Raw genomic sequence first — 52233 nt, 5'->3', positions numbered from 1 at the left:
TTCCGGTACGGCGTCACCATTATCCGTCTGAAGGGACAGTTTACGGCACAGTTCCTCGCGCTCCACCAGGGCATTGAGCATGGCATCACTTGTCACGTTCTGTGCGGTGGCCAGTGACGCGACACGTTCACGCAGGTTGTCAGAGAGAAAGACGCCAGCCCCGGCTGCAACCGCCGGGGGTATCCTGACGCGGCGTGATACGGGCTTGTAGATTTCGCCGGTCTCTGGCCTGATTTTCAGGCCAGCCTTAAGCCAGCGGCTCAGCTCCTGGGGAAGGATATCCGGGTTGTCCTCCAGAAAGCGGGCACGGTTTCCGCGCGCCGTTCCGTATACACTGTCAATGTAGTCGGTGAGCAGCATAACGATATCCACATAAGTGTTTATAAACATAATCGTTTATATCACATGCATACAGGACTGGCGAGCAGTGCGCAGCCGGTCCAATGAATGCCGCTTCAGCGGCATGGAGGCGCCAGCCAGTGCTGAATACAGCTTTACTGGTGAGTGGCGCCGTAGCCCGGCGCAGCCGGTTACGTTGTTGACAGGTTCCATCAATCAATACCTTCCGCCCTGCCAGACCAAACCCGCTGTAAGCGAGACAAAAGCTTCTGTGCGCCGTCGGAGTGATTCCGGCATAGCCGGAATGTATCTCCGCGTTAGCGGGCCTTCAGGGCCGCTTACGGGCGTGTCACTCAGTACCTCCAGCGACACTACTTACAGCGGCTCAGGTTTTTAGTTACATCATCCATCATTAAAAGCGACGTTGTTCCGGCCCTCAGGGCCGGGGCAGGGCCGCTTTTCAGGGGTGGGGCGGCCTGTGAAGTTACAGATACGCACTTAACGGGTGAGAAGAGTAAATTACAGGATGTTGTAATTAAAGCAGCTGTAGTTGTAATGCCCCGGGCTTGCCCGGGGAGCTACCTTTTGAAGGTGTTGAGTGTCTGCACAATGCGTGGGGGATTGTTTGCCCCGAAGGGGTGCTACTCCTGATGCCATGCCGAAGGCTGGCTCATGAGAACTCCCTTTTTGAAGGGCATGTTTTGTTCAGGATTAACGTTCGGAATTAGCACTTTTACGGGCTGCCTGTTCGGAATTAATGCCATATCATATGCAGCGATGAAAGCATGTCCGAAATTAAGCGTTTTATTTTTGCACAGTCCGGCTTGCCGGCGTCATAACGTCATCTCCGTCGTGGCCGGCACGAACGCTGATGGCGGTTTCAGTGCGCAGAAATACCTGCCGGCAGCGCAGTTCTCAACGCCGCGCCAGCACAAAAACCGCGAAGGACGCGGTGGGTTAAAAGATGGGGTATCAGAGGGTGATGCCGGCGCTTTCCAGCAACAGCCGGTAATACTGTTCGGGGTCCGTGCTGTGCAGAAGCGGGTGCTCAGCCTTCACAACGTTTTCCATCCGCAGCTGCGCGGCGTAAGTGCATCCGCCGCCGCTGACCCAGCGCCGCCAGGCGCTTTCATAGCGGTTGTCGCTTTTGCCTGCGCGCAGCTGACGCAGCTTGCGCGCCTGCTCGTCCAGTACCGCGCCCAGGTCTTCCTGCACGCGCTCTTTCTCGGCCCGCAGTTCCGGACTGACCACCCAGCGCTTTATTTTTTTAAGGCGGTTTTTGAGGGCGTGGTGGCTGTCGATACTGATACCCAGACGCGCCATTTTCAACTGATGCCGCTCGTATTTCTGGCGCATGGATTCTGCCACGCCGCTGGCCACCGCCCACTGGCGGTATTTGTGCAGCCAGGCTCTCACGTTTTCCACCGTCATACCGCGCGAGGTGAAACAGGTTTCGGTCAGAAAAATGCGCATTGGTTTGTTCTGGCCGGTGTCTGAGTCTTTGTCGCGGTGAACCACAACGTAGTCCAGCTGCTCCAGCACGCGCAGGGCATTCAGCAGGATGTCGTAGGCTTTGCGACCGCTTTCATAGACGTGCAGCACGCCCATCCGGCGCGCAAGCTCCTCGACGGGCATCATCACTTCAAACATATATTCGCTGTCGGGGCTGTAGTCACAGTTCGCGGCAAGCACCAGCGACAGCGCGGTCAGCGCTTCACGGCTCTCCGAACGCGGGGTGATGCGCATCGGCTTCGGCCGGAATGACGGATCGAACATGCGGGTGTAAGGGGTGTACCCCTGCCGCCGCAGGGCAATCAGGTCCGTGTTACGGCGCCAGTCGTGGCCACGAAAACACGCCACGACTTTTGCGGCCATGCCACGGGGAATTTTGCCATTGAAAACGGGCTGATGATTACGGTGCGTTTTTGGCAGTCCTTTCCGGAGGCGATTGGACTCGCCGCGCCGGGAGGGACGGTACACACTTGGTGTGTCAGACTGTTGAAGAGGGATTACCGCGTCAGCCACTCCTGCCTGCGCTTATGTTGCGCTTAAGGAGTGAGCACAGAAAGTATTGTTTTTTTCTGAGCATGAATCTATACTCCCCGCATAGAGCAACAGCTTCTATGCAGATTATGTGATGCCCCGTTAATCTTTCCAGCCCGCCAAAGCGAAGAGATTATCGGGGTTTTCTTTTTTCTGAAACCGGTTGTTTGTTCCGCTTCAGTTCCCTGCCACCTTATGGCGTGGCCCGCCAGAATGTCTTAACGATCCGTAATCTATCACTAGTCCTTCAAAGGTTCAAGAAAGTAAGCCCTTTAATGTTTTCCCCTGCATCTCGCTTCTTTCTCAATGAGTTGCTTCAGAATATCGGCTTGATTTAAACCATCCTGTTTACACATATCCATTAAGAGAGCTTTTATCTCAGGTTCAACAAAGACTTTTATCTCTTTCCTTGATTCCTTTTTTCGAGCAATTGAAAGACGCTGTTTGTCTGCATCACTCAAGGGGTTACCTTTCCTGTAAGTGCGCTTCTGTTTCGGCTGCGCAGCAGTTGACTGTTGCTGTGGCATGGGGCCTCCTCAGAAAAAATTAAAACTTTTCGACAGAATAGCATAGTGATACAGGTAATAGATTCACTTTTTTGCAGGACGGTCAGCAGGCGAACTGACCGGCCGGGCGATTACGGGGACGTCTCTGAGCCTCAGCGGGTCAATATGACCGCAGCCAGAAGCACACCGGGCCGTCGCCCGGATCGTGTATCGATCCTATAAACCAGGCATCCTCGTCCGGCGCAACAGGCTGCCAGTGACGCACATTTCCCCGGCCTCCCGCGTCCCACGCGAGCCAGGCGGCCGGGTCGTCATACTGCATCACACTCACTTCGCACTGCAGCCGGTGCTGATGCAGGAATGCGGCGAATTCTCCGGGCGTCAGCCCCTGTAGCGCCGGGTGTGTTCCGAAGCCCCGGCGGTCGCGGATGACCGGCTCCGGGTCAAATGTCGCTGTCTTCATGATGACCTCCGTTTTTTTCTGAAAGGGCGTGCGAACATCAGCACGGTGGAGGTACCGGCATCATCTGCCAGCTCCGGCGTCAGGCCGTAGTGTCTGGCCAGTACCGTGGTCAGGATGAGGATATCCACCACGTCAGGCAGCGAAATTTCCAGGGCCGACAGCCGGATATGCTCCGGTAAAAGCCGGGTGAGGCTGATTTTCCCCTCCCGGATGGTCAGGTACAGCTTCACGTTCCCCCCGCTGCTGAAAACAAGCTCCGTCACCGCCTGCCCCGCCCGGTAGCAGGTCAGCATGATGTTGTCGATGCCGGGCAGGTTATCGCTGAAGCCCTTCAGGAAGGCGTCAAAGGACCCCGAGCGCCATATCCGGTCTCCGGTCATCACCTCAGCAAGAAAGCGTTCTTTTGTCATTGCGGTTCCTCACTTATGCACCGGCGGGCGGCGGGTGAATACGAGGTCAGGCACCCGGGCGGCCAGTTCCGGCATGTCGCGTATAACCAGCGCGTTCTCGCTGTTGCGCTTTTCCGCTGACCGCGTGTAGTTGAAGCTGCCGGTTTCCACCGTGCGGCCGTCGGTGATAATTATTTTGTCGTGCAGGATGGCGTACTGCCCGCTGGTGCGCACCGGGATACCGTGGCTCACCAGCAGGTTCATGGCGGCCCGGACAAGCGCCTGCACGATATCCGGCGCGGTGAAGCTGTAGCCCGCCAGGCGTATTTCCCGCGTGGCAGCGTCAAGGGTGTTCAGAACCAGCGTCTGCGCCGTGCCTTCCGGCGAGAAGCCCACGCTGACGCCAGGCGCGGACAGGCCGGCCAGCGGGCACAGGAGTATCAGGCCGCTGACCAGCAGCGGCAGGCATCGTTTCTGCATTGCGTTTCCTTTAAGGGGGTCGTGAGCAGACGGCGGTTTTTAACCGCGTCTGTGAGGGACCGGCCAACCGCAGGGCGGCAGGCCGTCAGTGTTTTCCGGTCAGCTCCGGGTTAATCAGGCTGATATCGGACAGTGCGTTTTTCAGCAGGCGCCAGCCCGTCGCGAAGCTGACGATATCCGCGAGCGGAAACACCCACAGGGCCACGTCACTCCAGGGTTTTCTGTCGGTTGAGAGAGACATCCGGTTCCGGCTCAGGGCGGGCGTGACGCAGGATGTTCACTTCATCGCTCTGTAGTCCGGTCATCCGTTGCTCCTCCTGTTTCTGTTCATGTTCAGGGTCATAGTCATTCGCCTGCGCGAGTCCGGCTTCCTGCTCCAGCTCCTGCGCGGCCTCTTCAAGCTGCGCCTCTTCCGCCACCCGTTCAGCTTCAGGCTCGTCCACCGATTCAGGCTGCAGTTCCGGCTCATGCTCTTTCAGCGCGTCCTCTGCCGCCTTCTGCAGCGCTGCCTCACCCCTGACGACCATCTCCTCACCGGTCGGCACAGCATCATCGGGGATGTCGTGGTGCTCCGGGCGCATCACCACGGGGTTATGGGGGTTCTCCTCCATCAGCCGCAGCGCCTCTTCCGGCGTGGTCGCCTCCAGTATGCCGGCGCGGCCTTCGCCCTTCTGCAGCACGATACGGCTGCCATCAGCGGCACCTTCATAGCGCGCATTATCCATATCCATTTTTCCGGTCGCAGGAGATACCGGCACGTGCCAGTTTCCCCGCTGATGGCCGTGCTCATTGATAACCGGCCACATCACCGCCGGTGACTTTCCGGACAAAAAGCGGGCACCGGCGGTCAGGGTGCTGTCAGTGCGCGGCGCGAGCCGGGTCTCTGCCACCGGAAGACTGCTGTCCCACAACCGTACTTGCCTTTCAGCACGAACGTCTTCCGCCCGCATCACCACGTCATGCACGGTCTGACGTTTACCGCTGTTGCGCTCCACCGCCGCTATCCAGCCGTCCATATCATCGGCATAAACCTGTACGTGTTCTTTTGCCCGCGACAGGGCCACATAGGTGCTGTCCATTGCCGCCATCTTTTTGCGACCGCCATCCGTTCCGGTCAGGGCAATCAGGTAAGGTACTGAGGCCCCCTGTGCGCTGTACGTGGTGACGGCATAGCCGTAATCCAGGTGACGATCGGCATTTTCCGCTGACGGGTCGAGGGTCAGCGTCCTGCCACCGGTATCCAGCGTGATGAGGCCTTCCGGCGTGACGCCGGTGACGGTGGCCATATCGCTGGCGCGCACGTTGCGCTCCCTGTCGGTAGCCGTCAGGCGGACTTTTTCCCCGACGCTGAGTTCGACGGACTTCGGCTCAAAAACCGCCACCATTTCCTTGCGCAGTTCTGACGGGCTGAACCAGCGATCGTCCGCGCCGTCCAGCCCCTGCAGGCGGATAACACCACTTTCCGTATCGGTCTTCCCGATCCGGAAATACCGTTCTCCCATCCGCACGGTATTGCCGTCGTTTTTCTCCCAGAAGCTCACCCGCCCCAGATCGGCGTTGCTGTTGCCCACCCTGACCAGGTGCGGCACAGTGACACTGTCACCCAGCGCCCCCTGTGCTTTCAGCCGCTCATGAACCGCTGCGTTAACCGCCATCCGGTCGGCATTCAGCTCTGCCACGATCAGCGTACTGTCGCGTGCCTCTGCCGTTCTGCCGGTAAAATCGGCGGCAATGAGGTCGGTGATTTCTGTCGCAGGAAGGGCAGTCAGCGGCAGCTGACCTGCACCGGCCTCTTTCTTCGCCTCAGCGGTCGCCGCCCGCACGTCCATCGTGCTGCTCTCCGGCACATATGCACCTTCAAGCCTTGGCACCGTCTCTGGGGAGACCTGGCTGGCCACGGAGACCGCCTCACGCACGTTACCGGCGATGATGGCCTCAACGGCCGGCTTCAGCGCCGGGGTCTGGCGGACAATTTCCTTCATGACCGCCACGTCTGCGGCACTTCGTTCCAGCGCCAGTGCAAAGGGCGCCCCGGACTCGAGGGATTTCAGCTGGTCCCGGTCACCGCTCAGTACGGCGCGACCGCCCCCGTCAGATATGGCCGTCAGCAGCGAGGCCAGCTGGGCATTGCCGTTCATTGAAGACTCATCGATGACAAACAGGGTGTTGCTGAAGTCCCGGACCTCTCCGGATGACTGCCACTGGCTGTGTTCGCTGAGAAAGCTGGAGATGGTCTGCGCCGGAATGCCGGCCGCCGTCAGTTCGCTGACCGCGCGGTGGGTGGGCGCCAGCCCGGCTGTCACCGGCGGGTTATCCAGCCCGTTCAGCGCGGTGGACACCGTTCTGAACTGCGTGGTTTTGCCCACCCCGGCGTAGCCCTGTATCGCGGTGATACGGTCCGCCGAGGTCAGGATGAGGTTTGCTGCCTGACGCTGGCCATCCGTCAGCGGCCCGGCCTGTTCAGCCGTAAGACCGGCTGCTGCAAGCGGAGGAACGGCATTCTTTCCTTCCGCCACGTGACGCAGGATGGTCAGTTCATTGCTGAAGTTATCCCGTGAAATAAAGAGGCCGGCCGCGCCCTGCTCCGGGCTGAGCGGAATAATGTCACCTTTATCCTGCAGGCGCTGCAGCTCAAGCCCGACCCGTTCAGGAGAAAGCTGACGGTCAGTTTCCATCACCTCAGCCAGCACCTTCATACTGCTGAAGGTCACGCCGGTACCGGTAGACTTTTCAATGGCAATCCTGACCGACCGCTCCGGGTGCGTCATCTTCCGCGCCTCCAGCGCCCGCAGGGCATCTGCCATATCATCCTCCCCGACAAGCGACTTCACGCCCTGGGTGACGGTGACCGACGGCCTGTTTTCGTCCAGACGCTTCGCGATGGTCTTCTCATCAAGCGGGGTGAAGGCAATGACGCTGTCACCGCTGCGCTTCAGCATGTTCAGGGTGGTGTCGCTGACGTCCTTTCCGGACAGCATCGCAATCACGCTGCCGCTGCTGCTGCGCGTGGCCCCGAAGGCCTCCGTATAGCCATATCCGGCGTACAGCGGCTCACTCATATTCACCTGCAGGCGCTCCCCGTCAGCGTTCTCCATCACCAGCCGGTCCTTAAACAGCCAGCGGCCCGCCTTTATGCCGGTGACCGTCAGGGTTTCTCCGGCGCCGGCTTTTGGGTGAACATCAGCCGTAGTGCGCAGGCGTTCTCCCTCACGCAGCTCCAGCTTCTTCTCACGGTAGAGACGGTAATGGCTGTCGATATCGCTGATTTTCAGGCCCTGCGTGTGGCCTTTTGCGTCGGACAGCGTCAGCAGGTTGTGCTTTTCGCTGACGCCTGTGATGGTGAAATCTTCCATCAGGCCCCGGCCCGTATGATGTTCCAGCACCATCCCTTCACGGTATTTACTGCGATCGTTGCGGGTGGCGGCATCGATCCAGACGGGTTCGCGCACGGTCACCTCGCCCAGCACGCGGCCAAGCTGGCCGTCCTCCGTCATGGCCTCCCGGATGCTACCGGTCAGCTGCGACCGTACCTTTGCATTCCCGGCCTGCACGGTGACCCGTTTGCCCGCCGAGGTTTCCTGAGCGTAATAGCGTGCTGCCACCGTCAGGCGGTCAGCCACCGTGTCCTTCTGCACCAGGGTGACGGACACGGCGTCGCCGGTGGCGGTCGCCGTGAGGCTTTTCACCCCGGCCGCCTTCAGCACCTGGGTGGCAAAACCGGTGGTGCGACGCGCATGCGTGTCGACAACGATTGTGGTCGCCCCCTGCATACCTGCGGCCTTCAGCACGTCATGCATCGCGGTGGTGCTGAAGCGCTCGGCCTCACTCACCATCACCAGCGCGTTTTCCGGCAGCGGGTTATCCGCCAGCTGCCCGGGCGTGGTCAGCATCACCCTGGCGTTATCGCCAGACAGGGCAGACTGTCGTTTCAGGCTGCCGCCGTCTGCAGCCACCACAACCAGCGGCCGATCATTTTTCTCCGCGAGCTGCAGCACTGAGGTACTGAACTGCTGCAGGTACGCCTGGCCGCCACGCACGTCCACCAGGGTAACAGCCCGGTTGGCATCAGCCAGCTGCGCCATCACGCCGCGTTCCCCGGAAGGGGCCTGCAGGGAGCCTTCCCGCCCCGCCAGTCCTGCCGCCACCTGAGCCAGGCGCTGCTCGTCCCGCAGATGTTCAGCGGAAGTGAACAGGGTCTGATGCCTGTCAACGGCCATGATGGCGCCCCGTGAGATGGCATGGTCAATGGCCTCCCGCGCACTGGCATACACGCCCTTCTCCACCGGAATATGCGTCAGTACGCCGGTCAGCACGCTGTCGTAGGTGAAGCGAACGCTTTTCGACGAGAGCCGGTTGATGGCACTGGCCACCGCGGCCTCCAGTTCAGGCCGGGCTGCTGCGCTGACGGCACCGTCCGCGTTTTTTCCGTGCAGACGCGGCTGGCCATATACCTGAGACTGCTGCTCTTTATCTGCCTGCAGGCGGCTGCCATTTCCGTTGACGGTATACCTGAAATCCACGAGTTTAAAGCCAGTATCGTGCAGCTTTTCCTGCCAGTGTTCCCGGACAGACTCCATTTCGCTGAATTCTTTTTTCTTCCGGGAATCAAGCGCCGCCATACTTTTGGCTCTGGCACTGGCGTCCTCGCCGACTGCGTCCAGTATTTCCTGACGGCGGGAGGAAAACTCTTTAACCGGGACACCGGCAATATCCCACTCGCCACGCTCTCCGGTCTCAATTATTGGATAACCGGCCTGTTCAAGATCCTGACGAAGAAACCCCCGGTATAACCCTCCTATGCTGACCTGCTGTGCCCAGACCTGATCCGTAAACCCCTGTTTGTTCATGGTATCCGAAGAAAGCGTTTTCCAGCCTCCCTGTGCGAGCGTCGTATTTACCACCACCGCATGCGTGTGAAGCTGGGGATCGAGATTCCGGCTGGTGTCATGCATAAAACAGGCTATCAGCAGGTTACCCGTGGCCTCCATCGCAGAAACACCGTTCTGCATGGTGCGGGTGGTGGCCAGCTTTTCCACTTCATCCAGCGTTTTCTTCACTGCCCGGTTATGCGCTTCAACAAGAAACTCATCCCCACAAACCAGTGCGAGCACCGACACGCTTTTGGGAGCTGAGAAAGTCAGGTCATAGCCGGGACGATGCTTGTTTACACCGTTTTCCATGCGCGACAGGTCAGTACCATCCGGCAGTTTTCCTTCAAGGACGCTGGTGAACATCGCTTTGTCGACGGGACCCTCCAGCCCCAGCGACTCTGCGCCGGTACCGTACCATTCCGTCGACTGCTCCCCCAGGAAATAGTAGTTATCCTCGGCCGTGTAGTAATTACCCGCGCCGCTGGCACTTTTTACCGTTGAAACTGACAGCATCCATTCCTCCTTAAAGCTTCACGCCAAAGTCTTCATCGCTGCTCCGGTGCCGGACATCCTGCACGCTCTCCATCTGCCCCACCGGCACGGCCTGCGCGACGGGTGACGGGCCATCCTGTCGGCATTCGCCGTTCTCCGGCCCGCTGACCGGCGGCGGGCTGGTTTCCCTGCCCTCCGGCTCGTGGTTACCGGCCGGAGGCTCTCCGTTTGCGCTGTCCTTATCACCGGACGTAGCTGCAGGAATAACGGGCACAGTACTGCCCTCAGCTGCAGCATCAGCAAAAAGCCGCTCAACGATTTGTCCGGTCATTCCGGCCGCATCTCCTTCAGCCATCTGCTCTTCCAGCTCGGGGTCAAATAAATCCTCCACGTTGCGATCAATTCGGCCCTCCGCAATCTGCCGGAACGGCTCACGCTTCAGCTTCATGCGAACCACGGGCCATTCACCCGGCAGGGTGATGTAGCACTCCAGATCATTAAGGGACTGGATATCGGAATAGCTGACGAGGTACTCATTCACCTCGTCTTTGGAGAACTGGACGCCGTCGCGAATGATGTCGACGCCGTAGCTGTACTGATCGCGGAACTTTTTATGGCGGCGCTCACCAATTTCCCGCTGCACCCACTCCGCCACAGGACCGCTCGGGGCACGGTAGAAGATGCGGGTATTGAGCAGGTCCCAGATGGCCTCGGCGAAGTTGGGGCCAAACTGTTCTTTAAGCTGCGGAAAGTTCTGCAGCCCCAGCAGGGCACATCCACCAAACTTGCGCCCTTCGGCGCAGTATTCGGGCAGAATGGGCAACTTGTGCAGTGACGGGACTTCGTCAAGAAACAGCCAGATACGCCGTTCACGGCTGGCCGTCAGGCCAAGAATTCCGGTCATGGTCATATAGAGCCATGCGGAGAGTAACGGCTTGATGGCGTTGTGGCTGCGACCGTCACTGGCCACAAAGATCCACGGGTTATCACCGTCCGCATCTTCCGTTGCCAGCCAGTCACGAATGTTGAAAGGCTGACGTCCCTGCTGATCCAGCCCCTGCAGATAGCGCAGTGAACGTGCGTAGGTGGTGAGGATGGTCCGGATGGTCATCGCCGTTTTCTCAATGCTGCCATCCACCAGGTTGGCCGCATCAGTCCCCTGCAGATAGTCGCGCAGGTCTGCCAGGCTGATGGACATCAGTTTTTTCAGCAGGCCGGCGATGTTACGGTCCTTTTCTTTCGCCATACGCCTGGCGGTGGCGACAAACAGTGCTCTGGCTGACAACACCCAGAACGGGTCACCGCCGCCGTTGCTGTCAGGCAGCAGGGTGGTGGCAAAGTTTTCGAAGTCGGTAACGGTCTGGCACTCGGCCCACAGATCCCAGGGGGCACAGCGGGCATCGAAAGGGTTGAGGATTTTGTCTTTGTCCTGCCTGAAAAACAGCGGGATGAAGTTGTTGCCCTTGTCGTAGATGATGACGCGATCGCCTCTGGCGCGGAGCTGCCTGAGCAGGTTATTCAGGGCGGTGCTTTTGCCGCTTCCGACCGTACCGTGAAGGCCAAAATTTTGCGGTTCAGAATCTTTCACGATATGCAGACCGCAGATATTCAGGGGCGACTGCATGCCGGCCTTTTTCAGCAGCCGGTTTAATTCTTCCGGCCCTTCGACCAGATCGCGTCCACCGACCTGCTCATTGTCACGCTGCTTTTTACCCTTACTGCCCAGATACCAGGTAATGGCAAAAATGGAACCAACAAAGGTGAACGCAGCAAGGCCCCAGCCGTAAAAAGCCGCGTTTTTAACGGCCTGTCCCATCTGAATAAAATAAGGATCGGTCATCACCTGCTGGGCGGTGTGTTTGAAAGTCACCACGTCGCCATCGGGGCGCTCAAAATGGAATGTCCAGCTGCCACCGGAATCCTTACCGCTGATATTTTTAAACGGCATGATGAGCCACTTAATCAGCCAGTAAGCCCCCCCGTGACAGAAGGTCTGCAGCGAAAGGGTCAGAAACATCCAGAGAAAAAAGACGGCAACGGAAAACATCAGCATCCAGTACGAAGCGATATTCATGATTTGCATGAACATGCCAATCATGTACTTCATCACCTGGCCGCCCTGGGTGAAGTCGCGGGCATTGAGGCTCATCAGAATGCCTCCGCGAGACGAAAGTAAACTCCACGGGAAACGTTGACGTATTGCAAAAGAAATAACGGGATCAGATGAAGTTGCATGTTCACCTCGGTTGTTGAATTGTGGAAAAGGTTTTTCCGGCCAGAGACCTTTGGGCAAAGGGCAACCGGACACACTTCAAAGTGCTTTTAAAAGCCTTTTAATGGTGCTTATGTATGTTAGAATTCACAGGAATGCTTAACTAAGGGGTAAACAAAATGGCTTATCAGATACTCACGACAACTGCTGCAAGCATTACCGACCTCAAACGTAACCCTATGGGTACGGTGGCTGAAGGGGATGGCCATGCTGTGGCTATTCTTAATCGCAACGAACCGGCGTTTTACTGCGTTCCTCCTGACCTCTATGCCCGGTATCTTGAACTGGCAGAAGATGCTCAGCTGAACCGTATTGCCGATGAGCGTCTTAAAGACGCAGAATTTGTGAGCGTCTCGCTCAATGACCTTTAAACTCGAATTCGAAAAACGGGCGCTCAGGGAATGGCGTAAGCTGGGGCATTCTGTTCGCGAGCAATTTAAAAAGAAGCTGGCTGAGCGTCTGAAAAACCCTCATGTTCCGGCTTCAGCATTGAGCGGCAGACGTAACCGTTACAAAATTAAGCTGAGATCGTCAGGCTACCGGCTGGTATACGAGGTTTGCGACAACAGGATTGTTCTGCTGGTAATTGCTGTCGGTAAACGGGAAGGTGACGACGTTTATAATCTTGCAGATCAGCGCTAATCAGATGCTTTGATGTTTCAGGTATATTATCCTTATGTTGACATTAATTAGTCGTTTGTCTGGGTTGCAAATATCGTTCTCACAGGCTTTATTAAAGGCTGGGGGTGGTAACCCCCAACCTTAATTACGTTTCCACCACTATCAGTCGATAAACTGGCGGATCAACTCCAGGACAGCAATCAGCGCGTTTACCAGCGCGACCATAGCCCGCAGAGCGATGATTATCAGATTAATCATCCGTTTACTCCGGTTAAGGAGTGGGAAAACCGCTGATTGCCCTTACATTGCCTGTCACAGCGGATATCCTCCAATGTCAACTGAATGATCATCCCCTCTCCGGCCTGAGCACCGGATCAGCACCATCTGTTACCCGGCCAGGACTTTAATCCGTCAAGCCGCCTGGGAGGCAAGCCTGAGAGGTGATAACCCACAAAATTGACCGACGCAGTATACAATGCCCCACTGAAATTTGCATTTATGGCTCACTGGACGTATGATTTTCACGTCAACTGAATGATTGTTCCCTGGCCTGAGTGCCGGAAAACGAAGAAGCCCGATCTCACCAGTCGGGCTTTTTTTCCCCTACCTTTTTACTTCAGCTACCGTTTTCATAGCTTCATTAGCATCAATATCTTGATTTAAAATAATTTCAATTAGCCATCTTTTCTTTCGCGGCAGACACTGCGCCAAACAAACCTGCGATCTGATAGCGGGAAATATCCACATTAAATACGAATAAGGAAATTAAAGTCGTTATAAAATTACCAATCACCAATGGTATCAGACTCCACTCACTCACCAAACTAACAACACCTGATACCAAAATCAGAAAAAACCATACCATACCATACACTTTCACTTTCTTACCTATAACTCGGCTTAACTCAAAACGGCTAAGTATATCCTTATCAAGCATGGCAAAAATTCCCGCATATGATGCTACGAACGCAAAAATTACAAGCCAATGAAACAGTCCAAAAAACAAAAAAAACAACCAAAGTAAGAAGCCATCTTGAGTCGGAAGTGAAAAATAGCTGAGCAACGCAAAAGTACAGTAAGCAATAAAATGTATTTTTACTTTGCCAAACATTGAAAAAAAACCAGGAACTTCCCTTTTAGACTCAGACATTAAGGAAGCAATCGCTTTTGAATCTTTTTCAATCTGTTCATATGTCATCATTTTTATCACCTGTCACTCAATCATTCCTTTCCTTTCGTATAATCCTTATAGGAATGATTTACTAAAGGATTAACAATTGTTTTTTCTTGTTGTTTATCAGCTGCATTTTTATTTATGGAGTACTCCCTATCTATGTTTTCCATATCCTGCCTACGATTGGCCCTCCCCTGCTCTGTGACGGAACGGCCCTCTTCCAGTTTATGTTGAGCAACAGCTGATTTATTTTTAATCACACGCTGCACATCATCAACATCTTTTTTCACATCAGTGCGGATATTATTATCAGCCACATGGCCATCAATCTGGTTATTGGCGCTGTTGTATGCTCCACCGAACTGCGCACCAGCAGTGTTGGCCGGAGACGTCATGCCCTGCCCCGTCTGACCGGCATTACTTTCATAATTGCCATCTATGCGACCGCGCAGCTTCTCATCCACAAATTGCTGCACCAGCCCTTCGCGACGCTGTGAAACATCCGTATCGGATGCATTGGTGAGGATTTCCTGAGCCTGCTCCGGCGTCCGCTCTTTAACCCATTTCGCAAACTGCTGGTTGTAGTTCTCCTTCGCGCCGGCGCTGAGCGTTTCCGTTTCGGAAGCCATCCGCTGCAGTTCGTGGGTATGCGACTGACTGGTGGTGTACTGCTGATACGCGCTGTCAGAGGTGGTGATACCGGCAGATATCTGGTTCATCAGACCGGAAGCATTCGTATCCACATGCTGACCATTGTGGGTCATATTGTAATTACGCAATACGTCCAGCCCTTCACTGAAGTCCTTCGCCTCACGCGCCGACAGCGTGTGGCCATAATCCTGTCCTTTCCGGCCATCTTCCGTTGTCTGAGAGGTGGAACCCGTACGGGCAGTCCCTTCCAGTCCCGCATGGATATCACCTTTGGCAGAAGCGCCAGTCACCCACTGCCCGGCTTTACCCCACAGGGATTTACTGGAGTCAAATCCTGCCTGCCCCCTCATACCCGCATTCACCGCCAGATCACGTGATTTATTCTGCAGTTCTGAGTACCCCTCATTTGTGCCCAAATGATTACGGTTATTGTAATCACTGGCCACGTTCATCATTTTGTGCACTTTTTCCGCTTCATTGACACTCATGCCGGTCTGCGCAGACAGTGAGGATGAATCGCTGTTACCAAACTGATCATGAAACTGCTTAAGCTGCGAGGCCGTTTGCTGAACAGAGTGGTTGTAACCACTGAGCGCCGTTTCGGTCTGGCTCATGCTGTCGCGGGTCATCTTCTGCGCCGCACTGGACAGGTGACGGTCCCAGTTCAGGTCAACCGGTAGCCGGCTGATGCCCGGCGAGGCATCCCAGACGGTCTGGCCCGCTGCAGTATGGGTCTCCATTGCCCCGTTCCCCAGCTGCATCGACGTGTTTCCTTCACGATACTCCCGGTTCAGGTTGGTCTTGAAGCCGTTGATGTTCTCCATCTGCATGTTGGCCATGCTGTAGTTGCCGGAGGCCACCGCAGAGGCGTCTGCCGTGGATGCCCCACCGAGGGCACTGCCGAGGCTGGAGCTGAGGCTCGCAAAGTTCTGTCCGAGCTGGGTGAACAATTTGAACGCAAGGAACGGTATCGACAGCATCAGCCACCCGGCTATTCCCGCCGTGGTGCTGCTGGTTTCCATCAGGCGGTTCATGTTGGAGAGCGTCGGCCCGCTGGCGTTAAAGCTGCCCTGCGTGCCAAAGTTAACCGCAAAGTTGAAGATGGCAAACATCACCGGCCAGAGCATCAGGCTGCCCATGAAGTTCAGGTAGTTTTTACATACGGTCATTGATATCTCCCGCACGAACAGCGCCAGCACCATCACCGGGAAGATACACACGCAGAACAGCAGCAATACCGTGTGCAGCTGCGGCAGCACCTCGGTGGCGATGGCATAGCTGACCGCATGGGACAGTCGCAGCTTCATCAGCGACTGCTCTGAGGCAATATCCACCATTGAGGCGGTGTCGTTCATGCCCTTCACGTAGCTGTTCAGGCCCCGGCGAAGACCGGCGACCGCCACGTTCTGCAGTATGATGTTTTTGGCTGACTGGCTGCTGCTGAAGAAGTAGTTATAGCTTCCCTCCAGCTGGCTGGCATAAGCCGTTGCCGGCGAGGTCGTCCCCGGCAGCATGCGCGCCGCATGGTACATAAAGGTGCTGCTCTCCGGCGTGCCCTGAATGGCCAGCAGGTTCTTCAGGCGTGGAGCAGCATCGCGGCAGTACATAAAGGCGCTGCCGGCGGCGTCCCGCCAGTAGATGCCGCGCAGCGGACTGGGCTTGCTGAAAATAACCGACTGCACCTCTGCCGACGCCATCACGTCCTGCATGCTGTACTTATGGTTGAGCATGATATCCGGCACCACGCAGTTTTTGGTGAACGATACCATGTTGATGGCCAGCACCGGATCCCGTCCGGCAATGGTGAACGAGTCCTGCATCAGCTTTGAGGCAAACATCATCCCGGTTTTGGTGTATGTCCGTTCATCCGGAAAGTGAAAGAAGTTTTCATAGGTGGTGGCGATGGTATACCCCGTGCCGGTAACGATCCACAACGGGGCGGCAAGCCCCAGAGGAACGTTATCCACGCGCCCGACAGTATCCGGGGCGGTCAGGTCGTTAACCACCACCGTCACCTTTGGCGTCAGCAGCAGCGCGGTGACGATGACGAAGGTGAACGCCCAGTAGAACATCACGCGCAGATCGTGACTTTTTAAGTAGGTATAAATACACGTCAGAATGCCCAGCACCTCGGCAATCCACATCACGCTCTTCCAGCCGGTATCCCTCATCATCGCGGCTACGGCGTTCAGCCCCATCGTGATCATGCCGCCGCTGCTGGTTACCCAGATATCAATGGCCATCCTCAGCCTCCGAAGTCATAGTTAGACATCATGGTGTCAGACACGTCCGTGGACAGCTGCTGGCGCAGCTGAGACAGGTTACGCTCAAACTCACCCAGCCCGTTCTGCTGCACCTGAATACGCCCCACGCGCTGGCTCAGTTCGTTACGTACCTGACGCAGGTTTTCGCGAAAGTGTTTATTCTCTTCTTCCGTATCGAGCGCCCCGGCCGCGCCGCTCTGCGCCACGTCAATCAGGCCGTTGATGTAGGACATGACCATGTCGGCCGCGATGTATTCCGCCAGGCTGCTGACCACGGACTGGTCCAGCCCGACCGATGCGGAATCGATGGTGTAGCGCAGCAGCTGCACGCGGGTACTGGATATCAGCGCTTTTTCATCGCCGGTCAGTGCCGCATCGGTGGTGCTTTTCTGGAAGATATCGTTCAGCATGTCGCGCACTTTCGCCGTCATGCCCTCATTTTCAGTGAGCGTCAGCTCAGCAACGACCGGCTGCAGGCAGGTATTATTATCATTACAGCGGTAAATTTTCTCGGTACCGCCGTTCAGCAGCGTGTTGAACATCGCTTCGCTGCCCCCGCGCGGCGCCAGGAATGACGGGTTGCCCTGCGCGTCGTAAATGACGGTGCCGACCATCGACATGATGAACTCCTTCAGTTCACGATCGTTACTAAAAAACTGGTTCAGCTTGCTGAACGTGTCCCATGTCAGGTTGCGGTTACGCGGAATACGCTTTTTCTCCTCGTCAGACGCCTTGCTGTAGACGCTGTCGGTCTCACCGCCCACGCCGCAGCCCTGCCGGGAAGCGGCCCAGTCTGAGAACCCGTTATGCGATGTGCCCAGGTCCTGACATATCTGGGCGCTGGCCGCCTGAGTTTTCGGCCACAGGCCCCCCACAATCGACTGGGCCGCCTGGCAGGTGGAGATATTCATGTTGTTGGTGTCACTGGCCAGCTTCTGCAGATAGTCCTTCACCGCCTTGCACTGCGGACAGATGGTCTCCAGCCCGAGGTCAAAGGCGTAGCCGGCCGCGTTGCTCAGGATCTGCTTGCCCATGATTTTAATCTGGTCACTGTTGATGAAGCTGAACGACCCCAGATACGCGTCGATGCCGCCGCAGCCGGACTTGATGTCGGGCAGGGTGACGGAAATCAGCTGTATGTTGCGCACCGGCATGCGGACAAAGAGATTACCGCCGGTCAGATAGCCGGCTGACTGGCCCTGCCAGGCGGCAGCGCTGGTGTAGTTGCCTCCGCCGCCCATCTCATCGAAAAATTTGTTGATATCAGACTGCACGCCCGCAACCGAGACGGCAGAAACCAGCAGCAGGCTGACGCCTGCCGTGGCGTTCAGAACGGTGTTATTCATCAGAGCACTCCCAGACGGTCAGCCAGCAAAAACGATTCTTCCAGCCGCTGCTTCAGCGCATCCCCGCTCATCTCTCCCTGTGACAGCGGGATGGTGACCAGCGTCTGCGTGTTCACAATAAAATCGGTTGGCGTGGCCCGGGGCAGCTCGGCGAAAAAGTCTTTCAGCACGCGGTCATTTACCGGCGCCACTTTCGGGAACGCCGCATCGCCCGCACCGTCGAAGCTGTAAACAAAGATATTCAGCCCGATCTCTGCGGCCACCGCCTTGAGTACCGGATTAAAGCGGTGACAGTAAGGACAGTCTGAACGCACGAAGTGAACTATCTGCCAGTGGCGGATATCGAGGCGGCGTCCGTCCGGCAGGTGAAGCCATACCGGCCCGCCGGCAGGCTCTGACCGTACAGAAGTCGCCGAAGGCGTGCTGACCTGAGTGGGTTCCGTACCCTTGCCCTGCTCCAGCCGGGCGATTTCATCAATCGTACCGGCGGTCGCAAGCGCCGGAACCAGTAACAGCAGTATGGCGAGTATTTTCCTTAACATGATTCAGTCCCCCGGTTTGAAATCGGTCACAACGTTGAGCATTCTGCGGGCCAGGTCGTCCTGGGAGATAAAGCCGTAGGCCAGCGGCTTGTATTTTTTCTTCAGCGGCTCGACGAGGAAAATGGCCGGGAAGTGGTCAACCTTCATTCTGGCGGCCTGCCCGGCGTCCCGGCGGCTGTCGGGCAGGTCCGGGTTGAGGCGGCCATCAACCGCGATAGCCACTACCGGCAGGTCATACTGCTGGCTGAACTCCTTCACGATACTACCGAGGCGATTATCCAGTGGCTCATTACCCCGGTAGAAAAAGAACACGCCGTAGTGCTGATTGACGTAGCGGATGGCCGCCTGCTGTTTCTGCCGCTGCTGCGCATACTGAATGTTGGCGGTGCCGTTGTAGAAAGAGTGCTGCAGGTTGTAGTCCAGTTCGGGATTCTCCAGCAGCACCCGCTCCCAGTTTGCGGCGAACCGGCTGGCCTGATTCACCATCCAGTCCTGAACAATTTTGTAGCGCCGGATGTTGTCAGGCGTCGGGCTGAGCATCGCCTCATTCATCACGTTGTCGCGAAACGCCTGCAGGCGCTTCATTCGCGAGGTCGGGCTTTCCGGCTCCGCTGACACGTAAGGCATCGCTGCCGGGTCCTCTTTTGTTACCGGCTGGTTATACCAGTACCAGCCCACCGCCGGATCGTAATGGTAGCCATCCGGATTTTTCTCCTCTGCATGGAGGGGAAGTACTGACAGCACCAGCACCAGATACAAAGACTTATTCATCACCGTCAGCCTCCTCCGTTCGACTTCAGATTACTGTTAATGCTCTCTTTAATGCGTTTTGTCAGCGCATCCTGGTCCGGCAGCGCCACCTGGCTGTTCAGGTCGTCAAAAAAATCGGCAAAATCGATAGCATCGAACTTAATGCCCTGCAGCTCTGCGATTTTTATCCCCCGGCAGTCCGGATTTTTACCCGATCCAAAACTGACCCCCAGCTGGTCATGCCGGCCCTGCTCCTGAACAATACGGGCCAGCTTACTGTTAAACACGCAGTAGCTTTCTTTCTTCTGCAGGCAGACGCTCAGCACCTTCTTCGAACAGTACGATCCGACCTTGACGACCAGCTTTTTCTCCTTCGCGGTGCCTATTTCCTTTTCCTCCGTGTTGCACTTTGCAAGCCCGATATCCTGCCCCCAGCCGCTGCTTTTGCAGCAGTTGCTGAATCCGGCAGCACTCTGACGACAGGACATTGCTTTTCCGGTAAACGCGGTGACGTTGTCCGGATCCATGCCGGCAAACTCTTTTCCGGCAGCGGCCAGCGCCGCCAGCTGAGATACCACTTCCCCAAAGTTCTGATTCTTTCCCGCCTTCATCGACGCGCAGCTGCCATCTGAACAGTAAAACTCTGAGCCACACAGCCAGCCGGTGCTGCTTACGGTATGCGCACACTGATACGTCAGCTTCTGAAAAACGCAGTACTCGCCGATTTTTTGCGTGCAGCTGCGGGTACCTTCGCTGCAGTTCGGATCGTCGATATACGCCTGACAGGTATTGGTGTCATCTTCATTGACTATCCAGTTCTGCGTGTATTCCCAGCAATCGCTGTATAACGTGAAGTCTTTTCCGTTGACTGTTACCGTACGGTTGCCCCCGGGATCGGTACAGGAATCGCTTACCTTCACCGCATCGCCCATGTCAGCCGGGCAGCTGTCTGTCCAGACAATCTGCGCTTTCAGGGTATCCCGTTCAGCTTCCATCGGAAGGGTAATCCGAACAATATCCACACCGGACGCAATCTGTTTCATCAGACCGTCAGCGCCTTCATTTTCATGACCGTCGGTGTTGTAACGAATAAGCAGACTGATAACCTGGCCCCGGTTCACGCGTTGTGAGGCAATACTCAGGGTGCCGGAATTATTGATTTTCGTTCGGATGGACTGACCCAGCACGCTTATCGAGTAGTCCAGCCGGTCGCCGTGATAATCAGGAGATTTAGGATAAAGAAATTCCCAGGAGCCGCTGCTGATGGTGCCATCTTCAGGAACAGTGAAATCATACTGTATCCAGTAGCCGGCAATGCGTTTGCCCGTGACGCTTCCTGCATTCAGCACCAGCTGTGTGCTGTACGTTTCACGCGAACCGGTAGTCTCAATGGTTGCCTTGCGTGAACAGGTCTGCGTCAGGTTACTGGCCATTTCGCAGTTATGGGCGGTGTAGGTTGTTTTATTCACCTTCTGCTCCACGCACTGCCCGTGAGTGCCGCCCGCGATGGCCTCCGCGTTAACACGTACGTCATCACTGTGCTTCATCATGTCGGAGTCATAGCTGATGCTGTCGGCAGGGTTATTGACATATGACTGATGCACGGTCTGGCCAAGATCGGAGGTACTGAGTTCCTTCTGCCCGGCCACGCCGATGGACGTGTCTGTCTGGGTGCCGCCCTTGTAATACTCCGTCTGCGGCGCATCTGCGCTGTAGTTGTCAAAATAGCCATTGGGATCGGCACTGGTTGTACCGGACGCCGCCTTGCCGGCATCAATGCCTTCTTTATTGGTATCATCCAGTGATCCGGCCTGCGCCGGAATAACGGCACAGGCAAACAGGGCCGTCAGCAGGACGGCACAGGGGGAAACTTTCATCGGTGGTGCTCCGGTCAGGAAAAATGGCTATTCAGCGCAGTCGCCCTGCGTATCCATCAGTTTCATGGCGTCATTAAAGGAAAGGTTGCCGTAAAGAATGTCGAACTTATCTCCGCACTTTTTCACCAGCGCCGGAACCTGCTTCACGCCGTATTTTTCAAAGCGCACCGGGTCAATCGCGATGCCCTGAATGTGATACGTGGTGACCATATGCATGATGTACTGCGCTGTCTGCTCCATGCTGTCGTTCACCAGCCCCCGGAAGTACACCGGGATATGGCGGCTTTCGGCAGCGCTGATCATAGTGGCCAGCTCTTTTTCAGGAAGGGAGGAAGACAGGAAGTACGCCCACTCGTTTTGCGTACTGTTTATCTGCCCGGGGCCGGGGGCCTCTTCTGCCTTAGCCGGGGGTAAAGCGGTCAGAGCCGCCAGGATCACAGCACCACACAGTTTCGTTTTTTCCATATCAGGTACCCGTAGTTTTTTCTGGAAACCGGCATCTCCTTACCGGTCTGCCACAGCATGACGTTACGACCAAAGGGATGGCAGGACGCCACATCCGGAATGGGGTTCACCAGCTGATAGCGGTAGCGGCTTTTCGGCATGATGGCGGTCGGATATTCGTAGCAGACGGCGGTATTGACGCCGACCGAGTCCAGAATGAGTCCCTCCCGGTGCAGCTTGAAGTCCATTCGCTCGGAAAGCAGCGCCGCGCTGTTCAGCCCGCTTGACTCATTGACGATGTTGCCCGTAAAGGGATACATCGAACCGTGCGACCCGGCACACCAGAACAGCGCATCAAGGGGCTTACCGGCCGCTGACGCCACCGCATCCGCCGCACAGGCCATCTGGGCGACGGGGTTGGCAAACAGCATCACCTCCGGGTTAATGAACAGCGACAGGTTGTCATCCTTCCACATCGGGTCCAGCTCGGAGAGATAGCCGATGTCGTACTCCCCGCCCTGCATGCACATCGTCGAGCTGATAATGTTCAGCCAGCTAATCAACGGATATTTGTACCAGTGCACGTGATAGAACGTCCCGGGGTGCTCGTTGGCTGTTTTGGTCCCCGTACCGGTCCCCGTGTGCGGGATACTGATGGAAAAGCCCCCCATGTTCACCATGCAGCCCGGCGCGCGGGTGACATCAGTCATCGCAAACGGCTCCCAGAAGCCGATGGCAATGCCCGTCCGTTCAAATATTGGCGGCGGCACGGGACAGAACTGGATGGGTGATGACGGGTTTTCGGTGTCCGGCAGACTGCTCTGAGACACTTTGACGCTGCCGATGCTCATCGGAAAAAGGCAGTCCCAGCACACATCGGTGATGGGATTTACCCAGCGCCCGTCACAGGTCGGATCGGCAGCATGAGCGGGCAGGCTCAGACAGCACGCCGCCAGTAAAATGATAAGCGGCTTCATGTCAGCCGCCTTTTTTTACGGCTGCCCGGACTTTATTCACAGCCGCCTGCAGGGCTGCCTGACTGACCGCGCCGGGAATAACCGATACATTCCCCGCATTCGCCCCCTTCACCGGCATCACCACAAACGCCGGCGTACCCTGAATGCCCAGCGATTTCGCCAGTGCGTTGGTGCGATCGAGCACCGGCATAACAGTAGCGGGATCCGGCAGGGCCGTGGTGCCGGATTGCTTTACGGCGGCGTCAATATCGGCTGCCGTCAGGTCACCCTCAATATGCCCGGAAGCGAATAACGCGGCATGATAGCGCTGATACGCCTCTGCCCCGCCCTGCTTCCATACTGCCAGTCCGGTCTGCGCCGCCGTCGCGGACAGCGGCCATTTGCCCCCAAAGATGGGCCACTCTTTCCAGATAAAGCGGACATCGGGGTTATCCCGTATCACCGCCTCAACGGCGGGTGCGGTACGCGAGCAGTAAACGCACTGGTAATCAAAGAACTGCACCACCGCCACGTCTCCGGCCGGATGCAGCACCGGCGTGTCCGGATCGTTCAGCAGGTCATCCTGCCGTATCAGCGCCGCCTGCACGGCCTGTGTTGCCTGTTTTTCCTGTGCCTGCTGCCGCAGCTTCTGGCTCATTTCGACCAGCAGCTCCGGATGCGCCCTGAGGTAATCTGCCGCGATGCTGCCGATGGCATCCTGCTGGGCCGGGGTGAAACTGCCTTCAGCGGCACAGGACTGTCCGGTGACAAAGACGCTGACAGACAGGGCCAGCAGGGTGGTAAATAACATTTTTTGCATGGTGTCTCCGCTTAACGGTCTGGCAGACCGTATTCAGTGATGCTGAAAAGTTTCTTCCCGGGTGCCTGGGTTACCCGCGCCGGGACCTGTTTAATGCCGAACTTGCGGACCAGTGTGCCGGTCTGGTCAAAGAACATCTGCTCACCCAGTGCAACGGCGCTGTCACGCACGTTGCCGTTAAACAGGATGATTTTGTGCATCGCTGTGGTGGTCTGCTGCGCCTTCATCCAGGTAATCTGCCGCTCATCGTCACCATCAATGAAATACAGCGTTTCGTTAAACACCGGGATGATGTCGAACGGGTTCACCTGCTGGCCCTTACGGGCAAACACCGTGCCGTTCTGATCGGCCAGGTCTTTTGTCACCGTAAAGGTCGGGTCGAACAGCCGGGTGTGCGTCTCTTTACTGGTCACCAGCCCTTCCACCGGCGGTGGCCGCAGCGCCGCCTCCTCTGCCTTCTTCTGCATCTCCTGCTGCACCGCTTCGGGGGACTGCCCGGTAAAGTGCTGCTGCAGGTTGTTTTTCATCACGCCAATCAGGTCGTGCTCGGCAATTCCCCAGGTGTCACCGTATGTCCCGAGGTTCGCGGCCGTCGCCGGTAACGTGGCGGCAAACAGCAGCGCGGTGAGCATCTTCTTCATGCTGTATCCTTATTTACCGCCGGGCACTTCAGCCGCTGACACGCTGATTTCGCCTGCTCAGTGGCGGTCATGCAGGCAACGATGGTGGTTACCGGCACATCCGGGCGGCGACACAGACGACGGTATTTCACCATCAGCGCCCGCCAGCGGATGTGGGCTTCCCGCCACGCCAGAAATTCCGGATTAAGTGAATTATTCATACCGGTTCCTCCTGTTGATTCCGGTGATCGGACAGATTTACTGTGCGTCCGCTGCAGGTAAGTCCTGCCCCTGCATGGCTGTGGCCAGACGCGCCCGGATATCCGGCGTCACGTCCGGTACGCCGCTGACGGCGGCCGCGCTGACCAGGATACTGACGTGATGCTGTTGCGCGTACTCGCGGGTGACTGCCGTCATGTTGTGGTCAAAACGCCGGAGCAGCTGGCGCCGCCGCGTATCGTTCAGCTCCAGTTTTGCACTCTGGCGGATAAAGGCGTTCACCGTTCCCTTCATGTCGAAGGTCACCAGTACCGGCGGGCGCAGCAGCCAGAACCATGCGGTCCAGGCGCAGGCCAGAGACAGGAGAACGGAGATAAGCACAATGACTATCGGGTTTGACGTTTTCACAGAGGCATTCTCCGCAGCGTGTTGAGGATCTCCCGCTTGTGCGGATCGTGTTCAGCCATTTCGAAGATGATATCTTTGATATCGGCTCCCTCCTTCAGACGGCGCTCGCGGTAGGTAAAGTCTTCGCCTTTGGAGGAAAAAAGTCCGTCACTGAGCGGGTCAAGCAGCAGTCGGTGGAAGCTGGAGTATTGCCCCACGCTGACCAGAAAAGCGCTGTAGAGCGCTTTCTTCGCCTCCGGAAACTTACGGATCATGGCCCACTCCAGCTCGCTGAATGCCTGGGGTTCTTCCCTCTCGAAGTCGTTAAAACTCTTCGCATCCTGCATACAGGTAAACTTGAAGGAGGAGTTGGAATAGGCGGCCAGAGACGCAGTGGAGAGACGTTTGTCGTAGATCCCCTGCGTCACCGTGCCATATGAGCCGTTGTGGCGGCGGACAGTACGGTAGCCCTCCTCAATAAAGTCCTTTATTTTTTCGCTTGAACCACCGAGCAGCTTCCAGCCCTCATCAATGATGTTCAGCTTCTGCTGGTCACGGGAGGTGCCGTACATCATGTTCTCGTTCCAGATCATGATGGTGAACAGGATGGCGGCCAGCAGGTCACGCTGTTTACGCATCGCGCCAAGTTCAGTCACCACAAACTGCAGGTCTGACCGTAACGTGGGTTCTGATGAGTTGAAAAACTCACCGTAGATCCCTTTCGTTGAGAACTTGGCCAGCAGCGTGGTGATTTCCTCAATACGGCCACCAATCTGCGCAGAGTGCTGGCGCGTGACGTCAGACTGGCGTTTTTTCAGGTAATCAATGACGTGGTCAATGCGCATGTCCTGCTGATACTGTGGCCAGGACTCGGTGATGGACTCCAGGATCAGCGACTCGTGCACCTCATCCAGCAGGCCGTTCGGGCTGGCGAGAATACACAACTGATCGCGGATGCGCTCGGCCGCCAGAGTGATTTCGGTGACGTTAGCAAACGGATTGAAACGCAGCGTTTCACCGTTGATGTAGGTACCGTTCATGCTGGAGCAGAACGCCTTGTAGCTGTCACCGATGTCCTGTATGGAAACCAGCCCTCCCCGGTCAAGCACAGACCGGGCAATGGATTGTGACAGCACCGACTTACCAGCCCCGGAGGTGCCGGACATAAACCAGTTAAAATTGGTGTTCGGCAGCGTCGGGTCAAAAACATCGATGAAGGCTATCTGGTTGCGGAAACTCGGAATAAGAATGCCGGAGGTACACAGCTTGTTATCACCGATAACCGGCAGCAGGTTGGCCGCCTGAAACGTCTCTGCCCGCTGAATGGCGCCGGTTTTTTTGCAGTCTCCCCACAGCTTCCTGTTCGCCAGTGAAAACGGCAGCGTGGCCAGCAGGTTACGCATCTGCATAAAGTCGGCGCGAACGAAACGCACCCCCTGTCCGGCAAAGCTGTTACGGGTGGCTTCCGTGTAGCGCGAGGTGAGATCGTCATCATCCGGGCAGAACAGGGTGATGCCGCAGAAATAGCTGGTGATCGACGTCTGATTGGCCAGCAGACGGGTTCGTGCGTCTTTCCACTCCGCGTGCTGACGAACGGTGGAGGGAATAAACTTGGCATAGCTGGTGTTGACGCGGGAATCGAGCGCGATAAAACGGCTGTTCGCCTCCCCCTGGCTTTTCATCTGATCTTCCGTATTGAGGATCATGGTGAAGATAAACGGACAGGGTATACCTTTGGTCGGGGACATCAGGTCAGCGATAAGGTTGCCGTTCTGCCAGAGATAGTGCTCCTCGGGATTACGATCGAGGTTAAGGTTCACCATGCGGGTGCTGAACGGTTTTTCCTGCCGGTCCGTACCTTCGATGCGGATGTGTGACGGTTTGACCCGCCATGAGGTGGAGCGGTCAACGATCTGCGTGTTAAGGTCGGCCCCGGGATCGTAGTCAACGCCATACCCCGCAAGACGTTCAGTATCGTGATTAATGAACTCCCGCAGAACGCCGTTGAACTCGTTTACCCCAATGGTGCGGGTCCAGATATCGGCAGAAACCAACGCGTTCAGCAGATTGCGGCGAATATCGCGAACGCGAATAAGGGCCGCTTCGTTCACATTCTTTACCGGCTGGGACCAGATAAAGAACAGGCGATAGTCGCGCAGCGTCAGCGGGTGTCCCATGCCGTTGCTGAAAGTATGTCGCGCCCCGTTGAGATAAAAACGGGTGGTCAGATCGTTACACTCCTCAGCGCGATGTCCTTTCCAGGCAAAATCCTTCAGGCCGTACTCCACTTGATCCTTCACCGCCCTGCTGGATACCAGCATGACCTGCAGAGGCGTGCCGCGCGGAACGGTGTCCCTGAGCAGCGTCTCCAGGCTCTCAGTCAGCTGTTCGTTAGCACCGATAAGGGGCTGAGATTCAAGCACAAAGCCCAGCGAGTCACGGTTTATCCAGATCTGGCTGTCGCTGTCATAGTCTGCAAACGGCAGCAGGTCACGAATATGGGGATAATCCATCTGCTGCAGCTTCTCCCGCGTTTCTGCGGTGGTGTCACGCTCGCCCAGGATATCCGTGACGGTATCCACCACGCTGAGCGGGTCAAACCGGAAGCCTTTAAGAAACTTCATTCGTACCTCACATCACGATACCGCTCCAGTCCGCCGGACCGGAAACGGTGTAAATAACCTCGCCCATGTGGGCGTTATTATCAGGAGAAACGTAGGGGGCTATCCAGATTCGCTCCACGCCGTCAGGCTTACGAAACGCCGATGCGGGTTCCGGCCAGCAGTGCAGGGCATTACAGGTTGCCGGCCTGTCATTGCTGACATAGCGACGATCGTTCACCTGTGTGAAGGGGCGCACGCCTGAAGGTGCGTTACCGGGCACGATACGGCTGTCTGCCGCGATGCCGGACAACATTTCCACATCGCGCTGAACGTCTAGGCGGATATCGCCGGTATCCATCAGCCGGTACTGGTCCAGGCTAATCCCCCCGCTGGCAGGGGCGTTACGGCTTGCCGTGGCGGACATGTCATCCGCCTGTGACATCCAGATACCGGAGTCTTTTGCCGGCTTATCAAATTCAAACTCGCTGTTAACGCCTGTACATCCGGTCAGCAGACCGGCCATCGAGCAGAGGATAAGAATTTTTTTCATTGTGTACTCCGGATTCAGAGAGAGGGAGCTATGAAGTTGGTAATATCAGTTATATCGATATCAGGCGGTTCAGGAGCCGGCTGAGCAAAACCTGGTCGGGTATATGTCCCGGACTGCACCCTGTTTTTTGATGCCGTAGCCCTGCGTTCGCCAGCGGACGATGTCGCGATCTGCTTCGCGTGAAAATGAACGGCAGCCGAAGGCGGAATCACACTGTCCTGTACCCCGGTTTCAGTCATTGCGCCCCCTGTTGCGGCACCGGACGTCCCGGCGTGACAAAGTCATCCAGGCGCAGGCTTTGTGCGTCACCGAGCTTACCAACCAGTTCGGGGGGAAGACCGCTGTTAGCCCGTGCCTGCGTGGTGGTGTCTGCCAACTGCGCCGGGGCTTTCTTTGCAGCCTCAGCGGCCGCCTTGTCCTCAATGAACTCGGCCTTAAAGCCTTCAATAAAAACCACTTCCACACGGTTCGCCGCCCCGATGGGGATGATGGGGTGATACTGCTCGGCGCGTTCGATGTAGTAATCAGCCAGCTTGTCGGCCGCCTTACTCACGCCACCACCGATGGCACCGCGGGCCACTTCACCACCGCTGATATTTGCCGTTGCGCCGATGCCGACGGCAGTCTGGCCGACCTGAGAAACCGAGTTACCCAGACCACCCAATGCGCCGGCAGTAAAGGCGAGACCGAGGATTTTTCCGTTACGCATCACCGGCACGCCCTTAATGCCGTTTTTGCCGTAGAAAGCCACGTGTCCCTTCACGGTCTGGTCAATATGTTTCCCGTCGATAATGCAGGAGAGGCGCTGCAGCTGGACAACGGCGTGTTCGCTGGAAATATCACCCCAGGCAGCGGCGGTGACAAAGCAGTTATTCAGACGCCCGAGACGCTGGTTACCGGGCAGATGAGCCTCACCTTTCAGCTTGAACTGCATCGGCACCAGATTATTCTCGCCCCGCACGGAGGCATTGGCATCGGCGCCTTCAATAACGATGGCATCCGAGAACGCGCCGGTCGGGACCCAGAAAGATGTGTCTGCGGGCGGCTTTTTCCACCGGTCAGTGTCAAGCAGCGCATTGTCTATCTTCCCCCGGACAACGGGAGGAGGCCCCACGCGGTATTCTGTACGCATCCCGGGGACCCCAGTGCTCTGTGGGGTGGCCTGTCCCGCTGCCGGGGTGGGTTGTCTGTCCAGCTTCTCCTGCAGGGAGGTCACCAGCTTTGTGAGCGCCTCGTTGCTGCTGGCCATCTGCTTCATCTGCGCCTCCAGGCCGGAGAACTGCTTCTTCACGTCCGCCAGTCCTTCCTTTGCCTGCTTCTCACGCATCTGCGCGTCCAGCAACACCGAATTCTGCCCGGCACCGTCGAAGGTGTTAACTACCAGTCCACCGGTAAGATCCGGTTCAGGCGGCGTTCCCTTCCCGGCAGCGTGATCTTTCGGCGCACCGGCACGGTGGTTAAGCAGATAAAGCGAACCCACAACAAGGGCGAGAATACCGGCAATAACTGCCAGCAGGCGACGCTGTTTGCCCTGTATCAGGCGGTTAATGTTCATCGCGCCCCCCTTTCGTGCGGTACAGCACGATGACGGAGACGCTGCGGCCCGGCTCCAGCACGTCCAGCCGGGGATGAAAAGACACCGCCATCACGCCGGGACTCCAGAAATAACGCTCACTGAGTTTCAGCCGCTGTCTGCTGATGCTGGTGACGTCTGTCCGAACGATGCGAAGACGATCGCCCTGCCAGGCCGTTACCGGCCGTAGCGAAAAGGCGCGCATCACGCTGTCACTGACCGGCATGGATATGTTCTTCGTGTACACATAACCGACAGGCATGCGGTTGGTGACAAAGCGGTTCACCAGACCACTGATCAGCCCGCTGTAGCCGGACTGTGACTGTTCCCACTTCCCGGCCTCCGCCGCCCCCCTGATCGACGGGTTATCGACGGTCAGCGTCAGGCCCGGGCGCTTACCTGGTGTAGCCTGAGCGGAGAAGCTGTAGCCGGAGGCAGTCTGTACAAACAGGGTGAAGGGTTTTTCGGTAACAGTGGAGAACAGGACGCCGCCATCAGGCGTCGGAGATTTAGCCGTCAGCACGCCCTGCGTTGCCTGTACGGCGACGATACGATCGTCACTGACGCGTATGGCGTTCGGATCGGTATTACTGACCGCCAGCGCCACGCGCGCACCGGGGTTCAGCGTCATCTGCTGTGCAGAAACGGACGCTGCGGATAAAATCAGCAAAAAGCAGGCTGGCAGGTATTTACTGCTGTGCATCAGGAACCTCCAGAAAGGCACTCCAGCAAAGCCGGTCATTGCGGGTATCTGTGCGGATGCGGTAGTGCTTGTTCACCGGACTGGCGGTGTGCATGCCGTAGTTCAGTGACAGCTGGCCGGTAATATCGACCACACCGGTATCCGTCCTTACCCGAAAATCTTTCGGGTAAAACACCGAACCGCCGTCGTTGGTGGACACACGGACGTTTTCTTCTGCCAGCACCGGCTTCATGGTTTTCTCAACGCCGTCACAGGCGTCAGCCAGTAACGCTTTATGGCTGTCCAGTGCATTGTCGCTGTTGATGTTGAGACGCAGGGCAAGCCAGCTCAGCGCCATCAGGCGCAGGTAGCGGGCATCACCCCGTTTTCCGGTAAAGCTGAATGGAGAGTCAGCGCCAAATGGCATCACGATGGTGAGCCGGTTATCCAGGAGTTGTGCCGTCAGCGCCCGGTTATCGCTGTACATGCGCCAGCACAGACCAAGAGAAAGAATGATCATGACCAGCAGCACCAGAATGGTGATGGCCAGATTGCGGTTGCCCGCACTGCGGAGTTTGTATTCCATAAGATCTCGGGGTCAGGAAACCCAGTGCCGCTTGAAACTCTCAGGCAGAACGTTAATAAAAAAACGCATGACAGAAGTAGGCAGGCACCAGTAGGCCAGATTGAGAAGGTACTGAGAACCGCGGCCTTTTTTGAGATGACGAATTCCGACAACGGCAACAAGAAGCGTGGGACCGAATATCCACATGTTCACAAATATCGCCAGCAGACTGAGGGGTACGTAAATACAGAACTCGTCCGGAGGCAGTCCCACGAAGCGCCTTTGTTCGGAAAACGTAGCCGGGTACTGATAGCGGTTACGCTTTTCCATCAGGCGCCTTACTTAAGATGGTATAATGCTGAAGGCGATGTTGATGAACACCATTACCGCTGCAACGCCGCCAAACATAATCAGGTTTTTAGTCTTGATATAGGTGAACACCGCCATCAGAATTTCCAGCAAATAAAGTATCCAGACTATCGTACTCCCACTCCCGAACGTATCGTTGATCGTAGTTTTGCCGCCCTTGAAAAGGTCTTCGGCCTGCGCATGCAGCACAGGAACGCTCATCAGAGTGACAGAGGCAACCAGCGCACCTCCTTTCGCTTTCTCCCACGCTACCGCCCCTGCCCTGCGACAGTTTTGGAGAGACAACAGAGTCTTACCTTTCATATTCGTTTTCCTCAGAAAGGGTTATAGTTAACATCATGTCATTTTTTACATCCGGTTCACTCTCTAGCGCATTATGAAGAACTCGCCTTAGTCACCTCCCTTTCGTTATCCAATAATCAGAGAATGCCTTATCTGTTTCTTTACGAAACTGAATGAAAATTACGCCCGATAATTACGCGATTCAATTTGATTAATTGATCTTATAGATCGATAATTTTGCTCCTTGAGCATCACCAACAATGAAGAAAATTTAATATATTGATTAATAAGGTTTATTAATGTTAGAGCAGGCTGATTTATTTGTGCATACGGCAGGAAAGGTACGAATAACAGCACCTTTTTTTCGGGAAAAACATGAGGAATGTTTATATGCCATCCTCACGTATGTTCTTTATCATTACAGGCGCATGCCAGGATGGTTCGACATTGAAACGGATGTCGGGGCCTGGTATGTCTGTAAGGTGGTTACGCTGCCCTTTCTGTACTTCATGGGGGGCAGAACGGGTGACGTGACGGCTGAAGAATACTTCCTCCGTTCGATGAAACACATCGACCTGTCGTCCGGCGCTGTCGATCCCGATGTGTATATCGGCGTCAGAAAGAATTTCTTCACGCCACTGATGCCGATCGCCCACGATGAATCTGAATCTGCCGGGCTGGCATTCTCGCTTAAAAATGGAGAAATCATCCCGCCTTTTGGCGAAAAAAACGTTCAGGCCAGGGGTACTACCTCCCGCTCGACATCCGCCAGTGGCCGTAAAAAGAAAGTCGATGATTACGCGCTGATGCAGAAATTCCACGAAGGAAAAAGCGTACGGGAAATAATGCAGGAACTGCGTTGCTCGGAGTCATATGTTTATCAAACCATTAAGCGTATTAAAGGCATTTCGGCTATGGAGTTGCGGTATCAGCGCTGGAAGATGATTTCAGATCTCTATTTTGCAAAGCCAAGGAAAACGCTTAATGAAATAGAGGAAATCTGTCAGGCAAGCCGCTGGCAGATTTATAATGCCGTCAGAAACATGGCAAAAAAAGACGACGTCGTACTGGATAAAAAGCGACGCGACCTCAGACTCAGCGACAAAGACATTCAGTCCATACGCCAAAGCCTGGAAAAGGGCGTTACCAGGAAAAGCATCTGCCGGGAATATAACATCACGCCCAAAACGCTGGTTAAGTATATTGGCCCGAATGAAAACTACAGGCTTATATCCGAAGATAATAAAGAAAAAGTCGTTCGTCTCAGGGTTCAGGGAAAAACGCTGGCGGAGACAGCCAGCATGCTTGGCGTCAATCTGCAATACGTTAAACAAGTCTGGAAGGAACATCGCGACAGCCATGACGTTATTGCCAAAAGAGTAAAATATGATAACCGCAACCCTCTTACAAAACGTGACCGCGACCAGGCTGTAAATGCCGTTCTTAAGGACGGCATTACCCGAAAAAAAGTTTGTGAACAGTACGGCATTAATGCCCTGACGCTGAGGCGCTATATCCGGGCAGAAAAACAGCGTCAGCTACAGGAACTGAGGGATAAGGATGAAGACAATGATAAGCGATAAACGTCATCACACCTTCCGGCAAATGTATCCATAAATATAAGAACAGTCTCGCGGGGAGAACAGTAAAAAACTTTTTCTCCCCTGATCAAAATAAATGGTCTATTTGAAATAATTTTTAAGTTTTCCGGCGACCCGCTCCTGTACTGCCTTCGGCCACTCCGTATCAAGAAATTGTGCATTTTTTATTATTTTTGACGGATCGGCGGTTTCTTTAAGGATACCAAAAATACCCTCCGTAATAAATGCACTGGTAATGACGTTATGGGCAATAAGTTCCAGTTTCTGATCCAGCGTCATCTGATCGGCATCCTTGTTAATTTTGTTTTCATAAACGCGAAGGCCCAGCTTGAACATTTCCAGAACAAATGCAGACCGGTTTGCTGTTTCACGTGACTCACCGTCTTCGAGTTTTTTTTCTAAATGAAAATCAACCTTCTCAAGCAGTGAAAACGGGACGGTAAGATTTACTCTGTTTCTGCGTTGCGTGTCGTCAATTTTCATATTAACCTCATTTTTAGCTGTTACCGCCGCTGATACAGTAGGGCAGAAATATCCGGTTCAGAGAGCAGAAAATATAGCATGGCGTTACCACAGTAAAGCCAATAAGACACCATGCGGCGTCTTTAAGGTAACAATGAAGTAACCACACAGAAACCACAATGACGCCATACAACGTCCACGTGGTTCTTTATAACAGTAACTTATTGTTTTTATTGAATGCACCACAATATCACTTTATGGTTACCATGCGGTAACCGTGAAAGCACCAAACGGTAACTTAATTAATGGCTAAATTTTCAACGAAATATAATCATCTTTCTGAATTTACAGGCAAAATTCGCAAAATTAATTTTGCGAGTGGTGTGCTGTTATTTGGTCTTAAGGTTATTTAAATGATATAATCCCCGCATCGTCATTTAAATTCTGAGGCCGCTATGCGGATATTTTTCTGTGCCGTTGCCCTGCTGGCTTCAGGCATGTTTTCGGTAACTTCCCGTGCAGACTGTTTTGACAGAGCAGGAGAGTGGTATCAAATCGATCCGGATTATCTTCGCGCCATCGCCTGGCAGGAATCCCGCTACAATCCAGTTGCAAAAAACAGTAATCGTGACCGGAACGGTAAAATCACCAGCACCGACTATGGCATCATGCAGATAAACAGCACGACCATAAATGGATTCCGGCGTGAATATCCCGGACTTACCGCACAAAAACTGCTTGACGATCCGTGCCTGAATATTTTTGTGGGTGCAATGGTGCTTCGCCGAAATATGAATCAGTACGGAATCTCATGGCTGGCGGTCGGAATGTACAATGCGGGGGTAAAAAACAGAATGGAAACCATCCAGAACCGGTACAGGTATGCCATGCTGATAGACGGTCATTATAAAAACATTAAAAACGGGAAAATAATAAGGCCAAATATTGACGATTGAAAAAGCAATTCCATCCTGTATTTAATTTATGAAAAATACAATACAACAACATAAAACTTCATTAGAACGCGCATCCAGCCTCTGATTAAAGACGCACTTAGACCTCATTGACTTGTTAAATGAAATTTGATTATTGATTCATACAACCATGATGAATCACTCTCAGATTTAAAGTAAAAGATCACCTACCACATCACAGAATGAATAAATTTAAAACACCGGCACAGCCTGAGCCAGCTTGAAAGCACAGTAATAATTTTAAGCGCCCCATCAAAATACAGGTAATACAACAGCACTAAAAGTATGGGGTGAGTTGATGCGTGAGTTCATACCATAAATCAACAAAATTGAGGAAAATATCATTACTGGAGTTTTTCGAGCATACTGGTTAATTAATCCTTGCGCATGATGTTATCGCTTAGTGAAAAAACAACTTTACGGGCAACAATATTTTATTATTAAACACAATCGTGAAGCTGTTAATGAATTTCATCAAACATGATAGTTACGATCTGGCAGCATTTACTTAGAAAAATGGGAGATCTTGATTAACAATTCTATTCCAGCAGAAAGGAATTACTGAGTTTAATAGCTGCCGCCGTTCCCCCGGCGGCTTACGGTAATAATAGAGATTATGCTCTTCAGACTTTAATTTTTACCAGCTGAAAACCGGGAACTCCGGCAGGACATCGCCATCCATATCAAACTGGATGAGCGAGACATTGTATTCACGCACGATGACTTCCAGCAGCTGACACAGGTCATCAGAAATACCCCGCCCACGCAAAAAAAATCCTGTATCCGTACGGGCATTCATACGGATCAGAAAGCCCCCGGAGGTTTCATGGATCCAGCGCCAGGCGTTTTCCTCATCTCCACCATCCTGATCGCTGAGCAGCGTGAGGATCACATCATCTTCAAATGCCATATGTGACGTACTGAGTACCAGACAACGCAGGACTTCCGGTTCTTTTCCCTCCGGGTTCGTCATGTTACGGCTCCTCATACGTATTCTCCCTTATTAAGGGCATTTACAAAATTTTTCGCCTGTGCCACGATTTTTGGGTCGTTCATATCCTTTCTCCGGACAGTGATGTGAATACGGTCAGCCCTTTACTGACCGGTGAAGAAGCAGGGATCACACCCTGCTTTTACGCCTGCGGTTTGCCCCCTGCCATCTGTGAAAAAACCGCTACACAGCTTCCGGGATTCCCCGGATAAACCCGAACATGGCCTTAATACGGCGCTGGCTTTGCAGCTTCTCCTCAAAATCGTTGAGGTAATACACGGGCGTGTAGCGCACCTGGCTGAACTGCATCGACAGCGTGTTGCCCGTGACCACTTCGGCGGCGATACCCAGGAGGGAAAGCTGAATAAACGCCATATCCGCCGCCGCCGGATCGATATCAATGCAGCTGCCGAACATGTGCGCGGACGGGTTAATATCCGCCTCCAGCAGGCACTCCGCGTACGCAATCAGCATCCCCGCCGCCCCGCTGGCCGGGTCGCTGATCGTCACTATTCCCTCCCTTGCTATCGTCTCTCTGATACCCGGCATCAGCATCCGCGCCATCAGGCTTTGCACGGTATACGGCGTAAAATACTGGCCGCGCCCGCCGTCACCCAGCTCAAGCTCCATAAAGATGGCGCCGAGAAAGTCGTGAAATTTCGCCTCCAGCGCACACACCATCAGCCGGAAAAGCTCATGCATGTTCGCAATATCAGCAGCGTCGTAGCGGTCGCAGATTTTGCGACAACGCTCCGCGATTTCCGGCGTTCTGACCCTGGCTAAATCCAGTTCGCTGGCCGCCAGCGATAAAAAGTCGGTGAACACCTCCCAGCGCCTAAGGTGTCGTCCCGTCCCGCTGAACACGCTGATAAACTGCCTGCGCGCCACGTCAATGCTCATCATCCGGTGCGTGACCGTCGGCTCTTTTACTACCGGCGCGGCCGGACGTGCGCTGCCCTGTTTTTTCACCTGGTCAAAGAACCCGGCAAAGCTCAGCTGTGACATGAAAATATCTCCTTATCAGTGCCGCCCCCTCCTTCCGGGGCGGCGGGTTTCACATCACGCCAGACCGAGGCCCGCGTAAACCAGGGTCATAAACTGCTGCCAGTACGCCAGCTTTAAGGCCGGAACGTGCGCACGATGGCCGCTGCGCAGGGCATTTACAAAAGCATTCGCCTGTGCGACGATTTGCGGATCGAATTGCATGGTTTAATCTCCATGTTGATTTAGTGATGCCGGATACAACTTTTGCGGGTGTGTCATCCGGCGTGGAATGAGCAGGCGTATGCCTGCTTTTTTCATTTCTGGCTCTGTATTCCCTCCTTAACGCGCGCCAGAATTTCCGCGTGGTCAAGGTTGCTGTAGTCACGCAGCCGGTAATAACGGATGCCGATCCGCGCGTAGATTTCGGTCACGTTGCCGCAGTACATCTCCGCGAGCATGAAGGTTTCACACTCGCCATTTTCACTGCTGCGCCAGTTCATCGGGTACATCAGCCCCAGCGCGTCATGAAAGGCGTGAACGTCCGTTTCAGCGGGCGCTTTCACCGCCGCTTTTTCACGGCTCAGCCAGTACTCACGCTCGGCTTCGGCGGTGGCCTGCATCCCCGGTGCGGCGGAAGATTCGGTCAGGTGTAAATGCATGTGTTTCTCCTTGTGGTTAAGCGGTGACGGCCCCACGCCGCCACCCGGATAAATAAACGGCCTCTTTGTTTAACCGTGATATGGACAGGGTTCGCCCCTGTCGTTATGGCATCCCGTACAGCCTTCCATCTCGTCACTGACGGCGGCAAAACTCCGGCCCAGTTCCCAGGCGGCGGCCAGTTCAGGAACATCCGCAAACATGTGAGGCAGGGGCTGACCGGACCTGTAGTCGTTATACCCCCCGGCCTGCGCCTCAAAGACCGCGTCAGACATTTCCTCCGCTGCCCTTTCCGCGTCAATGACGACCATCACGCGGGCTTTCCCCCACGCAATACGGACAGCCAGACCGCGCACAGGGCCGCAGAACGCAGGTGTTTTAACCCATCTTTCGGAAGATTCTTTGGTGGCGGTTTTGACGTTGACGTTTTGTGTGTTCATCCTGCTTTTCCTCCTGTCTGGTGGTTAATCCATCTCTCGGTGAGTTCCCTGGCGGCAAAGGGCAAAGGAGCAACGACGTACGGAGGAAGGAAAGGGGCGGAGACAAAAGTTTTTGCCGCTCTTCGCAAAAAGTTTTGGCGGAGTTCATTACACCCCTTGGATGACGACACGGCGGTGCTACGACCAGCCCTCCGCCCGGGGACTTAGCGGGAGATGGCTCACCAGAGGTATGAAGAGAGGATGAACACACCCGACGCGACGGAACGGCGTGGCGACATCAGCGCCGGTGGCCTTATCACCGGCAGTGAACGCGACAGCCGTCAGGCTGGCAGCAGGGTTTGCGTCAGGATGGACGCCCGTCAGGGCGGAGACAGCTTGCTGGCTCCGTTCACGACAGCCGTGTCCCGTCAAGGGACGACGCCCGGCCATAAGTCATACCCGCCCGCACCCCGGTCAGCCACAGGCAACGGACGGCAGTAAAAACGCGCTGTCACAGAAGGAAAATCCCGGACCGGCACATCACAACCGGCCGTCAGCAGTCTGAAGAGTAAAAATGAAAGGGAAAGTAAGGAGAAAAACAGGGCAGCGCGTCAGCGCTGCCCTGTCCTTTCCCTTTCGAAGTTGCCGCCCGTGGATGCACCGGTCAGTTCAGCCGCCAGGGACTTACCAGGCGTTCTCCCGGTCTCCGGTACCTTCAGACCAGTCACGGATTTGCATATCCGGCACGTCCGGCTGAGGCAGCAGTGATTCAGCCAGCAGGTTGAAGTCACACTCCAGGCGCCTGCGCTGACGGCGGGCAATTTTCAGCTCAGCCCCGTAAGGATTCACCTTCCTGCTCATACCGCAGCCTCCTTATGCGTCAGCTTGTTCGGCACCATCCATCGCTCCAGCGCCCGGACGTGCCCCGCAGCGGACTTTCCCGCCAGCGTCAGCTCATACCCCACCCGCCAGAGCGGCTCCCCCGGCCATAAATCCACCTCAGACACGGACGGAAACCGCCTGCGCCAGCGCATCAGCATGCTCTCCAGCTCGTACTCCGGCACGCTGCCACCGGACCACCGCGACAGCCAGCTGCCCACCGTCTCCGGGGTGTGAAATGCCAGGTCAATTTCGGCCTGCCCCGCGCAGGCCTGATACGCACGCTGTCGCAGGGCCTCTTCACGGCAGCGCTGGCGGGTGTATTTCTGCTCAGACAGCGACAGTTTCTGCCTGCGGCGCTCACCGGCACGAAAGCCCACTGCCGGGAACAGCCATTCAGCTGCGTCAGACGGCAGCGGCAGGCAGCAGACGTCACCCTGACTTTCAATCAGCAGGTCAACGGCCCTGAGCCACCGCTCCCGCCTGCCATGCAGCGCGTCCGCCGTCAGCGCCGGAGAAAACGCGCGTAAATCAGCAAGAGTTATGCGACGGCTGCCGTTCAGGTGGCGAAAGAAGGCGGCGGCATAAGGATACGCGCACACCCTGGCACCGCGACGCAGGCGTCTTTCCGTCTCTGCGATGGCCCGCAGCGCGGCCTGTCGTTCAGCATTCAGCGGAACGGGGAAGTTTACCTGGCACATACGTTCCCCTCCTGCTGCAGAATGCTGATGATGCTGGCGGCGGAATACCCGTCAGTATGGAAAAGCGCCGTCAGGCTCAGTACGTGGTTGATGTTTTCCGGGCTGAACGCTAACAGCGACCGCAACACCGCAAACGGGCGGCCGCTGGCAGAGATGAACATCACCAGCCACTCAGGGCTGACGTAACCGGGACTGCACAGCGCGAGCTGAAAGTTGCCATGAGAAGGTGTAAACCGCACCTGCACCGGGAACATCCCGCCAAACTCGCAGCGGTACTCGCCGTTCATGTCCCAGCCTGCCGGGGCATCGAGGTCACGCATCACCGCATGGGTCAGCTCGCGGCGAAAATCCTCACCGCTGTCGCGCCAGTCTTCCAGTTCGGCGGGGATCATGGTTTTCAGTACGTCGGTGGTAATAATGTTGCGCATGATGACTGTCTCCTTACCGCCGCCCCTTTTGCGGAGCGGCGCTCCGTTGTCAGGCGGCATCTGCCGCGTGGTCATCAGTACCGCAGTGCTGTGCGGCGTCGGTTTTTTCCGCAGCGTCAGGCGCTTTCATCCAGCCAGGCACCCAGCGGGTTGTGCTCAGCATGGTTTCAGCCAGATCTGCGGCATCGCCTTTTTTCATCTTCGCCGCATCGCTGGCGGCCCCGGTCAGCCCGGCATCTGTCAGCGCCGCCACAATCTGCGCCTTACTGAGCAGCCCGAGGAAGTTTTCAGCCTCCGGCTGCCACCAGTCGCGCAGGTGGAAACTAATCGCGTTCTCCACGCCGTCCAGGTCGCTCCGGGTGGTATGGCCGCATACGCGGTCCTGCACACCGTCCACCGAGCAGACGGTGCAGAACGTCATCAGGGCCATCAGCACCTCACCGTCCAGGGAAAAAAAGGTGGTGAAGTCCTTCTCCCAGCCCTCCGGCAGCAGCGCTTCCAGACGGGATCTTTCCTCCATCAGGCACCGCCATGCCTGCCCCTCCTTCCCGGTCGGGGCTTCGCTGGTCAGTCCGTTGTGGTGAACCTCCAGCCGCAGGACAAACGGATGGCGGGTAGTGGTGCAGTAGCTGAACACGCAGGTACACAGCCGCCAGACCATCAGCGCCACCGCCTTCTGCGGCTGCTGCATCAGCGCGGCCTGAACCGCGAGGGTGCGCTCGGACGACATTTTTTTGAGCAGCGGAACGCTTACCCCCTCTGCCACGTCCGGCTCACGCAGGATGGTCACCTGACGGCGTTCACCGTTACTGCCCTCAGCAAAGCCGCTTTCCGTCTCCGCTTTTTGCTGCACCCCGCGCTGGACGCAGAGTTCCCCGCCATCCAGGCTGACCACCACGCCGCCGGCCGCTTTCTGCTCCGGCGTCCATTCGCGGGCAACGGCGGCATGTTCGATATCGTCAATCAGTGCCTGAATCCCGGCTTCATCCTCATACGTTTCGGTGGCTTCCTGCGTGGCGTACAGTTCGTCGAGACGCTGCTGCTCGTCAGGGGTGTACTGCGCTTCAGGCTCCGGCAACAGCAGGTACCGTTCTCGGTCGTCACCGTAGTTTCTGACGGGCGTTTCCCTCGTCATCGACCAGGCCCAGCCCTCAGACGTCTGCAGCCTCTGCGCTTCCTCCGCAAGTCTGGCCTGCACCAGACGGTCAACCAGTACGCTGTCTGCCGTACCGTCACCGTCCTCTGCGCTGAACAGGTCTTCGCGCACCACCCCGCCAGCGGCCTCATAGGCTTCGCGCCCGATAAAGACAAAGCGGGCATGGCGCACGGAAATTTCGGTGTCGGTAACGGCGCGTTTCAGCAGGTGTGCCGGGGCATGACTGTACTCAGCCTGCACGCGCCCCAGGATTTCCACCTGACGCGCCGGATCGCTCTCCAGGCTCAGCGCCTGGCACTGCTCAACGTCGAGCCTGTCCTCTGCCAGCAGGGCAATAAGCTCAGGGGCCAGGTTCGCCAGCTTCAGCATCCGCTGAACGTGGCGTGAGCCGTAGCCGAGCATATCGCCAATCTGCGCGGCGGTTTTGCCCTGCTCAGACAGGGCGCGGAACCCGCTGATTTGCTCGGCCGGGTGCATGGCCTTCTGCTGGTCGTTTTCGATCATCGATGCGATGACCGCCAGTTCCCCGGAAACCCGCTTCACGGCCACCGGGTACCCGGCGTCAATGTGAAGTTCATCGCGCAGCAGTTGCAGCGCGGTCAGACGGCGACCACCTGCGGCCACGCCGGAAAGGCCATCGGGCAGCGTGTGGACCACCAGGTTCTGCAGCAGCCCGACCGACCTGATGGTGTCAGCCAGGCTGCGCACGCTTTCAGCGGAATACGGTACGGTGCGGACGTTAAGCGGAGATTTGACCAGCGCCGACAGCGGCACCATTTCAATCTGCGCGGCATCGAGCGCCGCCTTCAGCGCCGCAGCGGCGGCAGGCTTCACGGCTTTTTTGCTGGTTTTCGCGGGTGCTTTTGCTTTAGACTCGGTTACTGACATAGTTAATACCTCGATTGTTATTGATGACTGTCTGCCGGACGCCCTACGTCCGGCACCTCTTACTGCCTTTTCAGCCCGTAACGGGCGATATAACGGTTCAGAACGGTATGCTGTCCATATCCCCGACGGGTGGCCATTCGCCCTGTGGTGGCTCCGGCTGCACGGCGGCTTTTTTGCCCTTCCCGCGCCCTTTTTTCACGCCGGACGTGCCGTCAGTGGAGTGTGGCGCTGCCTGAGCAGGCTGAGGCTGACCGCTGTACTGCGGACTTTCCTGCGGCTGGCCCCCGTCACGGCGACCGCCCAGCATCTGCATGGTGCCGTTCTGGCCGACAACGATTTCGGTGACGTAGCGTGTGTTTCCGGCATCGTCCTGCCAGCTGCGGGTGCGCAGCTGGCCTTCGACGTAAATCTGTGCGCCCCTGCGCAGGTATTCCCCGGCCACTTCGGCCAGCTTCCCGAACAGCACCACGCGGTGCCACTCGGTTTTTTCGCGCTGCTCTCCGGTCTGCTTATCGCGCCACGTTTCGGAGGTTGCCAGAGAAATATTCGCCACCGCGCCACCGTTAGGCATGTAATGCACTTCGGGGTCCTGCCCCAGAAAACCAATCAGGGTTACTTTGTTCACGCCACGTACTGTCATGATAAATCTCCTTTTTCCGTTATTTTTTCAGCCCATATCTTCTGTAAGATTCGTGAGCCGCGGTGTTGACCTTGTTGTGGTGACCGGCTCTGTTAACCCGCTGGTATCACATCTCCCGTTGAGTTCCTTCGCCGCAAGGGGCGTAAACCAGCGCGGGCGATGGCAGCTGTCCGGGGCGCGGTTTACCGCGTGCCATTTACCCTGGACAGCTGACGGCGACTGTGCTTGTCTCAGCCCGGGCGAGGGGGCTTAACGGATGAAGAGATGCGGCAGACAGGGTGAGCAGGACACCACCGCAACGGCGACGAGCGGCAGCGGATCGCCGTTGCCCGTCAGAAGTCCGGCAGCGTTAACGCCGGGCTGGTGAAAGCGGCGCATCCGTTTACGGATGCTGCAGGCGCGGTCTTGATGAGCGACAGAGGGATGGAAGCCCGGAGGGCGGAGACGGTCTGCCGGCTCCGTTCACGACAGCCCCGGTTCCCGCAGGGAAGTCGCCCGCAGACAGACACAACAGGAAGAAAGGACGACAGAACAGCGATTTCAGATAACACGCCACCTGTGTGACCACCACCACCGGCAACAGCAACAGCAACAGCAACAGCTACGCACGGATTATCACCAGCACAGGAATATCCCCGGCCTGCGGCAGCCAGAGGAAGTCAGTTAACGGTCGTACCGGAAATGGCAGCCACTGGCGGAACCTGGCGGCGCCGCAGGCGCGGCGTTGTCCGCCGGCAGGCAGAGCCTGCCAGGGTTTTCGCGCGGGCTGTCAGGCGGCTGCACCGCCTGCCTGAGTGAATCAGTTGCAGAAGACCCAGCCGTCATGAAATATATACCCGCTGCTGAACAGGTCACGCGCATAGGCTTCAAAGTCAAAATAACTGCGCAGCAACTCCGGCACCTCATCCAACAGGCCGGAATGTACGACCATTTCCTGTGCATAATCCTCCTCACTTTCCGCCCCGCCGCAGTACGCATCGTCAAAGGCGTCATAGTCACACTCGCCGGTATACTCCGCCCAGGCGATAAAAGCCTCCTCCCTGCCGTCCGCTTCGGCGAGTTTGTAAGCGGCGATAAAATCCCAGTCAATGGAGCTTTCAGAGACGAACTGCGACGGAATGCCCTCCCAATCCTGGAACATGAATTCAGCGTCCCGTTCGTCGGCGTGCAACACCCGGCAGGCCTCGTAAAAGTCTTCCGGGCCGTCAAAATCCGTCAGGTCAAACCATCTGCCGAAAATGCTGCCGCAGTTGTATTTATGGTAGGTGCCAACGTAGACCGCTGGTGTGGTGGTGGTAGTGCTCATAAAAAATCCTCCAAGGTCGATGTCGTCTCAGTTCCGGCTTACGCCGTGCCGCTACTGTAGCCGGGCGGAAAGCGGAGGATGCAGGGGCGTCACCGAAGCCGCAGCGCAGTAAAAAAAGCAGGAGCTGGCTGGACGGTTTGACGGCGAAAACTGAGCCGGAAAACGACGGGAAGACGGCGGGTAACGTATGAAATAAACTGCGACCGGGTGAAGGTGACGGCGTAGCGAACCCTTGCATCCGCAGCGGCCCGGCTACAGTAGCGGCACGGCGTTAGCCGCAGGCCGCACGGGCGTTACTCACCGCGAAGCCGGAGCAGCGTGGAGGATGAGCAGGAAAAGCGGAGCGGTCGCGCGACATCCTGAGCGTCAGGATGTAAAAGCCCGCCGGACGGGCGGCGGGCGGGTCCTCATGCAGCCAGCTGCTTTTCCAGCCAGGCCACGTCACACAGCGCGTCGTTCACGGACGGAAAGCTGTGCCGCGCCAGTTCCCACGCCTGCGCGTCACCCGCCGACAGCGCCCGGCGGGCGGTTTCTGTGATGCGGGCCAGCAGGTCAGAGGGCACCGGAACCATACGTGTTTCTGCGCGCAGTCCTGCCAGCAATTCGTGAACCGTCCGGAATGACACGCCTTCCTCCTGGTGGTCACCCAGCCCGGCATTGCCAATGGCGCATAAAATCGCATCCGCCTCTGCTTCCGTCATGGTTGCCACCGCCTTCACGTCCTCGCGGGTCCAGACCAGCAGGGCAAGTTTTTCATCGCGGCCAAAGGCGCGTTTCATCAGCTGATTAAGCTCTTTACGGGTTGCGTACATCATTTTCATCTCCGGTTTATAACGGGCGGCCCTGCCGCCCGGGATTCATCAGTCTTTAAAGCAAGCGTCCAGCTCCAGGGCTTCGCGGTACGCCGCCAGATACAGGGCGTTGATCCGGCAAATCGTCTGCCGCGCCAGCCGTTCAGTAAGCAGATCGGCGTCATAGCGGTACAGCGATTCGAGGCGGTTCAGCTCCGTTCGCAGGTCGCACATGCTGTTTGCCAGCGCCGCGACGTCTTCGCGAAGCGTTTCATGCCCGGCATAGTTCGTCATGCGGCCTCCGGATAATCGTCATTAGCCGCCGGTTGCTGCATTGAGCGAAGTACGGCGGCCAGCCGCTGCTGCCCGGCCCGGTGATACTGCGGCATCAGTTCAATCCCGATATAGCGGCGGCCCGCCTGAAGTGCGGCCACACACACCGAACCGGAACCCGCAAAGGGGTCAAGAATGATGGCGCCGGGATGCGTGAAGGACTCAATCAACGGTTGCAGGCTGGTCACGGGCTTCTCGGTCGGATGGTAGCGGTTGCCTGAATACTTCCAGCCCAGCACGTCCGGCAGCGGGTTTTGTGGCAGAGCCGGGCGCCCTTTTGCCAGAATATAGGCGCATTCATGACGGTAGCCGACGTAGGCGGCTTTCGACGTGTAGGTTTTGGTGAAAACCAGATGGCCGACAACGCTGAACCCGGCTTTTTTCCACGCGGCCATAAAGCGATCGACACGGTTCCAGCCGTAAAAACTCACCATCAGCGCGTCTTTTTTCAGCACGCGATACATCTCATGACAGGCGGGTTGCAGCCATTCATCGGTGCGATCGCCGGCAATGGTCCGGCCGGAACGGTCACAGAATCCAACGAGATAAGGTGGATCGGTCAAAATGAAATCGACAGCTTTCTCAGGAAAGCCAGCCATTACCTGCACACAGTCACCTAAAATCATACGGGACATCATCATTCTCCTTTCTCAAATGCGGCGCCAGTTACGCCGTGCCGATACGACAGCCCGGCGAAAAGCGGAGGATGCAAGGGCGTCACCGAAGCCGCAGCGCAGTAAAAAAGCAGGAGCAGGCTGGACGGTTTGACGGCGAAAACAGAGACGGAAAACGACGGGAAGACGGCGGATAATGCCTTTGAAATGAACTGCGACCGGGTGAAGGTGACGGCGTTTACGCTTCCCTTGCATCCGCAGCGGCCGGGCTACAGTAGCGGCACGGCGCTCACCGCAGAACGTCATAAAAGAGGAGCGCAGCGACATCATCATTCACCCATCGGAACAACAATATTTCCGGTTATTTCTGGTTATTCGTCAGAGGGTTGCCGGAATCAGCGTTCCCGGCCCTTGCCAAACGTCAATAAACTTCCAATAATACTGGATATATGTACAGTTATTTTTATAAGAGGCAGACATGCGGCGAGAGATACGGGCGCATCAGGCGCTGACGCTTTACCTGCCGGACGACGGTGCACCCGCCCTCCCCTGCCCGCTGTTTCTGGAAACCGTCTCCTGCGGCTTCCCCAGTCCGGCACGGGATTACATCGAGCAGGAACTCGACCTGAATGACTACTGCATCGCTCACCCGGCCGCGACCTACTTTCTGCGGGCTTCGGGCAGCAGCATGCAGGACATCGGCCTGTATGACGGCGACCTGCTGGTCGTGGACCGCGCCCTGACGCCGGGACACGGCGATATCGTGGTGGCCGAAACCGATGGAGAATTTACCGTCAAGCGCCTGCTGACTTCGCCCCGCCTGACCCTGAAGCCAATGAACCCGGCTTACCCGGAGCTACACCCTGACCCCGATCGACTGGAAATTTTCGGCGTGGTCATCCACTTCATCCACACCACGCGCGGGCGGAACTGATGTTTGCGCTGGCCGACGTCAACAGCTTCTACGCCAGTGTGGAGAAGGTATTTCGCCCGGAAATAAGAAACGAACCGGTTATCATCCTTTCGAATAATGACGGCTGCGTAATAGCACGGTCGAAGGAGGCCAAACCGTACGTGCGGATGGGCGAACCGTGGTTTCAGGTTAAAGATCGGGACTTTCCGGAACGCATTAACGTCTTCTCCAGCAATTACGCCTTGTACCATTCATTAAGCCAGCGCGTGATGGCCTGCCTGGAAGAGCGGGCTCCGCACGTTGAACAGTACTCCATTGATGAGATGTTCATTGATGCCACCGGTATCAGTGCCTCAGCATCCTTTGAAGACTTTGGCCGCCAGCTGCGCACCTATGTCCGGACCTGTACCGGTCTTACCATTGGCGTGGGATTTGGCATAAGCAAAACGCTGGCGAAATCAGCGCAGTGGGCCGGGAAGGAATGGCCACAGTTTGGTGGCGTGCTGGCCCTGAGGCCGGAAAACCCGCGCCGCACGGAGAAGCTGCTGTCCCTGCAGCCGGTTGAGGAAGTATGGGGAGTGGGACGCCGTATCGGCAAAAAGCTGCAAACACTGGGTATACGGACTGCGCTGGACCTTGCCCGTGCCCGCCCGGCTTTCATCAGAAAGACGTTCAGCGTGGTGCTGGAACGTACCGTGCGCGAGCTGAACGGCGAGAGCTGCATTCCGCTGGAAGATGCCCCGCCCCCCAGGCAGCAGATAGTGGTTAGTCGCAGTTTCGGTGAGCGCATCACGGACTATGACGCCATGCGGCAGGCCGTGTGCAGCTACGCGGAGCGCGTCGCTGAAAAACTACGCGAGGATGGCCAGTACTGCCACCACGTGGCCAGCTTCCTCCGCACTTCGCCGTTTGATGCCGGAAAACCGGGGTACGGCAACACCGCCACCACCAGACTAAGCACCGGCACCCGCGACAGCCGTGATATCATCCAGGCAGCGGTTCGGGCGCTCGATGCCATCTGGCGGCCGGGCTTCAGGTATGCGAAAGCGGGCGTGATGCTGAGCGAGCTGCGTCCGGATGGCGTGGCGCAACTGAACCTGTTTGAGGAGCAACAGATGCGCCGTGGCAGTGATGAACTGATGGACCTGCTGGATGCAATGAACCGGTCCGGCCGGTTCAGAATAGGCTTTGCCGGTAAGGGGATCGAGCCTGCCTGGCAAATGAAACGGGAGATGCTTTCCCCAGCTTACACTACACGCTGGGGTGAAATACCCAAAGCACACTTGTTGTAGATGTCATCTCAAAATTATGAAGTATGAAGTATTACTTCCTATTTATGATTTGTGATGTATGATAAGTTGTATTGTCATATAAAATATGACATTCATACTTCATATCTCACACTTCATAATTAGGATAAACATGATAACAGTTATTGGTGGTAATAAAGGTGGATCGGGGAAAACCACCACGGCCGTGAACCTAGCTATAGGGCTTGCTCTCAGAGGAAAAGATGTTTGCCTGGTTAACGGTGATTTACAGCGTACCGCAGCAAAACATCTTGCAGAGCGAGAAGCCTCGGAAGTTAAGCCGGCTATAACGCTTATAGAAAAATTTGATAACCTCTCCCAAACGCTTCGAGCGCTGGATGAGAAGTATGAGCATGTTATCGTCGATGTGGCAGGCCGCAACTCCAGAGAGTTCATTACCAGTGGCGTAGTTGCTCATCAAATTATCGCCCCCCTCCAATGCTCACAACCAGACCTAGATACTCTGATTGAGTTACAGCAGCAGGTTGAAAGTATGAGAGACCTTAATCCAGAATTGAAGGTTTTTTGCCTTCAAAGTATGGCCACAACAAACCCGGTTTTAAGAGGGAATGAGCGCAACGAATTCGTTGAATATCTCGATGAGTTTCCATTGATTCAAACCCTGGAGTCTGTCATTTGCTTTAGAAAGGTTTACCGTGACTGCATGAGCAATGGCCTAGGAGTTCTGGAAACAGAAAATACTGCTGCAAAATCGGAAATGGAAAAATTAATGGAAGAGGTATTTGGATAATGGTTAAGAAACCCAGCCAACAAGCCTCAGCACGCCAAACTGTAACAGCTGAACAAGCTGATGAACTGGCGCAGCGCCTTGCAGATAAACCTTACGGTGATCCCGCAAAATCTGTTCCAGAGAAAGACGCCCCAGAAAAACAATGTAGGACAACCATTTCGCTATATGAATCAATGCTTTTGCAGGTTGAGGATTTAGCACTGAAGAATAAGCGGAATGGGAAAGACCCTAAGAACGTAAGTGCAATTGTCAGGGAAGCTCTGGAGCTTTATTTAAGTGATAAAAAATCGTAAATCATACTTATGATGTAATACTTAATAATTGTGAAGTGTGAACTATTACTATTTTAGGTACGTCTACCGCTTTTGTACCCGTAAAACAACAAAGGCAGTGATAGCCTTCTTTATTGTGCTGAAAAAAATGGCATTTGTGCATAGATGGCCAGAATTGTGGAACAGAGGTTAGAAAAACCGTGAGTCAACTCTGAAGTTGCTTCTCAGCAGGCGAGGAGTTTAACAAGCCCGGCGGGCGCGCCAGGATGTGACATTAGGGTATTCCCAAAAGATACTGGCAGTATCAATTAAAAAACCTTTCTATGGTACCATTTAAAAGTTACTGATATATTTATTACTATTTAAATGTGACTCTTGGCGAAAAAATGTACATTTATGCATATCTCCGGGCTTCAACAATAGAGCAGGATGCCTTGCGCGCAAAAAACAGGCTTAAGGAATTCGCCACTCATCATGGACAGCGTATTGCCGGATGGTACGTTGAAAACGCATCCGGAGCTTCGCTGGAGCGTCCTGAGTTGACGCGCATGCTCTCAGATATGGAGTCAGGGGATGTAATTTTGATTGAACAGGTGGATCGGCTGTCGCGCCTCAGCGATAACGACTGGGATACGCTCAAACGCCGTATCCTTGAGAAAGACCTGTCGGTTATCAGCCTAGATCTGCCAACCAGTCATATAGCCCTCACTCATGCAGCTTCAGATGAATTTACCCGGAGCATGCTCCGGGCTGTCAACAGTATGATGCTCGATATGCTGGCGGCCATTGCACGTAAGGATTACGAGGATCGTCGCCGGCGACAGAGAGAAGGTGTGGATAAAGCCAGAAAGGAAGGTAAATATGCCGGGCGCCAGCCAGATGAGGCCAAACATGAATTAATCAGGACATTACGCCTACAGAACGGTAAATCCATTAATGAAACCGCGCGGCTTGCCGGGGTTTCCCGGATGACTGTTATTCGCGTGTGCAAAAATAATAAAGCAGGGCAGTGCGCTGCCTCAGCCGGGACCTGAGGTGACTAAATAATGAGAATTACTTCACATGATATAAAGATCTTTAACCGGCTTTTTGAAAGTACTCCAGGATACATTCTGGATTTCAGTGACAGAACCATGCGCGAGTTCTTTGAGGAGGAATTGTGCATCAATATCGAAGATGAAGCATACCTTGAGGACGGCACATCCAAAGCTAAAAGACTGCGTTGTTTCATAAAAAAAACAGACCGTGACACGGTACTTAAGGTTATCACCAGGCTATGGGAATACAGGAAAACCGTTCCAGGCGGTGTTATCACCGCTCAGGATGAAGTTGCATATAGTGGATTTATTGCAAAAATTCAGGGAGCAGACAGTCAGGCGGCATACGGCTTAGCCCCTGCATTAATCGTCCCTGCCGGTATAGACAACGATTATTTCATCCGCGGGCTGGAATCCCTGCATAAACAACCGCCCCAGCAACGGGGTTACAGCTTTGAGGTGTGGCTTAACGAGCTGTTTGCGGCCTTCTGGCTATCCCCTAAAGGCGCATTCAGACTGAAAGGCGAACAGATCGATGGCAGCTTCCTGCTGAATAATGAGACCTATCTGGTTGAGGCAAAGTGGCACAGCGCTAAAACCGGTAATGCCGACCTCCACGTCTTTCAGGGAAAGCTGGAGCAGAAAGTTGCCTGGGCGCGTGGCGTGTTCATCAGCTGGGCCGGTTTTACACGGGATGGTCTGGAAGTATGGGGGAAAGGAAAGCGGGTTATCTGCGTCAGCGGCTATGACCTTGTGCTGATGCTGAAAAATAACATCAGTTTCAGGATGCTGATGGAAGAAAAAATTCGCCGGGCGGCCGAAACCGGAAACTTATACGTCAAAATCGACGAAATTTATCCAGATATCAGTAAATAACAGCCGCCAGATGCCATAAACTCCGGACTGAAAAGCTGGCGTTCAGGTACAATCCGAATAATAAATGAGGCAATGGAGAAAAGCATGGCTGACAGGAAAGGGAAGGGCGGTGCGAATGGCACCCCGACCCCACATGACCTGGCATTTAAACAGTTTCTGACACATCCCGATACCGCACGGGATTTCATGCAGTTGCATCTGCCAGAAGAACTGCAGGCTGTCTGCGACTTCTGTACCCTCAAACTGGAGTCAGGAAGCTTTGTCGAGGATAACCTGCGCCCCTATTTCAGCGACGTGCTCTACAGCCTGAAAACCACAACCGGTGATGATGGATATATCCACGTCCTCATTGAGCACCAGTCCACTCCTGACAAACACATGGCGTTCCGGCTTCTTCGTTACGCGGTTGCCGCCATGCAACGCCACCTGGATGCAGGACATAAAAAGTTGCCACTGGTGATCCCCGTATTGTTCTATACGGGCAGGCGCAGTCCCTATCCCTATTCGACTCGCTGGCTGGACGAGTTCAACGATCCCGGGTTGGCCGGAAAGCTCTATAGCGATAATTTCCCTCTGGTCGATGTCACGGTCATACCTGACAACGAGATCATGGGGCACCGCAGCATGGCTGCACTGACACTGCTGCAGAAACATATCCATCGGCGCGACCTGGCTGACCTACTGGACAGGCTGGCCACCATTCTATTACGCGAACATGTTACAGGACAGCAACTGAATTCACTGATAAACTACCTCCTGCAGGCAGGCGAAACTTCAGACGCAGAGGCCTTTGTACGTGAACTGGCACAGCGGGTGCCACAACATGAGGACGAACTGATGACCATCGCACAACAGCTTGAACAGAAGGGCATCGAGAAGGGAATTCAGCTAGGTCGCAATGAAGGGAAACTCGAAGTTGCCCGCACCATGCTGCAGAACGGCCTTGACCGCAACACGGTCATGAAAATGACCGGTCTGACGGAAAACGACTTGGCACAGATCCGCCACTAATAGTCCTTTATAAGCTATCCCTGTCTGGCCATCAGCGAATACTGGTGGGGCAGGGAGGCATCACTCTCAGATACTGCCTGCCAGCCGCAACGATTAAACAGCTTCATCACCCCCGCTACGTTCCCCGTCAGACGCGCTGTCAGCGCATTTATCTGTCGGCCATTGTCGTCAAAAGCAACATCAAGGTTGGCCCGTGAGAGATAAATGCTGTTCACGCCCGCACTGAGCGCCACAGCATTCCGGCCGGACCATTCCCGATCGCTCAGCAGACGGTAGTTCCAGTGCATATCTTTCGCTGTTTCCAGGGCATACGTCAGCCGGAACAGGTCGTTCTGTTCAGACAACTCACCGGTGCAGGAACGCCAGAGGTAATTAAGCTTGCTGGCCAGCTTCGCGCTGACACCCAGCTGGCGGCCCTGTTTAAGCAGCCACTCGATGTCCTGATTTATCTCCCGGGGGAAACGCCGTTGCTTCAGCGCAGTCGCCAGCCAGCGGGTGAGAAAGAGGTTTTCCTGTGCCGGTGACAGCACATCACAGCTCTGTCTGGCCAGCGCAAGCGCCACCAGGGCGCACCATGCCAGATGTCCTGATTTTTCTGTCAGTGTCACTGCCTGTACTATTCCTTATATTCTGGCCACAAATTTTTGGCGGCATCCCACTTATAACACCATATCCTTTCTTTTAAGGTAAAAGACGGGCACATTCGTTACTTTATAAATCTGCATAATGAGCAGCGTTCTGTGCCTGCCATCTATAATTCGTTGTCCGTCATCGGACATTTGCGGGTATTCAATCTTCCCTTTGCTTAAATAGGTTTTAATCTTGTGCCATCGGCGCGGATCAATATTGAAAGCCTGAACGCCAAGCGACTTTAACAGGGTGAATCCATTAATCGTCGTAACCACGGGCTTTTTCCTCATTATCTCAGGAAGTTGATGATGATCAGCAACCTGAGCCACTGGTGGCAGATAAAATTCCATTTCCTGTAGTGAAGGGTACTGCAACCAGCTTTTATCCTCAGGAATATCATCAAAGGATTTGAACGGGTACTTGGACATATACGCATTAATTTTTTCAGGCGGTATATGT

General features: G+C 55.6%; 56 protein-coding genes and 1 pseudogene. 11 read left to right on the top strand and 46 right to left on the bottom strand.

What is annotated here, in order from left to right; all coding sequences use genetic code 11:
- From BL249_RS15730 to traD, 9 genes and pseudogenes are all read right to left on the bottom strand, one after another.
- Positions 1-390 (bottom strand): annotated as a pseudogene (locus BL249_RS15730) (hypothetical protein); the annotation flags it as partial.
- A gap of 921 nt (positions 391-1311) precedes the next feature.
- The gene (locus BL249_RS15720; protein ID WP_241898902.1) at positions 1312-2214 is read right to left on the bottom strand and encodes a Replication protein; all 903 of its coding nucleotides are present in this window, start codon (positions 2212-2214) and stop codon (positions 1312-1314) included.
- Between the two features lie 142 nt (positions 2215-2356).
- The gene (gene tap, locus BL249_RS19520) at positions 2357-2428 is read right to left on the bottom strand and encodes a RepA leader peptide Tap (protein ID WP_078005087.1); all 72 of its coding nucleotides are present in this window, start codon (positions 2426-2428) and stop codon (positions 2357-2359) included.
- Between the two features lie 226 nt (positions 2429-2654).
- A complete protein-coding gene (repA, locus tag BL249_RS15705; RefSeq protein ID WP_078005081.1) occupies positions 2655-2909 on the bottom strand; it encodes a replication regulatory protein RepA in 255 nt (84 codons plus the stop codon).
- Positions 2910-3048: 139 nt separating this feature from the next.
- A complete protein-coding gene (locus BL249_RS15700) occupies positions 3049-3351 on the bottom strand; it encodes a hypothetical protein (protein WP_078005080.1) in 303 nt (100 codons plus the stop codon).
- Positions 3348-3761, bottom strand: a complete 414-nt coding sequence (locus tag BL249_RS15695; RefSeq protein ID WP_078005079.1) for a hypothetical protein — start codon at positions 3759-3761, stop codon at positions 3348-3350. The genes BL249_RS15700 and BL249_RS15695 overlap by 4 nt, the downstream gene beginning before the upstream one ends.
- Before the next feature lie 9 nt (positions 3762-3770).
- On the bottom strand, positions 3771-4220 hold the full coding sequence (locus BL249_RS15690) for a phospholipase D family nuclease (RefSeq protein ID WP_099706594.1): 450 nt from the start codon (positions 4218-4220) through the stop codon (positions 3771-3773).
- A 206-nt stretch (positions 4221-4426) separates the two neighbouring features.
- The gene (gene traI / locus BL249_RS15685) at positions 4427-9604 is read right to left on the bottom strand and encodes a conjugative transfer relaxase/helicase TraI (protein ID WP_099706593.1); all 5178 of its coding nucleotides are present in this window, start codon (positions 9602-9604) and stop codon (positions 4427-4429) included.
- 10 nt (positions 9605-9614) lie between these two features.
- A complete protein-coding gene (gene traD, locus BL249_RS15680; RefSeq protein WP_099706592.1) occupies positions 9615-11732 on the bottom strand; it encodes a type IV conjugative transfer system coupling protein TraD in 2118 nt (705 codons plus the stop codon).
- Positions 11733-11974: 242 nt separating this feature from the next.
- Here traD and BL249_RS15675 point away from each other — a divergent pair, with 242 nt between their 5' ends.
- Positions 11975-12226 carry a type II toxin-antitoxin system Phd/YefM family antitoxin gene (locus BL249_RS15675; RefSeq protein ID WP_099706591.1) on the top strand — a complete coding sequence of 84 codons (252 nt, stop codon included), beginning with the start codon at positions 11975-11977 and terminating at the stop codon, positions 12224-12226.
- A complete protein-coding gene (locus BL249_RS15670; protein ID WP_099706590.1) occupies positions 12216-12497 on the top strand; it encodes a type II toxin-antitoxin system RelE family toxin in 282 nt (93 codons plus the stop codon). The genes BL249_RS15675 and BL249_RS15670 overlap by 11 nt, the downstream gene beginning before the upstream one ends.
- A gap of 141 nt (positions 12498-12638) precedes the next feature.
- On the opposite strand, the gene dqlB is transcribed toward BL249_RS15670, so the two are convergent.
- The 20 genes from dqlB to BL249_RS15570 all read right to left on the bottom strand — a co-directional run bounded on the left by dqlB (position 12639) and on the right by BL249_RS15570 (position 31171).
- Positions 12639-12734 carry a DinQ-like type I toxin DqlB gene (gene dqlB, locus BL249_RS19400; RefSeq protein WP_275094175.1) on the bottom strand — a complete coding sequence of 32 codons (96 nt, stop codon included), beginning with the start codon at positions 12732-12734 and terminating at the stop codon, positions 12639-12641.
- 412 nt (positions 12735-13146) lie between these two features.
- Complete coding sequence (locus tag BL249_RS15665; protein WP_099706589.1) at positions 13147-13677, bottom strand: hypothetical protein; 531 nt, start codon at positions 13675-13677, stop codon at positions 13147-13149.
- Positions 13678-13697: 20 nt separating this feature from the next.
- Complete coding sequence (gene traG, locus BL249_RS15660; RefSeq protein WP_099706588.1) at positions 13698-16544, bottom strand: conjugal transfer mating-pair stabilization protein TraG; 2847 nt, start codon at positions 16542-16544, stop codon at positions 13698-13700.
- 2 nt (positions 16545-16546) lie between these two features.
- Positions 16547-17911 (bottom strand): conjugal transfer protein TraH, encoded by a 1365-nt coding sequence (locus tag BL249_RS15655; protein ID WP_099706587.1) that lies wholly within the window; start codon positions 17909-17911, stop codon positions 16547-16549.
- The gene (traF, locus tag BL249_RS15650) at positions 17911-18453 is read right to left on the bottom strand and encodes a conjugal transfer protein TraF (RefSeq protein WP_099706586.1); all 543 of its coding nucleotides are present in this window, start codon (positions 18451-18453) and stop codon (positions 17911-17913) included. Before traF (BL249_RS15650) ends, BL249_RS15655 begins: the two co-directional genes overlap by 1 nt.
- A 3-nt stretch (positions 18454-18456) precedes the next feature.
- The gene (traF, locus tag BL249_RS15645) at positions 18457-19224 is read right to left on the bottom strand and encodes a type-F conjugative transfer system pilin assembly protein TraF (protein WP_099706598.1); all 768 of its coding nucleotides are present in this window, start codon (positions 19222-19224) and stop codon (positions 18457-18459) included.
- Positions 19225-19229: 5 nt separating this feature from the next.
- Positions 19230-21080: a conjugal transfer protein TraN gene (locus BL249_RS15640; RefSeq protein ID WP_099706585.1), complete on the bottom strand. Its 1851-nt coding sequence runs from the start codon at positions 21078-21080 to the stop codon at positions 19230-19232.
- A gap of 27 nt (positions 21081-21107) precedes the next feature.
- Positions 21108-21545, bottom strand: coding sequence for a type-F conjugative transfer system pilin assembly protein TrbC (trbC, locus tag BL249_RS15635; protein ID WP_099706584.1), 438 nt, complete (start codon positions 21543-21545; stop codon positions 21108-21110).
- Positions 21515-22501 (bottom strand): conjugal transfer pilus assembly protein TraU, encoded by a 987-nt coding sequence (gene traU / locus BL249_RS15630; protein ID WP_099706583.1) that lies wholly within the window; start codon positions 22499-22501, stop codon positions 21515-21517. The genes trbC and traU overlap by 31 nt, the downstream gene beginning before the upstream one ends.
- A 1-nt stretch (position 22502) precedes the next feature.
- Positions 22503-23300, bottom strand: coding sequence for a DsbA family protein (locus BL249_RS15625; RefSeq protein WP_099706582.1), 798 nt, complete (start codon positions 23298-23300; stop codon positions 22503-22505).
- Positions 23301-23311: 11 nt separating this feature from the next.
- The gene (gene traW / locus BL249_RS15620; RefSeq protein WP_099706581.1) at positions 23312-23941 is read right to left on the bottom strand and encodes a type-F conjugative transfer system protein TraW; all 630 of its coding nucleotides are present in this window, start codon (positions 23939-23941) and stop codon (positions 23312-23314) included.
- Positions 23938-24141, bottom strand: coding sequence for a hypothetical protein (locus BL249_RS15615; RefSeq protein WP_099706580.1), 204 nt, complete (start codon positions 24139-24141; stop codon positions 23938-23940). The genes traW and BL249_RS15615 overlap by 4 nt, the downstream gene beginning before the upstream one ends.
- A 37-nt stretch (positions 24142-24178) precedes the next feature.
- Positions 24179-24547, bottom strand: coding sequence for a type-F conjugative transfer system protein TrbI (gene trbI / locus BL249_RS15610; RefSeq protein ID WP_099706579.1), 369 nt, complete (start codon positions 24545-24547; stop codon positions 24179-24181).
- Positions 24544-27150 carry a type IV secretion system protein TraC gene (gene traC / locus BL249_RS15605; protein ID WP_099706578.1) on the bottom strand — a complete coding sequence of 869 codons (2607 nt, stop codon included), beginning with the start codon at positions 27148-27150 and terminating at the stop codon, positions 24544-24546. Before traC ends, trbI begins: the two co-directional genes overlap by 4 nt.
- 7 nt (positions 27151-27157) lie before the next feature.
- Complete coding sequence (locus tag BL249_RS15600; RefSeq protein WP_099706577.1) at positions 27158-27679, bottom strand: TraV family lipoprotein; 522 nt, start codon at positions 27677-27679, stop codon at positions 27158-27160.
- A gap of 235 nt (positions 27680-27914) precedes the next feature.
- Complete coding sequence (locus BL249_RS15590) at positions 27915-29234, bottom strand: TrbI/VirB10 family protein (RefSeq protein ID WP_099706575.1); 1320 nt, start codon at positions 29232-29234, stop codon at positions 27915-27917.
- A complete protein-coding gene (locus BL249_RS15585) occupies positions 29224-29955 on the bottom strand; it encodes a TraK domain-containing protein (RefSeq protein WP_158233108.1) in 732 nt (243 codons plus the stop codon). Before BL249_RS15585 ends, BL249_RS15590 begins: the two co-directional genes overlap by 11 nt.
- Positions 29942-30520 carry a TraE/TraK family type IV conjugative transfer system protein gene (locus tag BL249_RS15580; RefSeq protein WP_099706573.1) on the bottom strand — a complete coding sequence of 193 codons (579 nt, stop codon included), beginning with the start codon at positions 30518-30520 and terminating at the stop codon, positions 29942-29944. The genes BL249_RS15585 and BL249_RS15580 overlap by 14 nt, the downstream gene beginning before the upstream one ends.
- 12 nt (positions 30521-30532) lie before the next feature.
- A complete protein-coding gene (gene traL, locus BL249_RS15575) occupies positions 30533-30829 on the bottom strand; it encodes a type IV conjugative transfer system protein TraL (RefSeq protein WP_099706572.1) in 297 nt (98 codons plus the stop codon).
- A 12-nt stretch (positions 30830-30841) separates the two neighbouring features.
- Entirely contained in the window at positions 30842-31171 is a 330-nt protein-coding gene (locus BL249_RS15570) for a type IV conjugative transfer system pilin TraA (protein WP_099706571.1), read from the bottom strand.
- A gap of 407 nt (positions 31172-31578) precedes the next feature.
- Between BL249_RS15570 and BL249_RS15565 the strand changes: the two genes are divergently transcribed.
- A complete protein-coding gene (locus tag BL249_RS15565; RefSeq protein WP_099706570.1) occupies positions 31579-32733 on the top strand; it encodes a helix-turn-helix domain-containing protein in 1155 nt (384 codons plus the stop codon).
- A 99-nt stretch (positions 32734-32832) separates the two neighbouring features.
- Here the strand turns inward: BL249_RS15565 and BL249_RS15560 are convergent, their stop codons facing one another.
- Positions 32833-33234, bottom strand: coding sequence for a relaxosome protein TraM (locus BL249_RS15560; RefSeq protein WP_099706569.1), 402 nt, complete (start codon positions 33232-33234; stop codon positions 32833-32835).
- 434 nt (positions 33235-33668) lie between these two features.
- On the opposite strand from BL249_RS15560, the gene BL249_RS15555 reads away from it, so the two are divergent.
- Positions 33669-34169, top strand: a complete 501-nt coding sequence (locus BL249_RS15555; RefSeq protein WP_099706568.1) for a lytic transglycosylase domain-containing protein — start codon at positions 33669-33671, stop codon at positions 34167-34169.
- 655 nt (positions 34170-34824) lie between these two features.
- Here BL249_RS15555 and BL249_RS15550 read toward each other — a convergent pair.
- The 14 genes from BL249_RS15550 to BL249_RS15475 all read right to left on the bottom strand — a co-directional run bounded on the left by BL249_RS15550 (position 34825) and on the right by BL249_RS15475 (position 44995).
- Positions 34825-35160 carry a DUF5983 family protein gene (locus BL249_RS15550; RefSeq protein ID WP_099706567.1) on the bottom strand — a complete coding sequence of 112 codons (336 nt, stop codon included), beginning with the start codon at positions 35158-35160 and terminating at the stop codon, positions 34825-34827.
- Between the two features lie 201 nt (positions 35161-35361).
- On the bottom strand, positions 35362-36183 hold the full coding sequence (locus tag BL249_RS15545) for an N-6 DNA methylase (protein ID WP_099706566.1): 822 nt from the start codon (positions 36181-36183) through the stop codon (positions 35362-35364).
- Between the two features lie 54 nt (positions 36184-36237).
- Positions 36238-36384 carry a succinate dehydrogenase flavoprotein subunit gene (locus BL249_RS15540; protein WP_099706565.1) on the bottom strand — a complete coding sequence of 49 codons (147 nt, stop codon included), beginning with the start codon at positions 36382-36384 and terminating at the stop codon, positions 36238-36240.
- A 92-nt stretch (positions 36385-36476) separates the two neighbouring features.
- Positions 36477-36821 (bottom strand): hypothetical protein, encoded by a 345-nt coding sequence (locus BL249_RS15535; RefSeq protein ID WP_099706564.1) that lies wholly within the window; start codon positions 36819-36821, stop codon positions 36477-36479.
- Positions 36822-36890: 69 nt separating this feature from the next.
- Positions 36891-37259, bottom strand: a complete 369-nt coding sequence (locus BL249_RS15530) for a hypothetical protein (protein ID WP_099706563.1) — start codon at positions 37257-37259, stop codon at positions 36891-36893.
- A gap of 663 nt (positions 37260-37922) precedes the next feature.
- A complete protein-coding gene (locus BL249_RS19145) occupies positions 37923-38099 on the bottom strand; it encodes a hypothetical protein (RefSeq protein WP_168174290.1) in 177 nt (58 codons plus the stop codon).
- On the bottom strand, positions 38096-38818 hold the full coding sequence (locus tag BL249_RS15520; RefSeq protein ID WP_099706561.1) for a plasmid SOS inhibition protein A: 723 nt from the start codon (positions 38816-38818) through the stop codon (positions 38096-38098). The genes BL249_RS19145 and BL249_RS15520 overlap by 4 nt, the downstream gene beginning before the upstream one ends.
- Positions 38806-39246: a conjugation system SOS inhibitor PsiB gene (gene psiB / locus BL249_RS15515; protein ID WP_099706560.1), complete on the bottom strand. Its 441-nt coding sequence runs from the start codon at positions 39244-39246 to the stop codon at positions 38806-38808. The genes BL249_RS15520 and psiB overlap by 13 nt, the downstream gene beginning before the upstream one ends.
- Positions 39247-39295: 49 nt before the next feature.
- The gene (locus tag BL249_RS15510) at positions 39296-41290 is read right to left on the bottom strand and encodes a ParB/RepB/Spo0J family partition protein (protein ID WP_099706559.1); all 1995 of its coding nucleotides are present in this window, start codon (positions 41288-41290) and stop codon (positions 39296-39298) included.
- A gap of 97 nt (positions 41291-41387) precedes the next feature.
- Positions 41388-41930 carry a single-stranded DNA-binding protein gene (gene ssb / locus BL249_RS15505; RefSeq protein ID WP_099706558.1) on the bottom strand — a complete coding sequence of 181 codons (543 nt, stop codon included), beginning with the start codon at positions 41928-41930 and terminating at the stop codon, positions 41388-41390.
- A 799-nt stretch (positions 41931-42729) separates the two neighbouring features.
- Positions 42730-43236 carry an antirestriction protein ArdA gene (locus BL249_RS15495; RefSeq protein WP_099706556.1) on the bottom strand — a complete coding sequence of 169 codons (507 nt, stop codon included), beginning with the start codon at positions 43234-43236 and terminating at the stop codon, positions 42730-42732.
- 407 nt (positions 43237-43643) lie between these two features.
- Entirely contained in the window at positions 43644-44051 is a 408-nt protein-coding gene (locus BL249_RS15485; protein WP_099706555.1) for a DUF1380 family protein, read from the bottom strand.
- Positions 44052-44096: 45 nt separating this feature from the next.
- The gene (locus BL249_RS15480) at positions 44097-44321 is read right to left on the bottom strand and encodes a hypothetical protein (RefSeq protein ID WP_099706554.1); all 225 of its coding nucleotides are present in this window, start codon (positions 44319-44321) and stop codon (positions 44097-44099) included.
- Positions 44318-44995, bottom strand: a complete 678-nt coding sequence (locus BL249_RS15475) for a DNA methylase (RefSeq protein ID WP_099706553.1) — start codon at positions 44993-44995, stop codon at positions 44318-44320. Before BL249_RS15475 ends, BL249_RS15480 begins: the two co-directional genes overlap by 4 nt.
- Positions 44996-45452: 457 nt before the next feature.
- Here BL249_RS15475 and umuD point away from each other — a divergent pair, with 457 nt between their 5' ends.
- From umuD to BL249_RS15435, 7 genes are all read left to right on the top strand, one after another.
- A complete protein-coding gene (gene umuD / locus BL249_RS15465; protein ID WP_099706551.1) occupies positions 45453-45908 on the top strand; it encodes a translesion error-prone DNA polymerase V autoproteolytic subunit in 456 nt (151 codons plus the stop codon).
- Positions 45908-47179 carry a translesion error-prone DNA polymerase V subunit UmuC gene (gene umuC, locus BL249_RS15460; RefSeq protein ID WP_099706550.1) on the top strand — a complete coding sequence of 424 codons (1272 nt, stop codon included), beginning with the start codon at positions 45908-45910 and terminating at the stop codon, positions 47177-47179. The genes umuD and umuC overlap by 1 nt, the downstream gene beginning before the upstream one ends.
- Positions 47180-47309: 130 nt before the next feature.
- Positions 47310-47948 (top strand): AAA family ATPase, encoded by a 639-nt coding sequence (locus BL249_RS15455; protein ID WP_099706549.1) that lies wholly within the window; start codon positions 47310-47312, stop codon positions 47946-47948.
- On the top strand, positions 47948-48241 hold the full coding sequence (locus tag BL249_RS15450; RefSeq protein WP_099706548.1) for a CopG family transcriptional regulator: 294 nt from the start codon (positions 47948-47950) through the stop codon (positions 48239-48241). The genes BL249_RS15455 and BL249_RS15450 overlap by 1 nt, the downstream gene beginning before the upstream one ends.
- A gap of 365 nt (positions 48242-48606) precedes the next feature.
- On the top strand, positions 48607-49254 hold the full coding sequence (locus BL249_RS15445) for a recombinase family protein (RefSeq protein WP_099706547.1): 648 nt from the start codon (positions 48607-48609) through the stop codon (positions 49252-49254).
- Positions 49255-49266: 12 nt separating this feature from the next.
- Positions 49267-50133 (top strand): restriction endonuclease, encoded by an 867-nt coding sequence (locus BL249_RS15440; RefSeq protein ID WP_099706546.1) that lies wholly within the window; start codon positions 49267-49269, stop codon positions 50131-50133.
- 84 nt (positions 50134-50217) lie between these two features.
- The gene (locus tag BL249_RS15435; protein WP_099706545.1) at positions 50218-51144 is read left to right on the top strand and encodes an Rpn family recombination-promoting nuclease/putative transposase; all 927 of its coding nucleotides are present in this window, start codon (positions 50218-50220) and stop codon (positions 51142-51144) included.
- Positions 51145-51158: 14 nt separating this feature from the next.
- On the opposite strand, the gene BL249_RS15430 is transcribed toward BL249_RS15435, so the two are convergent.
- A complete protein-coding gene (locus BL249_RS15430; RefSeq protein WP_099706544.1) occupies positions 51159-51752 on the bottom strand; it encodes a DUF2913 family protein in 594 nt (197 codons plus the stop codon).
- A gap of 51 nt (positions 51753-51803) precedes the next feature.
- Positions 51804-52233, bottom strand: a 430-nt coding sequence (locus tag BL249_RS15425) for a hypothetical protein (protein WP_099706543.1), incomplete at its 5' end; no start/stop codon positions are given.

The sequence above is a fragment of the Erwinia sp. OLFS4 genome, assembly GCF_002752165.1.
Classification (GTDB): domain Bacteria; phylum Pseudomonadota; class Gammaproteobacteria; order Enterobacterales; family Enterobacteriaceae; genus Izhakiella.
The sequence above is the reverse complement of the archived record's forward strand: the minus strand, read 5'-3'. Positions and strand labels throughout refer to the sequence as shown.

What these genes read in the sequence shown, in the direction of transcription:
- BL249_RS15535 (WP_099706564.1), bottom strand. Translation starts at nt 36,821, where the DNA reads ATGCATTTACACCTGACCGAATCTTCCGCCGCACCGGGGATGCAGGCC.
- BL249_RS15570 (WP_099706571.1), bottom strand. Translation starts at nt 31,171, where the DNA reads ATGAAAGGTAAGACTCTGTTGTCTCTCCAAAACTGTCGCAGGGCAGGG.
- BL249_RS15655 (WP_099706587.1), bottom strand. Translation starts at nt 17,911, where the DNA reads ATGAATAACACCGTTCTGAACGCCACGGCAGGCGTCAGCCTGCTGCTG.
- traF (WP_099706598.1), bottom strand. Translation starts at nt 19,224, where the DNA reads ATGAATAAGTCTTTGTATCTGGTGCTGGTGCTGTCAGTACTTCCCCTC.
- BL249_RS15695 (WP_078005079.1), bottom strand. Translation starts at nt 3,761, where the DNA reads ATGACAAAAGAACGCTTTCTTGCTGAGGTGATGACCGGAGACCGGATA.
- ssb (WP_099706558.1), bottom strand. Translation starts at nt 41,930, where the DNA reads ATGACAGTACGTGGCGTGAACAAAGTAACCCTGATTGGTTTTCTGGGG.
- traL (WP_099706572.1), bottom strand. Translation starts at nt 30,829, where the DNA reads ATGGAAAAGCGTAACCGCTATCAGTACCCGGCTACGTTTTCCGAACAA.
- traD (WP_099706592.1), bottom strand. Translation starts at nt 11,732, where the DNA reads ATGAGCCTCAATGCCCGCGACTTCACCCAGGGCGGCCAGGTGATGAAG.
- BL249_RS15495 (WP_099706556.1), bottom strand. Translation starts at nt 43,236, where the DNA reads ATGAGCACTACCACCACCACACCAGCGGTCTACGTTGGCACCTACCAT.
- BL249_RS15585 (WP_158233108.1), bottom strand. Translation starts at nt 29,955, where the DNA reads ATGCACAGCAGTAAATACCTGCCAGCCTGCTTTTTGCTGATTTTATCC.
- traC (WP_099706578.1), bottom strand. Translation starts at nt 27,150, where the DNA reads ATGAAGTTTCTTAAAGGCTTCCGGTTTGACCCGCTCAGCGTGGTGGAT.
- BL249_RS15530 (WP_099706563.1), bottom strand. Translation starts at nt 37,259, where the DNA reads ATGAACACACAAAACGTCAACGTCAAAACCGCCACCAAAGAATCTTCC.
- BL249_RS15480 (WP_099706554.1), bottom strand. Translation starts at nt 44,321, where the DNA reads ATGACGAACTATGCCGGGCATGAAACGCTTCGCGAAGACGTCGCGGCG.
- BL249_RS15540 (WP_099706565.1), bottom strand. Translation starts at nt 36,384, where the DNA reads ATGCAATTCGATCCGCAAATCGTCGCACAGGCGAATGCTTTTGTAAAT.
- BL249_RS15720 (WP_241898902.1), bottom strand. Translation starts at nt 2,214, where the DNA reads ATGGCCGCAAAAGTCGTGGCGTGTTTTCGTGGCCACGACTGGCGCCGT.
- BL249_RS15600 (WP_099706577.1), bottom strand. Translation starts at nt 27,679, where the DNA reads ATGAAAAAAATTCTTATCCTCTGCTCGATGGCCGGTCTGCTGACCGGA.
- BL249_RS15455 (WP_099706549.1), top strand. Translation starts at nt 47,310, where the DNA reads ATGATAACAGTTATTGGTGGTAATAAAGGTGGATCGGGGAAAACCACC.
- BL249_RS15670 (WP_099706590.1), top strand. Translation starts at nt 12,216, where the DNA reads ATGACCTTTAAACTCGAATTCGAAAAACGGGCGCTCAGGGAATGGCGT.
- trbC (WP_099706584.1), bottom strand. Translation starts at nt 21,545, where the DNA reads ATGGAAAAAACGAAACTGTGTGGTGCTGTGATCCTGGCGGCTCTGACC.
- BL249_RS15615 (WP_099706580.1), bottom strand. Translation starts at nt 24,141, where the DNA reads ATGAATAATTCACTTAATCCGGAATTTCTGGCGTGGCGGGAAGCCCAC.
- BL249_RS15675 (WP_099706591.1), top strand. Translation starts at nt 11,975, where the DNA reads ATGGCTTATCAGATACTCACGACAACTGCTGCAAGCATTACCGACCTC.
- BL249_RS15445 (WP_099706547.1), top strand. Translation starts at nt 48,607, where the DNA reads ATGTACATTTATGCATATCTCCGGGCTTCAACAATAGAGCAGGATGCC.
- umuD (WP_099706551.1), top strand. Translation starts at nt 45,453, where the DNA reads ATGCGGCGAGAGATACGGGCGCATCAGGCGCTGACGCTTTACCTGCCG.
- BL249_RS15435 (WP_099706545.1), top strand. Translation starts at nt 50,218, where the DNA reads ATGGCTGACAGGAAAGGGAAGGGCGGTGCGAATGGCACCCCGACCCCA.
- BL249_RS19145 (WP_168174290.1), bottom strand. Translation starts at nt 38,099, where the DNA reads ATGAGCAGGAAGGTGAATCCTTACGGGGCTGAGCTGAAAATTGCCCGC.
- BL249_RS15555 (WP_099706568.1), top strand. Translation starts at nt 33,669, where the DNA reads ATGCGGATATTTTTCTGTGCCGTTGCCCTGCTGGCTTCAGGCATGTTT.
- BL249_RS15640 (WP_099706585.1), bottom strand. Translation starts at nt 21,080, where the DNA reads ATGAAAGTTTCCCCCTGTGCCGTCCTGCTGACGGCCCTGTTTGCCTGT.
- BL249_RS15665 (WP_099706589.1), bottom strand. Translation starts at nt 13,677, where the DNA reads ATGATGACATATGAACAGATTGAAAAAGATTCAAAAGCGATTGCTTCC.
- BL249_RS15450 (WP_099706548.1), top strand. Translation starts at nt 47,948, where the DNA reads ATGGTTAAGAAACCCAGCCAACAAGCCTCAGCACGCCAAACTGTAACA.
- traW (WP_099706581.1), bottom strand. Translation starts at nt 23,941, where the DNA reads ATGAAGAAGATGCTCACCGCGCTGCTGTTTGCCGCCACGTTACCGGCG.
- BL249_RS15475 (WP_099706553.1), bottom strand. Translation starts at nt 44,995, where the DNA reads ATGTCCCGTATGATTTTAGGTGACTGTGTGCAGGTAATGGCTGGCTTT.
- BL249_RS15440 (WP_099706546.1), top strand. Translation starts at nt 49,267, where the DNA reads ATGAGAATTACTTCACATGATATAAAGATCTTTAACCGGCTTTTTGAA.
- BL249_RS15700 (WP_078005080.1), bottom strand. Translation starts at nt 3,351, where the DNA reads ATGAAGACAGCGACATTTGACCCGGAGCCGGTCATCCGCGACCGCCGG.
- traI (WP_099706593.1), bottom strand. Translation starts at nt 9,604, where the DNA reads ATGCTGTCAGTTTCAACGGTAAAAAGTGCCAGCGGCGCGGGTAATTAC.
- BL249_RS15565 (WP_099706570.1), top strand. Translation starts at nt 31,579, where the DNA reads ATGCCAGGATGGTTCGACATTGAAACGGATGTCGGGGCCTGGTATGTC.
- traU (WP_099706583.1), bottom strand. Translation starts at nt 22,501, where the DNA reads ATGAAGCCGCTTATCATTTTACTGGCGGCGTGCTGTCTGAGCCTGCCC.
- traF (WP_099706586.1), bottom strand. Translation starts at nt 18,453, where the DNA reads ATGTTAAGGAAAATACTCGCCATACTGCTGTTACTGGTTCCGGCGCTT.
- BL249_RS15590 (WP_099706575.1), bottom strand. Translation starts at nt 29,234, where the DNA reads ATGAACATTAACCGCCTGATACAGGGCAAACAGCGTCGCCTGCTGGCA.
- repA (WP_078005081.1), bottom strand. Translation starts at nt 2,909, where the DNA reads ATGCCACAGCAACAGTCAACTGCTGCGCAGCCGAAACAGAAGCGCACT.
- umuC (WP_099706550.1), top strand. Translation starts at nt 45,908, where the DNA reads ATGTTTGCGCTGGCCGACGTCAACAGCTTCTACGCCAGTGTGGAGAAG.
- BL249_RS15520 (WP_099706561.1), bottom strand. Translation starts at nt 38,818, where the DNA reads ATGTGCCAGGTAAACTTCCCCGTTCCGCTGAATGCTGAACGACAGGCC.
- BL249_RS15625 (WP_099706582.1), bottom strand. Translation starts at nt 23,300, where the DNA reads ATGCAAAAAATGTTATTTACCACCCTGCTGGCCCTGTCTGTCAGCGTC.
- BL249_RS15545 (WP_099706566.1), bottom strand. Translation starts at nt 36,183, where the DNA reads ATGTCACAGCTGAGCTTTGCCGGGTTCTTTGACCAGGTGAAAAAACAG.
- BL249_RS15690 (WP_099706594.1), bottom strand. Translation starts at nt 4,220, where the DNA reads ATGCAGAAACGATGCCTGCCGCTGCTGGTCAGCGGCCTGATACTCCTG.
- BL249_RS15580 (WP_099706573.1), bottom strand. Translation starts at nt 30,520, where the DNA reads ATGGAATACAAACTCCGCAGTGCGGGCAACCGCAATCTGGCCATCACC.
- BL249_RS15485 (WP_099706555.1), bottom strand. Translation starts at nt 44,051, where the DNA reads ATGATGTACGCAACCCGTAAAGAGCTTAATCAGCTGATGAAACGCGCC.
- dqlB (WP_275094175.1), bottom strand. Translation starts at nt 12,734, where the DNA reads ATGATTAATCTGATAATCATCGCTCTGCGGGCTATGGTCGCGCTGGTA.
- BL249_RS15550 (WP_099706567.1), bottom strand. Translation starts at nt 35,160, where the DNA reads ATGACGAACCCGGAGGGAAAAGAACCGGAAGTCCTGCGTTGTCTGGTA.
- psiB (WP_099706560.1), bottom strand. Translation starts at nt 39,246, where the DNA reads ATGCGCAACATTATTACCACCGACGTACTGAAAACCATGATCCCCGCC.
- BL249_RS15560 (WP_099706569.1), bottom strand. Translation starts at nt 33,234, where the DNA reads ATGAAAATTGACGACACGCAACGCAGAAACAGAGTAAATCTTACCGTC.
- traG (WP_099706588.1), bottom strand. Translation starts at nt 16,544, where the DNA reads ATGGCCATTGATATCTGGGTAACCAGCAGCGGCGGCATGATCACGATG.
- BL249_RS15510 (WP_099706559.1), bottom strand. Translation starts at nt 41,290, where the DNA reads ATGTCAGTAACCGAGTCTAAAGCAAAAGCACCCGCGAAAACCAGCAAA.